At 40.8% G+C, this 57671-nt stretch carries 52 protein-coding genes (2 of these 52 cut by a window edge); 22 read left to right on the forward strand and 30 right to left on the reverse strand.

Annotated elements, in window-relative coordinates; genetic code table 11:
- Positions 1 to 249, reverse strand: partial view of a response regulator transcription factor gene (locus C9J47_RS17760; RefSeq protein ID WP_107254687.1) — the start only. The gene continues 432 nt to the left of window position 1, outside the view; only the first 249 of its 681 coding nucleotides appear in the window; its start codon is at positions 247 to 249; its stop codon lies off the left edge, out of view.
- Between the two features lie 187 nt (positions 250 to 436).
- On the opposite strand from C9J47_RS17760, the gene C9J47_RS17765 reads away from it, so the two are divergent.
- Complete coding sequence (locus C9J47_RS17765) at positions 437 to 1234, forward strand: efflux RND transporter periplasmic adaptor subunit (protein WP_107254688.1); 798 nt, start codon at positions 437 to 439, stop codon at positions 1232 to 1234.
- Between the two features lie 13 nt (positions 1235 to 1247).
- A complete protein-coding gene (locus tag C9J47_RS17770) occupies positions 1248 to 4262 on the forward strand; it encodes an efflux RND transporter permease subunit (protein ID WP_107254689.1) in 3015 nt (1004 codons plus the stop codon).
- Between the two features lie 80 nt (positions 4263 to 4342).
- On the opposite strand, the gene C9J47_RS17775 is transcribed toward C9J47_RS17770, so the two are convergent.
- The gene (locus tag C9J47_RS17775) at positions 4343 to 4660 is read right to left on the reverse strand and encodes a cupin domain-containing protein (protein WP_107254690.1); all 318 of its coding nucleotides are present in this window, start codon (positions 4658 to 4660) and stop codon (positions 4343 to 4345) included.
- A gap of 118 nt (positions 4661 to 4778) precedes the next feature.
- Entirely contained in the window at positions 4779 to 5465 is a 687-nt protein-coding gene (locus tag C9J47_RS17780) for a chromosome segregation ATPase (protein WP_107254691.1), read from the reverse strand.
- A gap of 340 nt (positions 5466 to 5805) precedes the next feature.
- On the opposite strand from C9J47_RS17780, the gene C9J47_RS17785 reads away from it, so the two are divergent.
- From C9J47_RS17785 to C9J47_RS17810, 6 genes are all read left to right on the forward strand, one after another.
- Positions 5806 to 6318 (forward strand): RNA-dependent RNA polymerase family protein, encoded by a 513-nt coding sequence (locus C9J47_RS17785; RefSeq protein ID WP_107254692.1) that lies wholly within the window; start codon positions 5806 to 5808, stop codon positions 6316 to 6318.
- A gap of 100 nt (positions 6319 to 6418) precedes the next feature.
- Positions 6419 to 7063 carry a LysE family translocator gene (locus C9J47_RS17790; protein ID WP_107254693.1) on the forward strand — a complete coding sequence of 215 codons (645 nt, stop codon included), beginning with the start codon at positions 6419 to 6421 and terminating at the stop codon, positions 7061 to 7063.
- 209 nt (positions 7064 to 7272) lie between these two features.
- A complete protein-coding gene (locus C9J47_RS17795) occupies positions 7273 to 8160 on the forward strand; it encodes a DNA ligase (RefSeq protein WP_107254694.1) in 888 nt (295 codons plus the stop codon).
- 443 nt (positions 8161 to 8603) lie between these two features.
- Positions 8604 to 9770, forward strand: coding sequence for a pyruvate dehydrogenase (acetyl-transferring) E1 component subunit alpha (pdhA, locus tag C9J47_RS17800; RefSeq protein ID WP_107254695.1), 1167 nt, complete (start codon positions 8604 to 8606; stop codon positions 9768 to 9770).
- A complete protein-coding gene (locus C9J47_RS17805) occupies positions 9763 to 10746 on the forward strand; it encodes an alpha-ketoacid dehydrogenase subunit beta (protein ID WP_107254696.1) in 984 nt (327 codons plus the stop codon). The genes pdhA and C9J47_RS17805 overlap by 8 nt, the downstream gene beginning before the upstream one ends.
- The gene (locus C9J47_RS17810) at positions 10743 to 11885 is read left to right on the forward strand and encodes a dihydrolipoamide acetyltransferase family protein (protein ID WP_170107536.1); all 1143 of its coding nucleotides are present in this window, start codon (positions 10743 to 10745) and stop codon (positions 11883 to 11885) included. The genes C9J47_RS17805 and C9J47_RS17810 overlap by 4 nt, the downstream gene beginning before the upstream one ends.
- A 52-nt stretch (positions 11886 to 11937) precedes the next feature.
- Here the strand turns inward: C9J47_RS17810 and C9J47_RS17815 are convergent, their stop codons facing one another.
- Both C9J47_RS17815 and C9J47_RS17820 read right to left on the reverse strand, forming a co-directional pair.
- On the reverse strand, positions 11938 to 12933 hold the full coding sequence (locus C9J47_RS17815; RefSeq protein WP_107254698.1) for an electron transfer flavoprotein subunit alpha/FixB family protein: 996 nt from the start codon (positions 12931 to 12933) through the stop codon (positions 11938 to 11940).
- Positions 12933 to 13745, reverse strand: coding sequence for an electron transfer flavoprotein subunit beta/FixA family protein (locus C9J47_RS17820; RefSeq protein WP_107254699.1), 813 nt, complete (start codon positions 13743 to 13745; stop codon positions 12933 to 12935). Before C9J47_RS17820 ends, C9J47_RS17815 begins: the two co-directional genes overlap by 1 nt.
- 213 nt (positions 13746 to 13958) lie before the next feature.
- Between C9J47_RS17820 and C9J47_RS17825 the strand changes: the two genes are divergently transcribed.
- Positions 13959 to 15635: an electron transfer flavoprotein-ubiquinone oxidoreductase gene (locus C9J47_RS17825; RefSeq protein WP_107254700.1), complete on the forward strand. Its 1677-nt coding sequence runs from the start codon at positions 13959 to 13961 to the stop codon at positions 15633 to 15635.
- A 136-nt stretch (positions 15636 to 15771) separates the two neighbouring features.
- Here C9J47_RS17825 and C9J47_RS17830 read toward each other — a convergent pair whose 3' ends face one another.
- The 4 genes from C9J47_RS17830 to C9J47_RS17845 form a co-directional block, all read right to left on the reverse strand.
- Complete coding sequence (locus C9J47_RS17830; RefSeq protein WP_170107541.1) at positions 15772 to 17820, reverse strand: alpha-amylase family glycosyl hydrolase; 2049 nt, start codon at positions 17818 to 17820, stop codon at positions 15772 to 15774.
- Positions 17821 to 18259: 439 nt separating this feature from the next.
- The gene (locus C9J47_RS17835; RefSeq protein ID WP_107254702.1) at positions 18260 to 18553 is read right to left on the reverse strand and encodes an antibiotic biosynthesis monooxygenase family protein; all 294 of its coding nucleotides are present in this window, start codon (positions 18551 to 18553) and stop codon (positions 18260 to 18262) included.
- A 141-nt stretch (positions 18554 to 18694) separates the two neighbouring features.
- Complete coding sequence (locus C9J47_RS17840) at positions 18695 to 20326, reverse strand: methyl-accepting chemotaxis protein (protein ID WP_107254703.1); 1632 nt, start codon at positions 20324 to 20326, stop codon at positions 18695 to 18697.
- A 449-nt stretch (positions 20327 to 20775) separates the two neighbouring features.
- The gene (locus C9J47_RS17845; protein WP_107254704.1) at positions 20776 to 21837 is read right to left on the reverse strand and encodes a saccharopine dehydrogenase; all 1062 of its coding nucleotides are present in this window, start codon (positions 21835 to 21837) and stop codon (positions 20776 to 20778) included.
- 558 nt (positions 21838 to 22395) lie between these two features.
- On the opposite strand from C9J47_RS17845, the gene C9J47_RS17850 reads away from it, so the two are divergent.
- The gene (locus C9J47_RS17850; protein WP_146150852.1) at positions 22396 to 22719 is read left to right on the forward strand and encodes a hypothetical protein; all 324 of its coding nucleotides are present in this window, start codon (positions 22396 to 22398) and stop codon (positions 22717 to 22719) included.
- A gap of 627 nt (positions 22720 to 23346) precedes the next feature.
- Entirely contained in the window at positions 23347 to 23703 is a 357-nt protein-coding gene (locus C9J47_RS17865) for a YibL family ribosome-associated protein (RefSeq protein WP_006230184.1), read from the forward strand.
- 94 nt (positions 23704 to 23797) lie between these two features.
- On the opposite strand, the gene C9J47_RS17870 is transcribed toward C9J47_RS17865, so the two are convergent.
- The 8 genes from C9J47_RS17870 to C9J47_RS17910 form a co-directional block, all read right to left on the reverse strand.
- A complete protein-coding gene (locus C9J47_RS17870) occupies positions 23798 to 23974 on the reverse strand; it encodes a CCGSCS motif protein (protein ID WP_107254707.1) in 177 nt (58 codons plus the stop codon).
- Between the two features lie 501 nt (positions 23975 to 24475).
- Complete coding sequence (locus C9J47_RS17880; protein WP_107254708.1) at positions 24476 to 25234, reverse strand: SDR family oxidoreductase; 759 nt, start codon at positions 25232 to 25234, stop codon at positions 24476 to 24478.
- Positions 25235 to 25258: 24 nt separating this feature from the next.
- Entirely contained in the window at positions 25259 to 26161 is a 903-nt protein-coding gene (mmsB, locus tag C9J47_RS17885; RefSeq protein WP_107254709.1) for a 3-hydroxyisobutyrate dehydrogenase, read from the reverse strand.
- A 49-nt stretch (positions 26162 to 26210) separates the two neighbouring features.
- Positions 26211 to 27338: an enoyl-CoA hydratase/isomerase family protein gene (locus C9J47_RS17890; RefSeq protein ID WP_107254710.1), complete on the reverse strand. Its 1128-nt coding sequence runs from the start codon at positions 27336 to 27338 to the stop codon at positions 26211 to 26213.
- 75 nt (positions 27339 to 27413) lie between these two features.
- Positions 27414 to 28202, reverse strand: a complete 789-nt coding sequence (locus C9J47_RS17895) for an enoyl-CoA hydratase (protein ID WP_107254711.1) — start codon at positions 28200 to 28202, stop codon at positions 27414 to 27416.
- Between the two features lie 78 nt (positions 28203 to 28280).
- Positions 28281 to 29471, reverse strand: a complete 1191-nt coding sequence (locus C9J47_RS17900; protein WP_107254712.1) for an acyl-CoA dehydrogenase family protein — start codon at positions 29469 to 29471, stop codon at positions 28281 to 28283.
- Positions 29472 to 29513: 42 nt separating this feature from the next.
- Positions 29514 to 31007 (reverse strand): CoA-acylating methylmalonate-semialdehyde dehydrogenase, encoded by a 1494-nt coding sequence (locus C9J47_RS17905; RefSeq protein WP_107254713.1) that lies wholly within the window; start codon positions 31005 to 31007, stop codon positions 29514 to 29516.
- A 38-nt stretch (positions 31008 to 31045) separates the two neighbouring features.
- Complete coding sequence (locus C9J47_RS17910) at positions 31046 to 32311, reverse strand: thiolase family protein (RefSeq protein WP_107254714.1); 1266 nt, start codon at positions 32309 to 32311, stop codon at positions 31046 to 31048.
- Between the two features lie 272 nt (positions 32312 to 32583).
- On the opposite strand from C9J47_RS17910, the gene C9J47_RS17915 reads away from it, so the two are divergent.
- The 5 genes from C9J47_RS17915 (at position 32584) to C9J47_RS17935 (ending at position 37723) form a co-directional block, all read left to right on the forward strand.
- A complete protein-coding gene (locus tag C9J47_RS17915; RefSeq protein ID WP_107254715.1) occupies positions 32584 to 32961 on the forward strand; it encodes a MerR family transcriptional regulator in 378 nt (125 codons plus the stop codon).
- A gap of 49 nt (positions 32962 to 33010) precedes the next feature.
- The gene (locus C9J47_RS17920; protein ID WP_107254716.1) at positions 33011 to 34180 is read left to right on the forward strand and encodes an isovaleryl-CoA dehydrogenase; all 1170 of its coding nucleotides are present in this window, start codon (positions 33011 to 33013) and stop codon (positions 34178 to 34180) included.
- Between the two features lie 68 nt (positions 34181 to 34248).
- The gene (locus C9J47_RS17925; RefSeq protein ID WP_107254717.1) at positions 34249 to 35853 is read left to right on the forward strand and encodes a carboxyl transferase domain-containing protein; all 1605 of its coding nucleotides are present in this window, start codon (positions 34249 to 34251) and stop codon (positions 35851 to 35853) included.
- Between the two features lie 61 nt (positions 35854 to 35914).
- The gene (locus C9J47_RS17930) at positions 35915 to 36811 is read left to right on the forward strand and encodes an enoyl-CoA hydratase-related protein (protein ID WP_107254718.1); all 897 of its coding nucleotides are present in this window, start codon (positions 35915 to 35917) and stop codon (positions 36809 to 36811) included.
- 9 nt (positions 36812 to 36820) lie between these two features.
- Entirely contained in the window at positions 36821 to 37723 is a 903-nt protein-coding gene (locus C9J47_RS17935; protein ID WP_170107537.1) for a hydroxymethylglutaryl-CoA lyase, read from the forward strand.
- Positions 37724 to 37881: 158 nt separating this feature from the next.
- On the opposite strand, the gene C9J47_RS17940 is transcribed toward C9J47_RS17935, so the two are convergent.
- A complete protein-coding gene (locus tag C9J47_RS17940) occupies positions 37882 to 38097 on the reverse strand; it encodes a hypothetical protein (protein ID WP_245903518.1) in 216 nt (71 codons plus the stop codon).
- Between the two features lie 400 nt (positions 38098 to 38497).
- Here C9J47_RS17940 and C9J47_RS17945 point away from each other — a divergent pair, with 400 nt between their 5' ends.
- Positions 38498 to 39631, forward strand: coding sequence for a hypothetical protein (locus tag C9J47_RS17945; RefSeq protein ID WP_245903520.1), 1134 nt, complete (start codon positions 38498 to 38500; stop codon positions 39629 to 39631).
- A gap of 101 nt (positions 39632 to 39732) precedes the next feature.
- On the opposite strand, the gene C9J47_RS17950 is transcribed toward C9J47_RS17945, so the two are convergent.
- From C9J47_RS17950 to hisC, 8 genes are all read right to left on the reverse strand, one after another.
- Positions 39733 to 40977: an autotransporter outer membrane beta-barrel domain-containing protein gene (locus C9J47_RS17950; RefSeq protein WP_107254721.1), complete on the reverse strand. Its 1245-nt coding sequence runs from the start codon at positions 40975 to 40977 to the stop codon at positions 39733 to 39735.
- Positions 40978 to 41309: 332 nt separating this feature from the next.
- The gene (locus tag C9J47_RS17955; protein ID WP_170107543.1) at positions 41310 to 42503 is read right to left on the reverse strand and encodes a hypothetical protein; all 1194 of its coding nucleotides are present in this window, start codon (positions 42501 to 42503) and stop codon (positions 41310 to 41312) included.
- 32 nt (positions 42504 to 42535) lie between these two features.
- Positions 42536 to 43219, reverse strand: a complete 684-nt coding sequence (locus tag C9J47_RS17960) for an ABC transporter ATP-binding protein (protein WP_107254723.1) — start codon at positions 43217 to 43219, stop codon at positions 42536 to 42538.
- A 2-nt stretch (positions 43220 to 43221) separates the two neighbouring features.
- Positions 43222 to 44454, reverse strand: a complete 1233-nt coding sequence (locus C9J47_RS17965; RefSeq protein ID WP_107254724.1) for an ABC transporter permease — start codon at positions 44452 to 44454, stop codon at positions 43222 to 43224.
- Positions 44444 to 45673 (reverse strand): ABC transporter permease, encoded by a 1230-nt coding sequence (locus C9J47_RS17970; protein WP_107254725.1) that lies wholly within the window; start codon positions 45671 to 45673, stop codon positions 44444 to 44446. Before C9J47_RS17970 ends, C9J47_RS17965 begins: the two co-directional genes overlap by 11 nt.
- Positions 45674 to 45746: 73 nt before the next feature.
- Positions 45747 to 46499, reverse strand: a complete 753-nt coding sequence (locus C9J47_RS17975; RefSeq protein ID WP_107254726.1) for an outer membrane lipoprotein-sorting protein — start codon at positions 46497 to 46499, stop codon at positions 45747 to 45749.
- A gap of 218 nt (positions 46500 to 46717) precedes the next feature.
- The gene (locus C9J47_RS17980; protein ID WP_107254848.1) at positions 46718 to 47494 is read right to left on the reverse strand and encodes an ABC transporter substrate-binding protein; all 777 of its coding nucleotides are present in this window, start codon (positions 47492 to 47494) and stop codon (positions 46718 to 46720) included.
- Positions 47495 to 47510: 16 nt separating this feature from the next.
- Positions 47511 to 48599, reverse strand: coding sequence for a histidinol-phosphate transaminase (hisC, locus tag C9J47_RS17985; protein WP_107254727.1), 1089 nt, complete (start codon positions 48597 to 48599; stop codon positions 47511 to 47513).
- A 201-nt stretch (positions 48600 to 48800) separates the two neighbouring features.
- Between hisC and C9J47_RS17990 the strand changes: the two genes are divergently transcribed.
- Positions 48801 to 49667, forward strand: a complete 867-nt coding sequence (locus C9J47_RS17990; RefSeq protein ID WP_107254728.1) for a LysR substrate-binding domain-containing protein — start codon at positions 48801 to 48803, stop codon at positions 49665 to 49667.
- Between the two features lie 23 nt (positions 49668 to 49690).
- Here C9J47_RS17990 and C9J47_RS17995 read toward each other — a convergent pair whose 3' ends face one another.
- Entirely contained in the window at positions 49691 to 50305 is a 615-nt protein-coding gene (locus C9J47_RS17995) for a LysE family translocator (RefSeq protein ID WP_107254729.1), read from the reverse strand.
- A 180-nt stretch (positions 50306 to 50485) separates the two neighbouring features.
- On the opposite strand from C9J47_RS17995, the gene C9J47_RS18000 reads away from it, so the two are divergent.
- Entirely contained in the window at positions 50486 to 51511 is a 1026-nt protein-coding gene (locus C9J47_RS18000; RefSeq protein WP_211321769.1) for a GlxA family transcriptional regulator, read from the forward strand.
- A 7-nt stretch (positions 51512 to 51518) separates the two neighbouring features.
- On the opposite strand, the gene C9J47_RS18005 is transcribed toward C9J47_RS18000, so the two are convergent.
- Entirely contained in the window at positions 51519 to 51710 is a 192-nt protein-coding gene (locus C9J47_RS18005) for a hypothetical protein (RefSeq protein WP_107254730.1), read from the reverse strand.
- Between the two features lie 705 nt (positions 51711 to 52415).
- Here C9J47_RS18005 and C9J47_RS18010 point away from each other — a divergent pair.
- From C9J47_RS18010 to C9J47_RS18020, 3 genes are all read left to right on the forward strand, one after another.
- Positions 52416 to 52913 carry a hypothetical protein gene (locus C9J47_RS18010; RefSeq protein WP_107254731.1) on the forward strand — a complete coding sequence of 166 codons (498 nt, stop codon included), beginning with the start codon at positions 52416 to 52418 and terminating at the stop codon, positions 52911 to 52913.
- 230 nt (positions 52914 to 53143) lie between these two features.
- Complete coding sequence (locus C9J47_RS18015; protein WP_107254732.1) at positions 53144 to 54673, forward strand: winged helix-turn-helix domain-containing protein; 1530 nt, start codon at positions 53144 to 53146, stop codon at positions 54671 to 54673.
- Between the two features lie 206 nt (positions 54674 to 54879).
- A complete protein-coding gene (locus C9J47_RS18020) occupies positions 54880 to 55356 on the forward strand; it encodes a hypothetical protein (protein ID WP_107254733.1) in 477 nt (158 codons plus the stop codon).
- A 118-nt stretch (positions 55357 to 55474) separates the two neighbouring features.
- Here the strand turns inward: C9J47_RS18020 and C9J47_RS18025 are convergent, their stop codons facing one another.
- Both C9J47_RS18025 and C9J47_RS18030 read right to left on the reverse strand, forming a co-directional pair.
- Complete coding sequence (locus tag C9J47_RS18025; protein WP_107254734.1) at positions 55475 to 56377, reverse strand: S1/P1 nuclease; 903 nt, start codon at positions 56375 to 56377, stop codon at positions 55475 to 55477.
- A 260-nt stretch (positions 56378 to 56637) separates the two neighbouring features.
- On the reverse strand, positions 56638 to 57671 hold the 3' end of the coding sequence (locus C9J47_RS18030) for a M16 family metallopeptidase (RefSeq protein ID WP_107254735.1). It continues 1753 nt past the right edge of the window; the window shows 1034 of its 2787 coding nt (coding positions 1754–2787); its start codon lies beyond the right edge, outside the window; the stop codon is at positions 56638 to 56640.

A 57671-nucleotide genomic window follows, 5' to 3' on the forward strand; every position in this document is an offset into this window, starting at 1 on the left:
CGTTAGCATTAATATTGGCGTAGTACAGCCATTCTCCCTAAGCTCTTTAGCGACCTGCATACCGTCTTTTTTTGGCATCATTACATCAAGAATAATCGCATCAAAGTCGTTTTCAAGTGCTAATTTAAGCCCTAATTCTCCGTTATCGGCAAAATCGACCTCTGCACCTTTTACCTCAAGAAAGTCTGCAAGAATACCTTGTAGTTCCTCGTTATCTTCAACAACTAAAACTTGTTTATCCTTAAGCATCGCCACTCTCTCGCACTGCATTGTTATCTTTCACTATCCTAGCAATTTATTGTCGAATTAATGTCGAATCGCTTCATATTTATTGTGTCGTCTTTCTTATATCGTGTTTTTTGTCGTATAGCATTCGACAAAAACTCGACATTCTCTTTCGCACAATAGGCTCAGTTGATCTAATGAGAATATAACAATGAAAAAGAATCTACTGACCTTAGGCTTATTTGGCGCATTACTTTCGCAGCCAGTAATGGCCTTAGATCTTATTGGGCACACAAAAAGTAAAAACCCTCTCAATGTGGTATCTGAAATCAGTGGCACTGTCGAGTCTGTCGGTATTGAAACAGGCGAGCAGATTAAATTAGGAACCATTCTCGCCACGATTAAAGCGCAAGATTTTGAACTTGAGGTAAACAAACAAAAAGCCAACCTCGATCTTGCACAAGCCGATCTTAAAATAAAAAAATCACTGTATGATCGTTACCAAGAGCTGCGTAAAAAGAACAGCTTATCACAAAATGAGCTCGACATTTCTGCAGCAGATTATGACAGTGCAACAGCCAATGTGGCGCTAGCAAACATTGAGTTAAAAAAAGCGCAACTTGATCTGGAAAGTACCCAAATTGACTCGGCAATCAATGGCTATGTGGTAAGCCGTTCCGTTGAAAATGGTGCATGGGTAAATCAAGGGGATTTGCTCTACCAAATCGTTAATATTGATGTACTCAACGTGCGTCTTCTTGCCAGTGAATTTGATATTGGGGAGCTACATGTGGGTCAAGAAGTCGAAGTATGGTCAGAAGCCAACCCCCAATTAAAAGTACGTTCAAACATCAAACGGATTGGGGTTGAGATCGATCCTGAAAGCTTTGCCTACCCGATAGAGGTTGAAATCAAGAATCCTGAACATATTTTCAAGCCGGGTATGTCGATTCATGCTTCGACTCAAGTATCGAGCTTAACTCCTTCTATTACACAATCAGATAAATAATTGGTATTTCATAATGAATGGCTTTATTGCTTATTTTGCTCAGCGTAGTTTTCTCGCGCGTATAATAACCACCATGGTGTTATTGGTGGGGGCAGCTTCACTCAGTACTCTTAAACTCCAAGAATTACCTGATATCGCATTTGAAGAAGTTGAGATTACCACTCAATACCCCGGTGCGACCGCGCAAGATGTGGAAGTCAACATTACCAATTTGATCGAGAAAGAGATCAAATCTGTCGAAGGAATTCGAAAATTTACCTCGCAATCATCTGATGGTTTATCTGCAATCTCTATTGAAATGGATGAATCTGCAGATACGGCAAAAGTGTTACGTGATATCCAACAAGCAGTTGATCGCGTAAATGGATTGCCGAAAGACGTAACTAACCCACCATTAGTGGTGCAACGTGGCACAGCTTCATTTGAAGTGCTCACATTCGGGGTAAGTCACCAAGGTGATTACAGTGAATTACAATCTTATGCTCGTCAGTTAGAAAAAAGCCTTAAAGGAGTATCGGGAGTCGGTACAGTTAGCATGACAGGATTCAATGAGCGTGAATTCTGGATTGAAATCGATCCAATCAAAGTCAGCCGTTACAAATTAACCTTTGATGAAGTGATCTATGCGGTCAATAACCGTAATTTATCGTTATCTGGCGGAATGGTTGAATCTTGGAACAGTGACCAAAAAATAGTCACCATGACGCAGGTAAAGTCGATTGAAGAGTTAGCACAAACAGTGATTAAAGTGCTTCCTACTGGTGGGCTTATTCGATTAGCAGACATTGCTGAAGTCGTCGATACCTTCGAAAAAGCCTCTCAAGAAGGGGTTATTAATGGTAAATCTGCCATTCTATTTAGTATTACTAAGGGCTCAAACGCCGATATTATTGCAACCGTCGATAATATAAAAACACTGATTGAAAACGAAAAATCTCGCATCGGTGATACCTTCTCTTTCAGCTACGGACTCAATCTAGCTGATGACATGAGTGACAAGTTTTCTATTGTATCAACCAATGGTGGCATCGGTCTCATACTCGTATTAGCCGTATTAAGTATGATTTTGAAACGCCAAATCGCTTTCTGGGTATCCGTTTCTATTCCATTCTGTGTACTTGGGGTAATGGCCATTCTGCCAATACTTGGAATGAACCTTGATAGCATAACGTTGGCAGCATTGTTACTGGTGATAGGCATAATCGTAGATGATTCAGTGATTGTTGCCGAAAGTATCTATCAAGAAAAAGAGTGTGGTAAAAGTGCACTGGAAGCAGCAATTACTGGTACGAAAAAAGTCATTAAGCCCATTATTGCCAGCTTAACAACGACTGCTTTAGTATTCATTCCCATGTTCTTTATTCCCGGCACCATGGGCAAAGCGATTGTTGTAATTCCTATTACGGTTATTGTTGCGCTGTTATTTTCTTTGGCTGAGTGTACGTATACCCTGCCCGCTCACCTTGCAAATTCACTTAATAAAACAGAAGTAAAATCCAAAACATCTGATTACTTTCAATCAATAACAAATGCTTATACTAACTTACTCACATGGTGCCTACAGTTCAAAAAAAGTATATTAGTGGCTGCCGTTATTATGCTTGCTATCGATGTGGGGTTAGTCACTAACCTCAAACTTGATATCTTTCCATCAGAATCGGCAAAGTACATTGAAGTCTACACAGAAGTTAAGCCCGGTACGCCGCTGAATAAAGTGCGTGAAGCGCATACTCTGCTTGAAAAAACGATTACTGCACTGCCTAAAATTGAACTCACCAGTTATGAGCTCACTTACAGTAGCCCTGTAAGTACCGGTTTAATTGTATTAACTAACTTTGAAAACCGCGATCGCACAGCAGATGCGATCATCAAAGATCTGAACAACAAGCTCGAAAATGTAAAAGAGCTTTCATTCGTGAAGCTGTCTGTCGATGCGGGTGGTCCTCCTCCTGGTGAGCCTGTTGAAGTGCGAGTAATGAATGGTACACAGCAAGAACGTAACGACGCTGTTTCGTTAGTAACTGGTTGGCTGAATACACAACAAGGGCTAGATAAAGTCACTCATAACGAGGCATTAAAAGACCCTCAGTTGCAGATCATTCCTCAATATGAATGGCTAGCACGTTATAACCTTACCGTGGCTGATTTAGCATCAACATTGCGCATCGCCTTTGAAGGTGACACGGTAACGTCAACATGGCTGGGCGATCAAGAAATAGACTTGCGTGTCATTCTAAAAGAAGATTATCGAACCATTGAAAGGCTCTCAACAACGAAAATCTACACCTCAGATGGTGTGAAAGTACCACTAAGCCGCCTTGCGAAAGTAGAAAACATCGAAGCTCCGCGTTTAATCCAACATTACAACGGCGATCGTGAAGTTACAATAACAGCCCAGATAACCGATGAGACACTCAGTTCAGTGGCATTAAGTGAAACCATGCTTACTGAACTACAAAGTCAATTACCCTTACAGGTATCTATTGAAATTGGCGGCGAGGCAGAAAGCACTAATGAAACCATGAGCGGGTTTGTCGTCGCTTTTCCGGCTGCAATCATTGGTATCTACTTTGTGCTGGCTATCATGTTTAACTCGCTATTGCAGCCGTTACTGATCATGGCGGTTATTCCATTTGCAGTCATTGCAGCGCTAATGGCATTGTTTGTTCACATGCAGCCAATATCTCTGTTCGCTCTGATTGGCGTACTTGGTATGACAGGTGTTGTCGTGAATAACTCATTGGTGTTAATTAACCGAATAAATGAGCTGCTTAGTGAAGGAAAAGACACCTTGATCGCAGTAATGGAAGCATCGGCAAGTCGTTTAAGACCGATCCTTCTTACATCCCTAACTACAGTCGTCGGTCTACTTCCGCTCGCATATGGTTTGGGTGGAACCGATGTGTATATGGGGCCCATGTCTTTAACACTCGGTTATGGATTACTGTTTTCACTACCCGTTGTTCTAATTGTTATTCCATGTCTATATTTGACATTCTTTAATCGAAAAGTCACGGTTATCGATTAGGGTTTTATATCTCACGTTAATAAATAGTCTGCTCCGTTGACGACTCACTCTACGGAACGGGCTATTATTCAACCCTAAAGTTAAGAGTAAAAAACAGCTAGCCAGATTGTTTCTTCTGCTGGATGTGTCCAACTCACTTTATGACGTTGATGGGCTGGAATATTCACGTAGTCACCTTCTTTTAGGTGTTGCTCTTTCATTCCTTTTTCGAAGAGAATTTTGGCTTCTCCTTTCACAACCAGCACCCACTCGTTTTCTGTTTGATCATACCAGTCGGAATCGAGGGTACTGTGCCCTTTCGAAATAATACGTTCAATCCTAACGCTATCGGTTTTAACAAGGTCTTGAAAAATTTCGGTGGGTAAAGTGGAAGGTATATCAGTTAGTAGGCTTCCCATCGTGGCATTCTTCCTTTCTCTATTGATCTCTATTCCATTGAAACGAAATTACAAATACAAAAACGGGTAAGTATATTTCAACCTTACCCGCTTGAAAAATTAGTGATACACAAGACGATTACTTAGGTAAATCTATCTCAATTTTAGAATTTAGTTGCTCTAGCTCAGCCTCAAGCGCAGTGACTTTTGCTTCCTCTGCATCAACAAGATCAAGCTTTTTTTCATATTTATCACAATCGGCTTGCGATACCCAATTCCAACTGGTGCCTGATTTAAATTCATCACAAGCTTGTTTGAATTTTTTAGCTGTAGCCTTTGCTTTATCAACATCTGATTTTGCAGTAACGACTTGTTTTTGTAATTGTAATTGTTGTTGATAAAGCTCTTTCGAGTTAGTGAGAACAACTTGTTGCTTTTTAGCCGTTGTTTTAAGCTCAACCACTTTGGTATCCAGTTTTTTCTGAGTAACGGATAGCTTCTTTTGCTTTTTATTTAGTTCAGCAATTTGGGCTTCATAATCAGCTTTTTGCTGTGCCATTTCGGTATTTTTTTGCTCTAACTGAGCGATAACTTGCTCAAGTTCTAATGATTTTTTTGTTTCCAATTGCTCAAATTGTGTTTGTTGAGCCTCTTTTTGTTGCTGTAATTCTACATTTTTTTGAGTCAGGATATCGTACTCGGCTTTCGTTGGGCCTGGATTACGATTCCAAACAGCAGTAGCCAAAACAAAGCCCAATACAATACCAAGCACTAATGCCACTTTCCATGATGACATCATGTTTGTCGATCCCACGTTAGTTGACATATTGTTTTCTTCCTCTTGAATTATTTAGAATTACATACCTATAAGTATTACGGTATATATCCATATGATAACTCTAATACTATCAGTAAGATGATACCTTTATGTCATAATAATATCTCAAATCTCTGTAAAACAATGTAAATCGGAGCTAAGTGCTAATTAATTGTTCAGGTTTTTTAAAATCATTTAAACCCTAATGTCTCATAAGTAATAGTTCCACCGTCTGAGACATTTAGCCTACCTCACACTGGCTATCTTCAAATAGTCATGATTATCAAATCGATAATACTGATATATCCCAATTAATATCAACAAACAACAAAGCAGCTAAGGCAATGTTATGATTACTGAATTAATTTTTTTAACGGTATCTGCCTTCTCAACACCTCTGCTTGAGAACTCGACTTACGAACAAGATAACACTCATTGTCGCTTAACGATCAATGAAGAAAGGCATCAAAATGATATTGTATTGGTTTTTACTGCAAGCTCTGAAATGCCGCATCAAGCGCATATCTATCATGGTATTCCGCAAGAATCCCCCTCTTCAGGTTTATTGACTCAACTCTCTTTACATCAAGATGAGTCACTAGAAAAGAATCAATACATGATTAAGCATGCACTTTATAAAGTGGTTAATGATGATATAACGATCTACTCGACAGCGATTGGTTCAGAGCAGAACAGTGCTCAAGACTTCATGAATCGTTTTGAAAATAACGGTTATAAGACCCTAGTTGCTATCGATGGAATTGAAATAAACCTGTCATTTGTCGCAGATCACCAGCAAGCACTGGCGTTTTATCAATGTGCTCAACTTGCCTCAAATGATTATGCTAGACATACAAAATAAAAGACATTCATTCATTCTGCTGATAATGTGCAAATTATCATGTTTACATTAACGTACACATAACCGTTTATTGAAAGAGACAAGTTAAAAGGATAGAACGATGCCAATAACAGAATGGATGACATTTGTTGTCGCGATCTCAATACTTACGATTACACCAGGGTTAGATACTGTACTTGTGATCCGAAATACCAGCCGAGGTGGCTGGAAAGATGGTGTAACCAGTAGCTTTGGTATTTGCAGCGGCTTATTTGTGCATGCAACGCTTTCTGCCGTGGGTATATCCTTTATCTTGGTACAATCTGCGTGGTTATTTCAAACGGTTAAAATTATTGGTGCGGCATACCTTATCTACCTTGGTATATGTAGCTTACGAAGCGGCTGGAAAGCTGGTTCTTTAGGGATTGTGTCAAATCAAATAAGTGACAATCAATTCAATATGAAGCGCTCTTTTTCTGAAGGCTTTCTTTCAAATGTGTTAAACCCTAAAACCGCTATTTTTTATCTCGCTTTTTTGCCTCAATTTATTAACCCTGAAGGTTCTGCCATTTCACAATCTTTCATTCTTGCTGGCATCCATTTTATTTTGGCAATGGTATGGCAATCATCATTAGCCTTCGTCATAGAGCGAGCAAAAAGCTGGTTAGCAAAGCCAAAAACAAATCAATGGCTTCAATCTTTAACGGGCTGTGTAATGGTCGGGCTAGGCTTACAGTTATTATTGAGCAAAAACGTTCGCCTTTAACGATCATACCCAACTACTGATAAAACCAGCATTAAATAGGCCTCACATTGTTTGCGCTAGAAATGAAAATGTTAAATCTAACATTGCCAGCTCTACCGCAAACACTGTTGATTAATACACAGAATATTTTACTCCTCTTCTCGTTCTCGCATACCGTTACTGGCGCACATTAGTACAACCAATTCTATTAGGTGAACGGAGAAGTCAGTTTGAAACTTTCTAAGCTATCAATCGCTATCGCATTAACGTCGACCGTATTTAATCCTTTTTACTCGCACAATGCGAATTCAAATACACTGATGCAAGCGAAGCACTTTGATCAAGCCAATTTCCTCGATTCACCCACACTCAAAACACGCGAAGATATTACCGAATACTTAGTCAGTGAGAAATTAGACGGTATACGTGCGTATTGGAATGGCAAAGCCTTACTGACACGTAGTGGCAAAAACATTCATGCACCCAATTGGTTTACTGGCTCATTACCCAATACCGCTTTGGATGGCGAATTGTGGATAGCAAGAGGGAAATTTCAGCAAGTTGCCCAAACAGTATTAGATCACAAACCAAATGACGATGAGTGGCGTTCTATTAAATTTATGGTATTTGACCTCCCCTCGAACTCTGCACCTTTTGAACATCGCTACCAGCAATTACTTAACGACATTAATTTGACTCAGATTGCACACGTCAGTATTGTGCAGCAAAAAGTCGTGACAGATATAACAGCATTAGAAATGCAGCTAAAACTGTTAGATGAGAGCAACGGTGAAGGGTTAATGCTACACCATCGCCATAATGGCTATCACCCTGGGCGAAGTGATCAATTATTAAAACTCAAATCCTATCAAGATGCAGAAGCAACTGTTATTGGTTACACAGAAGGTAATGGTAAATTCGACAATAAGATGGGCGCTTTATGGGTAGTCACACCAGATGACATTACGTTTAAAATTGGATCTGGCTTTAAAGATTTTGATCGTGAAAATCCCCCCGCGGTCGGTACAACCATTCTCTTTCGATATAATGGCGTAACAAACAGTGGCATTCCACGATTTGCACGGTTTATTCGAATACGTGATGATCTCGATATTTAAATAATAAGTACTTCTAATCGTAAACACAGCGATATTATCAATATTTCACTCGTTATTAGCCTAAATCTCAACATCATAATCTTGCGAAATTAGGTTAAATAGCAGTGATTGTTTTCAACAACTGCGGTCCACCGTTTTAAAAATCCATACTTTCGTCTGTTTCCACTGACTGTACGCTTTAGTTTACTGATAACATTATCATAATCGCGAGCAGGATTTAACATCTTAGTTACACTTAACATATCTGGTTATGCCAAGATTTTTCACTAGATAGAGTGGTGTTAACAGCAAGATCATGTATCGCTAAGAACATACCCAGAACAGAACTTCAGATAATAACCATGAATAGCGATGCTAAAGCCACATAATTCACGGTATCACCTTTGGCGTTTATACGTTATTTGCTGCCTTCTGCTGAAGCGTAGCATCAGAAGGAGCTTGAGATGAATGTTCAGGCATTACCCATGCATCGATTCATAGACCACCATGGTAACCTCGTTAGCCAGCTTCCAGCTTGGGCTGATCAATCAATATTGAAAGGGTTTTACTGCGACATGGTATTAACCCGAACTTATGATAATAAAGCGGTAGCCCTTCAACGTACCGGTAAGTTAGGGACTTACCCCTCTCACCTTGGCGCAGAAGCCATTGGCATTGCGATTGGGCGTGCTTTACGAGCCGATGATGTGTTCATCCCTTACTACCGTGATATGCCAGCAATGTGGGCGCGTGGTATTGCGATGGAAAAAAACCTGCAATATTGGGGGGGGGATGAAAGAGGCAGTGATTTCAGTGTTACAAACGATCAAGCATCTAGCAATGCACCTAATAGCACAGCACCCAACAGCATAGCGCAATCACCAGCCCATTCACCCAATCATTCACATTGCCGAGACTTGCCCTTTTGCGTTCCTATCGCCACACAATGTACCCATGCAGTGGGTGTTGCATCCGCATTAAAAATTGAAGGTGGTCACAAGGCTGCATTGGTCACCTGTGGTGATGGCGCCACATCAAAAGGTGACTTCCTCGAATCAATCAACTGTGCAGGTACGTGGAATATTCCACTGGTTTTTGTCGTGAATAATAACCAATGGGCAATCTCTGTACCACGACGCCTTCAATGTGGTGCTGATTTCTTATCAGAAAAAGCCAAAGGCGCTGGTATTCCAGGGTTAACGGTTGATGGTAATGACATCGTCGCGATGTTTGATGCGGTACAAATTAGTTTAGATCGCGCACGAAAAGGAAAAGGAGCAACGTTAATTGAAGCCATCAGTTACCGATTAGGCGACCATACTACCGCTGATGACGCGAGTCGCTACCGGAGTGAAGATGAACTTCATGAAGCATGGGGGTTCGAGCCTATTAGTCGTTTAAAAACCTATCTAATGCGTCAAGGCTTATGGTCAGAGCGAGACGATGAACAATGGCAAGAACATTGCCAAGAGGTGGTAGAACAAGCCGTTGAACGCTATCTAAACATCCCTGTACAAGCACCCGAAACTGCTTTCGATTTTCTTTATGAATCCTTAAACACCGAGCTGCATCAACAACGTGATGAATTAATCAATAAAGCAATGCGCATGCAAGGAGGCAAACATGGCTGATATGACGTTACTTGAAGCGGTGAACCTTGCTTTACATCATGAGATGGAACATGACCCCAAAGTGGTTGTATTGGGTGAAGATGTCGGCGACAACGGCGGCGTATTTCGCGCAACGGTTGGGCTTAAAGCTAAGTTTGGTCTCAAGCGTGTTATTGACTCGCCATTAGCCGAAGCATTAATTGGTGGCGTTACGGTTGGTATGGCATCACAAGGCTTACGACCCGTTGCAGAATTCCAATTTCAAGGTTTTGTTTTTCCCGCGATGGAACACCTTATGTGTCATGCTGCACGAATGCGAAATCGAACACGAGGTCGACTTACCTGCCCTGCTGTTTTTCGCGCTCCTTTTGGTGGTGGTATACACGCACCAGAACATCATTCTGAAAGTATTGAAGCCTTATTTGCTCATATTCCAGGGTTTAAAGTCGTTATTCCATCGTCACCTCAGCGTGCATATGGGTTATTACTTGCCTCTATTCGTAGCAATGACCCCGTCATGTTTTTTGAACCGAAACATATTTATCGAACCGTAAAATCAGATGTAAACGATAACGGTAAAGCCTTACCCCTAGATACGTGTTTCACGCTGCGCAAAGGTCGCGATCTCACCTTGGTCACTTGGGGGGCATGTGTTGTGGAATCATTACAGGCAGCGAGCACTCTTTCTTCACAAGGTATAGAAGTTGAAGTAATTGATCTCGCGAGTATAAAACCTATCGATATGGCAACAATTATTCATTCATTAGAAAAAACAGGCCGCCTGCTTGTTGTGCATGAAGCGAGCAAAACCTGTGGTGTAGGTGCAGAAATTTTAGCACGCACAGCAGAACACGCGATGTGTTTATTAAAAGCACCACCGAAACGAGTAACGGGAATGGATACCATCATGCCTTATTATCGCAATGAAGATTTTTTCATGATTCAGGAAGAAGACATTGTGATAGCTGCGCGAGAATTAGTGGAGGGTTGGAAATGAAGTCATTTATGCTACCTGACCTCGGCGAAGGGCTAGCCGAATCTGAAATTGTTGAATGGCATGTTAAATCCGGTGACGTGGTTAAAGTTGATCAAATCGTTCTTACCGTTGAAACAGCCAAAGCCACCGTCGATATTCCCGCCCCTTACAGTGGAAAAATCATCAGCCGTTACGGTAAAGAAGGTGATGTTATAAATATAGGCAGCCTATTACTAGAAATTGAAGAAGTAGGCGCAACTGCGCAATCAACTACAGCCGCCAAGAAAGAAGATGCTGCAACTGTGGTCGGTAATGTTTCACATCAAAGCCATCACGTTGATATCGATGACTTTTGGGTTGGAAGCGATCAAAATACCACTCATGAGAATATTATTACTGCAATGCCCTCTGCACGATTATTAGCACAACGATTAGGCGTTGATTTACACGGTATTCTAGGAAGCGGACCTGACGGTTTAATTATCGATGCCGATATTTATAATGAATGCGATAAACAACTACCAGGCACTGAAGTACTGAAAGGTGCAAGGCGAACCATGGTTAACACGATGGCGGAATCTCACCATAATGTTGCTGCGGTTACCATTACAGAAGAAGCCTTATTAGCTGATTGGTTGGCCAATGAAGACATTTCTATTCGCTTGATACAAGCCGTTATTAACGCCTGCCAACAAGAGCCCGCCCTTAATGCATGGTTTGACGCTGAAACAATGACGCGCTGTGTTCACAGTACCGTTAATGTTGGTATTGCTGTCGATAGTGCCCACGGTCTTTATGTACCAGTATTACGCCATGCTGACGAATATAGTCCTAAAGGAGTTCGGCAATGGTTAGATAAAACCGTGAAAGGTATTCGAGAACGAAGGATTGGTCGGGAGCAGCTACAGCATGCCACTATAACGTTATCTAACTTTGGTGCGATTGCGGGTATTTATGCCACTCCGGTTGTTTCACCGCCTCAAGTCGCCATTGTGGGTGCAGGTAGGATAATCGAAAAAGTAATCATAAAAAATGGACAACCGATAGCGGTTAAAGCAATGCCCTTATCGATGACATTTGACCACAGGGCTTGTACGGGAGGCGAAGCCGCGCGTTTCATAAAAGCATTGGTTGAACACTTACAACAAGCCACAGTTTAGCTTAAAAAAGCAGGGTATATAAAAAGCGGCAATATAGCCGCTTTTTCTCTGCTTATACTGAGCGAATCAATTCAGGCATGATCTCAAAAAGATCTCCCACTAGCCCATAATCTGCAATTTGAAAAATAGGTGCTTCAGGATCACTGTTGATTGCAACAATCACTTTTGAATCTTTCATGCCAGCTAAGTGCTGAATAGCACCAGAGATACCGACAGCGATATAAAGATCAGGCGCAACAATTTTACCCGTTTGTCCGACTTGTAAATCATTCGAAACAAAACCCGCATCAACAGCAGCACGTGAAGCACCAATAGCGCCTCCCAGTTTGTCTGCAAGCTGTTCAACGAGTGCAAAACTTTCTTTACTGCCTAACCCTCGCCCACCAGAGATAACAACGCTAGCCACTGGTAATTCAGGTCGTGCACTTACTACTTTCTGCTGCGATACAAATTCGGACGATTCTGCCGGAATATAATTATCTAACCGCTTCATTTCAATGCAGAAGGCTTGAGGGGGCGCGACACTGTCACTTGTGGTGATTGCATCAAATGCTGTACTGCGAATCGTCATCACTTTAATTTCGTCGTTAGATTTCACTCTTGCTAACGCATTGCCAGCATAGATAGGACGAACAACAACGTCTGGTGATTCTATGGCAATCACATCCGACAACTGCCCCACATCCAATAAGGCAGCAACACGTGGCGTTATATTTTTACCAAAGGTTGTGGCTGGCGCTAATATATGCGAATAGTCATTGCCAATATGTTCTTTACAAACATGAACAATTAAAGCCGACACATTTTCGGCTAATAAGTGTTGATAAACATCTGAATTAACCACTAGCACATTACTAACCGCACTAATATGACGGATTGATTCAACCACTGATTCGCAATTAAAGCCAATAACTAATACCGTGACATCCACTTGTTTATTTTCAGACATTATCGTTGTTGCAGCATTGATGGTTCGTAATGTATCAACTGACACTGATTTATTATCATGCTCTGCAATAACAAGCGTTGCTAATTTTTTCTCGCTCATTAGATCGCTCCTATAACCTTGGCTTCATTTTTCAGCTTTTCTATCAGATCCGATACGCTATTAACCATCACACCAGCGGCTCGTTCAGGCGGTGACATTACATCAAGTATTTCTTGATGCTGAGTAACAGCCACACCTAACTCATCTGGTGTTATCACATCTAACGGTTTTCGTTTTGCTTTCATAATATTGGGAAGAGAGGCATAACGAGGTTCATTTAAGCGCAAGTCAGTACTGATAATTGCAGGTAGATTCAGTTTTACCGTTTCAAGACCACCATCAATTTCACGAGTAACAAGTACGGCATTACTCTGCCCATTCGATTCAGATACAATAGGCTCTTCAGATACAGGAAATTCTTCTGACACAACGGTCACTTCTGATGCGAATGTGCCTTGAGGGCGCTGCGTGATGGCAGCTAGCATTTGCGCCACTTGATTGTTGTCTGTATCAATAGATTGCTTACCCAATAATACAATTCCTGGGTCTTCAATCGCCATAACAGCTCGCAGTAATTTAGCCACAACGAGAGGTTCTGGTGAAGATGGCATATCAATATGAATCGCACGGTCGGCGCCCAGTGCCAATGCTGTTCTCAATTGTTCCTGACAGCTTATATCACCGACTGATACCACAATAATTTCTTCTGCATGCCCTGCTTCTTTTAGCCTGACCGCCTCTTCTACCGCTATTTCACAAAAGGGGTTCATCGTCATTTTTACATTATTGGTTTCGACACCTGAACCGTCACTCTTAACCCTAACCTTTACGTAAGGGTCAATCACACGTTTAATCGCTACTAATACTTTCACAATGCCTTCCTTTTTAAATTGGGATGCTGTTCGTGTAAGCCTTAATCCTATTATTTATCACTGTCGGTGTTTTTCAATGTTGTTTATCAAGATTGTTGTTTGGCAGGTATACCGCGCTTTGATAGGTTACCTTTTGAGCCTAGTTTAATTTACGTTTACGTCAACTGGACTATATTTAATGTTATGTCAGTAATGTAGGGACAGGTTTACAGCATGGATAGAGAATACATGGCATTTGATGTTGTGATTGTTGGCGCAGGTCCTGCTGGCTTGGCTGCCGCTTGTCAGCTTGCACAGCTCAACCAGAAAGCAAATAAAAAAGGACAAGACATTAGCATTTGTGTTGTCGAAAAAGGCGCAGAAGTCGGTGCGCATATTATCTCTGGTGCGCTATTTGAAACCCGTGCATTAGATGAACTCTTCCCTGAATGGTCAACAATGGGCGCCCCACTCACTACACCAGTGACTGACGATAAATTCATTTACCTAACTAACCAACATAATCATCTGATTGTTCCACATTTCCTCACACCACAGCCTATGCATAACACAGATAAAAACCATGTAATAAGTTTAGCCAACTTATGTCGCTGGCTCGCCCAGCAAGCTGAAATGCTAGGTGTGGAGATTTTCCCAGGTTTTGCCGCTGCCAGTATTAATTACGACGCAGCTGGCGCTGTGACTGGTATTAATACGTCTGATATGGGGCGAGATAAAAATGGCGCCCCTAAAGTGAATTTCGAAGCGGGTATCGAACTGAAAGCAAAATACACAATCTTCGCTGAAGGATCGCGAGGGAATTTGGGTAAACAGCTGCTCGATAAGTATCAGCTAGAGGCCGGTAAACAACCTCAACACTATGCATTGGGGCTAAAAGAAATATGGGAAGTGCCTACAGATAATACTCAATCTAATGCAGGTAATGTTATTCACGCAGCAGGTTGGCCTTTAAATGAATCGAATACGACTGGCGGTGGCTTTCTTTATCATTTAGACGGCAATCAGATCGCTGTTGGGTTAATCGTTGATTTGAATTACAGTAACCCTTATCTAAGCCCTTTCGATGAATTCCAGCGACTAAAAAAACATCCTGCTTTCAGTAAGCACCTCAAAAGTGGACTGCGTATTTCTTACGGTGCGCGGGCTATTTCTAAAGGCGGATTATCATCTTTACCCAAACAGCAGTTTCCCGGAGGCTTGTTAGTAGGTTGTGATGCAGGCACATTAAATGTAGCCAAGATAAAAGGCAGCCACACTGCGATGAAATCAGGCATGCTAGCGGCAGATGCTATATTCGAACAATTACGATGTGGCAATGCTCAAACCGAGCCGGACTATGACTTGTTATTTCAAGCGTCTTGGCTGTATCAAGAGCTACAAGAATCACGTAATTTTGGGGCAGAGTTACACAAGTTTGGTAGTTTGTTAGGGGGTGTACTCGCTACCTTTGAACATAATGTATGGGCATCTATTTTTGAGCGTAAAACGCCTTGGACAATAATAGATCAACAAGCCGATCATGAGTGCTTAAAAGATATCGCACAGTGCCAACCAATTTCCTATCCCAAGCCTGATGGTATACTGAGTTTCGATAAGCCGTCATCGGTATATTTATCAGGCACACAACATGAAGAAAATCAGCCTTGCCACTTAGTACTCACCGATAACAACATTCCTATTCATACCCATTTACCACGCTATGATGAACCCAGTCAGCGCTATTGCCCCGCAGGCGTCTATGAAATCATCACGGTCGATGATAAACCTAAACTGCACATCAACGCAGCTAACTGCGTACATTGTAAAACCTGCGACATAAAGGATCCGTCGCAGAATATAACTTGGCATCCACCAGAAGGTGGCGGCGGGCCAAATTATCAAAATATGTAATAAAAAAGGAGCCCATGCATTATCAATGCTAGGGCTCCTTTTGAACTTATGCTTCATTAATAAATTAAATGGCAAAAATATAATCTAGCTGTTTAATTTGGTTATTTCATGATTAAAGCACCGTTGCTATTACGACTTACTGGCACTTAGATACCATGATGTTTTCTGGTAAACCGTTATCAGTAAACTGAATACTCCAAACGTACTTACCTGCCTCAGGTAACATTGCTGCGGTATCTTTTCCGTAGCCACCAGCTTTAAGAATATTTTCGACACCCAGCTTCAATTCTAGGCCTTCAGCAGTATATTGTGACGACCAATCTTTACTTGCATACTGCATACGATAGCCACCTGCCTTTTCATCGACAACGGCTTGGTAAGTATTATTGCCCTTGTATTCGAAAACACGGTTATCTTTATGCTTCCAGCCTGCATCTGCAAAATCACCGACTACGTACAATGTCTTACTAACAGGTCCTGCTTCATCAAGCGTAGGGTTATCACACTGCGCCATAAAACCTTCGCCAGTCATCATCACTGCCGCTTTTGTTGCTGTCGCGCCGACAGCCGAAGGAACATCAACTTTCAAGAAACGGGCAACAAAACCATTTAATGGAATTTGATACTTACCTGAACTAACAGAAAATCGTTCGCCAGTAATTAAATCGACTAAATCACCTTCTGATCCTACTTTTGATGCGATCAGTTCGATGTTATTTGATTGGGATTGCGTGCTCACCATGTACAGTAAAACATCATCACCAGACTGTTTATAATCAACATAGACAGAATCATTAGCCAGTACATTAACGCGTTCACCTTGTGATAATGCAGGGTGTGCAGCACGAAGGTTCATCAGTTTGGTCACATACTTTTTCAGATCTTTTTGGCTAACACTCAGAGAACTATCAGACGATGTTGTAACACCCTCTATTTTTGCAGTTGAACGTGCAACATGATCATCACACAAGCCATTAATAGCACAGGTTTCACTTGGTGCTTTGCCGGCGAAATCGTCGACTTGATCGCCAATTTCATCACCGTAATACAAGGTAATAGGGCCACTGTATGCAGCTTGGAAAGACAATGCGGCTTTATGACGCTGCCAGTATTCATCGTCATTAACATCTGCAATATTGCCACGCTGTAGCAAATCACCAAAACGAACCAAATCGTGATTACCTAGCATAAGGTTAGGTTTAGCATCTGCTGGATAGAGACTATGTAATGACATACCTTCATTTAACCATTCACCGCCCTTTCCGCCATTGCCGTTTTCATTTACAGCAAATGTTTCAACAACACGGTAGCGCACAGGGAAATCGAACGCAGAACATAGCGCAGGGTTTTCAGCAGAACCGTAGCCTGTCTCATTAATGTAGTTTTCGTTATTCCAAATTTCAGCCACCATGTAGCCGAGAGGATTAACCGTTTTGCCATCAGAGTTTACATATGTAACCGATTTCGAGGCTTCATCAACACTTTTACGCAGCTCAGTCCATGCATCGGTAGGCACTTGATATGCTTGGTCTAAACGCCAACCATCAATCTTTAATTCTGTTATCCAGTATGTCGCCACTTCTTTATAAAACGCCATACTTTCAGGGTAACTAACCGGGTTACTCTCGCCTTGAGGTAAATTACCTTGAGGTGATGCGACAACGTTATCTTTATGGTGTCCGAATACACCATCAAAGAATACATATAAACCACGCTTATGGGCTTCTTCGACGAGTTCTTTCGCTTTTTCCATCGAACCAAAACGTGGATCTATCGCAAAGTAGTTACTTGCAAAATACCCAGTGGCATCCAGCCTGTCAGCCCAGTGGTTCTGCCCTTCTACAGGAACAGAATCAAATATAGGTGTTAACCAAACCGCATTCATTCCCAAAGATTGGATATAGTCGAGTGAATCAATAATGCCTTGTAAGTCACCTTTGTGATGGCTAGTTCCATAACCAGTACCATGACCAATACTGTCATCGCCATTTACAAAGCTTTCAACCATCACTTGATACATACGTAAATCATCAGTTTCTGCTGATGTTGATACATTACAAGCGTAAGGCGTTACGTTACCAAAAGATGGATCGGGTGAAGTCGATGAACCAGAACTACTGCAAGCAGATAAAGACGCCGCTATGGCAAGTGCAAGGCACGTTTTTACGTTCTGTTTTAACTCCATATTCCATTTAACCACGATGTTCTCCTTGAATTATTATTATGTGTATATCCAAGTCACCTCAAGATGCAGGATTCAGAGTGATCTCAGCGTGTTTAATTCAAGGAAAATATGTGTAGGAATGGCATTTCCTTTCAAACACATTTGACACAGAAGTAGACATGCTGAATCATTCCCGAAGAGCGAGTTTTATTGGGCTCTATGCGGTGTTACTTATTTTCAACGTAGAACCACTAGGTCTATAAATCAGCGCCTTGCTTAGATCCCAATAAATTCTCGCTGAAACGAGCAGCTTGAGGTAACTTGGGTATCGTGATTATTTATTAATCACACAGCATTGAGACCATCCTTAGAATAATAATTTGAGGCGTAGGTTGGGGGGAGTAGAGATCTGCATCACATCTTTCTTACATTATTGTTTTACAATATTTTTTTACTTATTCTATTTCGATGAATAACACCTAAGAACTTCTACAACCTCAACGGTATAATGCTTATACCATTTATTTTGACCTAACTTTTGTGCGACTAAATGTTCGGCATTCTGCTTCCACGCTTTAATGTGTTCGAGGTTATCCCAATAAGATATCGCGATTTCTTGGCTACCTTCAGCAGTGGCTACAAACTCAGTACAACCATATTCTCTTATGGCTAAATCACGCATTTTCGCTGCCATTTTGGAATACTCATCATCAAACTGATTGATCTCGGCTTTAAATATAACGGCGTATTTCATGGGTTATCCTTAATCCAAAGGTTAATTTATATTATAAATTCACAGTTAACCGCAATTGATTTATTAGACAAAAAAAAGAGATCAAATGATCTCCTTTTTCTTATTTAAACAGACTTAAATCTTAGCTTATGTAGATTGATATTACACTTTAAAGCGTGACAGTGACGTTTTCAACATCGTTGCTAATTGTGCTAACTCAACACTTGACTGCGCCGTTTGTTCAGCCCCCATTGCCACTTCACTTGCTGATAAACTCATGCTTTGAATATTGCGGCCAAGCTCTTCAGTTACCGAATCTTGTTGGCTACACGCACTTGCGATTTGAATACCTGTATCAGCAACCTTCATCATGGTTTCTTCAATGATTTGAATCGATTGGCCCGTTTGAACACTTTGCTCTACACAAATACGAATCTTCGAACAACTTTGACCCGTCGCACTCTTCGCATGGGCTGCACTTGCTTGTAGCTTCTCAATAATATCAACAATTTCACTGGTTGATGTTTGAGTACGGCCCGCAAGAGAACGAACTTCATCTGCTACCACGGCAAAACCACGGCCTTGCTCACCAGCACGCGCAGCTTCAATCGCTGCGTTCAATGCCAGCAAATTTGTTTGATCAGCAATACCACGAATTACTTCAACCACAACACTGATGTTGTTTGATTCACGCTCCAGCTCTTCAACTAACTCACCCGCTTGCTCAATATCACGAGACACGATTTGAATTTGTTTGATATTAGATTGAACGTCTTGATTACCTTGCTTCGCTTCTTCAGACGCTTCTAACGCAGAAGTAGAGGCCGTTTCCGTATTATTTGCAACTTCTGCAACGGTTGCCTTCATCTCTTCCATTGCCGCAGCTACGGTTGTAATGTCTGATTGTTGCTGTTGCATACCACGAGCCGATTGCTCAGAGATCGTACTCATTTCTTCAACTGCTGCAGAAAGTTGAGTTACCGCAGAAATAGTATCTTCAATTAAGATTCGTAGCTGGTTTTGCATTTCGATGTTGGTATCAGCCAATACGCCTAGCTCATCATTACCAATTTCTTCGCGTTGAAGGTAAAACGTTAAATCGCCAGAAGCTATCGCTTTCGATTGTTCAACAACTAAGTTCAAAGGACGACAAATCTGACGAGCCAAGAAGAACGTAATAAATACCATGAAAGCAATCAACGCAGTGAAGGACACTTTGGTTATTGTGGTTACATTACTGACGCTACCTATAATCTCCGTGCGATTACTAGCAACAAAACCTAAGTTAATATCAACTAACGCATCCATTGCAGTACCTACTGCATCAAACTCATCAAGCGAACTAACTAACTCTTGATGAGCTTTATCAAGATCCCGGCTTTTTACCATTTGCTCAAAATTATTAAATATACTTAAATAATCTTTCCATGCCATTAATACGTAATCAAATATTCGACGCTCTTCTGTACCAGCTACGGTAGCATCATAGCGACTTAGCATACCTTGAATTTTATGTTTAGTTGCAGCTTGACGAATAAACAACGCATCTAACTTAGAATTAGATTCTTTATATGTGAGGGCCGCATATTGACTACGACGCAACACTGACATTTCAAAGTACATAGCTTCAACTGATAACACACTTGGAATCGTAGAATCCGTAAAGTTAATTACATCTGACTCTACTTTTTTTAACTCTTGGAATAGGAACATAGCAAACGCTATCATAACTAATCCGATCGCTGAAAATACAACGGCAATTTTTTTACGCACTGCTAAATTTTTATAACTCATGTTTATAAGACCCTTGGATAATGTAATAACTCAGTCCATGAGTATTGCTATTATTTGAGTTAATATTAACTCATTCTCTATTTAACAGCCGATAACAGAAAACAAAATAAAATAAAACAGCGTAAAAGTCACACTTTTTTCATAATGAAAAATCGAATAAAAATAAGACGTTGTACAAACATCACCCACGCAAACCATTGCCAATATATATGTAAGTATAAAAGACGAACGCCTCGCAGATATAACCAACAAAAGTCTGCTCATCTTATTTCTAAAAAGAATTAATTTATTTATAAGCGAATATTTCCACCACCTAGCTTTTAAACGGCCTTATTGCTAGAAGGCAAGGGATTACTGACATCACAAGGTTCACATTTCTGCGAACCCTATAAATATTACTTTATGATACAGCTCAAAGGCTCTGCCTTTTAACAGCTATATTGGTTTATTCACAATGCTGAAATCGCAGTATTGAAAAAACCATTCGCACGTAACCAAACCCCATCAGGATCTGAATCATCAGAAAGGGTTAATAAATGCGGTAATAACTGTTCAGCAAAATCTTCACTGCTTTCTTTCGGTAATACCGTCGGAAGGTGATCCACCGCTTGCACTTCAATGCCTGCAATTTTAGATTGAACAATCGGTTGAGTTAACTTTGTACACGCAGCATAGATTCGGATTGGATTATCTGGGTTATTAGGATCGCAGCTAACATCACTGACTATACTTAGTCGTGGCGATGTTCCCAAACTTTCAGGTGTAATAAATGGCGCAGTACCCGGGGCTAAATATGCGCAATTAACTAAAATATCAAAATTGTTAATGTCAGTGAAAGGTCCACCCGCTTTGGTTTCATTGATATCCCATTGCACCGCTTCAATACCAATATCTGCAAATAAATCAACGGCACCTCGACCACTACGACCATACGCGCCAATAACCAACGCGGTTGGCTTTTGTGGTAGTTGCGTTATTAACAGCTTCAACTCAGTTAGGTAAACATCACGATTTGGGTAGCTATTTACCGCAGGAAACGTTGAATCACAGTTCAACCGATGACAGTAACCCGCAAAACCAATAGCTGCACCTACATAACCCGCCCAGTAACCGAATGCGCAGACCCGTCGACCATTAATATCTTGTAAGAATTCAAGGTCTAATATTTCACCTTTTCCTTGGTCAAAACGCGCTAAAACTTGTGGGGCTTCATCTTGGCCTTTGTAAGCATGCGCAAAATATATATGTTTGTGCTGTAGCGGGAAATCGTCTTCTGGTAGTTCCTTAAGCCCTAGAATATACGCATTCTTTGGTGCAGTTACCCAACTATGCCCTTCAACCAGTTCACACCCTGCAGCAAGGTATTCAGCATCTGCGAAAATTCGTGTTGAGCTTTTTTCAACCATAACGACTGCACCAGTTTGGATCAATGCAGATGCCCCTGTTGGAGTAAGCGCAGCTCGACGCTCACCTTGTTTTACTTCATCTCTTAACCAAAAAATTGTTTGCATATGATGTTCCTTATCTTATACCTGAATCGAATTTGTTGTAAATTCCGCAAACATAAAACCAATGCTGGCTGGCTTAAACAGCCGTTAATATGGCTGAAGGGAACTGGGGGCGACACTTAAAGCCAGTACAACATGCTGGGTTGTAAAAGCCAACAATAAAACGCCCACTTCGGAAGTGACTCTTAGCCGTTACTACAATGGCATTCCGGCTTCGTCTGGTTCTGTCCCCCCCCTGTTTTAGTATCCAAGATCAAATCGAGTAACTTTGAGACAAAGCCGACTTTGATAGTCGCAAAATTTTACTCATACATTTATTGCAACAATAAGCGTTAATGGTTATCATTTGCACCTAGGGCCCGTTACTTGAGGTTAAAATGAGATTTTTATTCATGCTTGTATTGTTAGCTCTATCCAGTGATAGCATATTCAATGCAAAAGGCAGCTTGCAACAAGCTAGGGAAGAAAAACAATAGCATCATATCTATAAGACCAAACATGGAATATTGCTTTTCAGGGTTTGCATCAAATAGATTCTTTAATCTTACAAATAATGTAGTAATGGCGCTCTATAAAGAAAACCTTGCAGGGGGCTACATTGTCAGAATCTCACAAAAATTCTTACCTGCAATTTTGGTCCCAGCCATTATTGGTGGTGCTACTGGTATTGCTGGAAGTATTGGAGATTCTATCATGGACGGTAAGGAAATATGCGTATCAGATGTGATAGTAACCGCGGTTTCTGGTGTAATTACTGGTGCAGCGGTTCCAATAATGACCCCTGGGATAATAGGAGGTATTGCTGCCACTGGTCTTGGTGTATCTGCAAAGGGAATGTGTACCAGTTGTCACCTAGGCAGCAACTGTGGGGACGGTAAGCAATAAAATGATATACATATCTTTTATACTTTGCTTCATAGTACATGGGTTTATTGTAAAGGCTGAGATATATAAGCAGGTTTTCAATTTGAGCCTAATTTCATTGATCACAATTTACCTTGGTGATAATTACGCCATCCTTGGCTTATTGGGCTCCGCTGTATCGATGGCTATAAACCCATTAATCAGCAGGAAAGCAGCACTTATGATTTATTTCGTAATTCCAGCATTTCCGATAATAATCTTCATTTAAATATCCTCAAACCTTATTAGTAATCAGAATTTAAGAAATAACACCGATCGAGTCTTTCAGAAGATTTATATGCATTAAAGGAGACATGGCTTTCTCCTTTACCTGCTGTTCACATTGTATTGGTTCCAGATGCAACGCCGCATCCGGCCTTGTCTGATAGCGCGATAAAGAAAATATCGGAATCATTTCAAAATAATGCTATTAGATAGTCGTAATTCTTTAGTTTTTTAAGATTTATTCACGCTATTTTCATACTGAAACCAAAGGTTTGTTACTGACAGTGGAAGTTGCTGTTATAATGGGGGCAGGCCAACACTGTTATGCTGACTTCTAATGTCACTATAGGCAGATGTTGTGAGTGTAGATTTTAAGGTAACAGCATGAATTTAAAGCAAGAACTTCAACAAGTAAGCAACAAGCTAGATAAAACTAAACGTAAACTAGCTGGTGCAGTAGACCGCGGTGATAAAGCAATTGCGGCTAAAGCTAAGTTGGAGCTAACTAAGTTAAACAATCAAATTGCTAGCTTAAAGACAAAACAAGCACGTGATGTTAATCAACAAGGCACTGATGTTAAGTCAATGGCTTTCAAACGTGCTTTAACAAAAGCAGAACAAGCTGACATGGGCAAACTGAAAAAGTCTGTTCGTGGTTTAGTTGTTGTTCACCCAATGACAGCACTGGGTCGTGAGATGGGTCTTAAAGAAGTAACTGGTTTTGCACCAAAAGCTTTCTAATCTATTGTTATCACGCTTTGCGTAAATAATAGATTTTTGTGCTGTATCGCTCTGTTTCGACGGGTATACAGCACAATCGTTTTGCCTTCTTTACCTACGAACATGATCCGCAACAAAAGCCCGGCTCACCATGCTTTCCTTTTTTCTTTGTTTCTTCCTGCGTAGCGTCAGCATTTGTAGCTGTTGCTTGTGAAGATGCTTCTATACCTACTTTTTCCTGCTCTGCTTTGCTGTCATCTTTTTTGAAAATTTTCTTAAATGATAAACCCATAATAACTTCCTCGATATAAATGACGTAATAACCAATCTTTAGCTAAGTCTTCTTAGCTCCGACCAATAAGGTGTAATTTAAATGCATGTTATTATCTGTAGCCGTCTTAGTCAATACTTCAATTGATAGAGGTATAACTCATTAACATTTTCTATAATTAATTTACTCGAAATCTCCCTAAAAATATGGCATCTTCTGCCTCTTATATCGTTCTTGATAAGTAGATGGTCATTACATGACGGAGAATTACTTTGGATAAATTTATCCCAATATTAAATAAAATTGCAGCTACACTAGGGATGCTAATGTTTGTAATCGGTGGTGGTTTAGCATTATTTGTCATGGTTTATGGTAACTGATATACGTCAATCATAAGCCATGAGCAACTCATGCATCTAGGACGAATGACTTAAAAGGAACTGGAATACTTTTGACTAGAAAGAGTTGATAAGATTCCGTCCCTTTTAATATTCAGCATGACCAATACTTGACATATTAGCGCTACATTCGCATACCACCATCTACTTCTAGCACACGGCCTGTAAAATAATCACTTTCAAAAATGTACTTTGCAGCATGTGCGATCTCACTGGTTTCCCCTATTCTTCCAACTGGCACCATTTTTTTTAAACGCTCGACAGCTTCGGGTTTTAATTGTTCAGCCATCGCAGTTTGAATAACACCAGGTGCAATAGCGGCAGCCCGTATGCCATAGCAAGCAAGCTCTTTAGCCCAACACGTTGCCATCGTCGCAACCGCAGCTTTTGATGCAGCATAATTAGTCTGTCCAATATTTCCTGCACGCGCCACACTGGAAATATTAATAATGACGCCTTTACGTTCTGTCTGGATCATCTTCACTGCAGCCTCTCTTCCGCACAAAAAAGACCCTGTTACATTAACATCCATCACGGCATTAAATTGCTCTAATGACATCTTACTGATCTCGCCATCTTTGGCTTTTACCAACAACCCATCGCGTAATATACCAGCATTGTTAATCAACCCATCAAGCTGACCGAAGTCTTCAATAATGTCATTAAATGCCTGCACTACTTCAGCTTCATTCGTTACATCTACTTTATATATCATCGCCTTAGTACTTAGCATATGACATTGGTCTTGGGTTTTACGTAGTGCTTCTTCATTGACATCAAGCAGTGCGAGTTCAGCGCCTGATTGTGCCAAAGTAACGGCCATCATTTGCCCTAATCCTTGCCCTGCACCTGTTATTGCAATCACGCTCTCTTTTAGGTCCATACTGCATCCTTATTTTCGCTAGCACTATGATTGACGCTGATAAAACTTAAATAAACTTGAAAAATCGAGTGCTTCATTACCGTTAGCATTATGAAATGCGTATAAATTTCTTGCTAATGTACCCATTGGAATGGAAGATTGACTTTGAATAGCGGCATCCATCCCTAAACCAAGATCTTTCAGCATTAACTTACTCATAAATCCAGGTTGATAGTTATTACTGGCTGGTGCGTTTTCCATTACACCTGGGCATGGGTTATACAATTCTAATGCCCAATTTCGCCCAGAGCTTTGTAGCATAATGCTAGAGAGTACTTTGGGGTCGAGACCATTATCAATCCCAAGGTTAAGTGCTTCACAGGTGCCTGACATTAAAATACCGAGCATAAGGTTATTACAGATTTTTGCCATCTGACCATCACCCGCATGACCTGCATGGAAAATATTTTTGCCAACGTACTGTAAAATCGCATGGGCTTTACCGAAAGCAGCCTCTGTTCCGCCAACAATAAAGGTTAATGAAGCGGCTTTAGCACCTGCAACCCCACCCGATACTGGTGCATCAACAAACTGTAACCCTTTATTTGCGGCTTCATTCGCCACTAAGCGAGCTGAATCGGGATCAATGGTTGAAGAGTCAATTAAAAACGTATTTCTACAAACAAGATTAAGCAGCCCTATACCACCATGATGATCACCAAGATACACAGCACGAACATGTGATCCAGCAGGCAACATAGTAATGACCGTAGTTGCCCCTTTAACAACATCTTCTAAAGAAGCTGACACAATCGCCCCTAAAGGCTCTAACTTTTTCGCTGCCAATTCATTTAAATCAAATACTTGTACGTTAAAACCTGCTGCTAGCAAGTTTTTCGCCATAGGACTACCCATGTTACCCAGTCCAATAAATGCAATTGTGCTCATGAAACGCCTCCTCTTTTGAGGTTATTTGAAGTTATCAAATTAATTTAAGTTATAGATCTAATTGCGCTAACGGATGTGTTTCTTCTGACCATAATGACGTGAATAACGTATCGATAATGGTGGTATCAACCTCGTTCACTGTCTTAAATAACCAATTTGGCTCGCCACTTTTATCAATTAATCGAGCACGTACCCCTTCCTGGAATTCACCCAGCGCCCCACACCTCACAGATAAGCTAAGCTCAAGTTTGAAGCATTCAGCTAATGATAATGACTGACATTGCGTCACTTGCCTAAAGCATATATGTGCCGTTATAGGACTGCCAACCTCAAGAGTATGCTTGGCTGTTTCTATCCATTGCCCCATACCATCCATGGCTAAAATATTTTGACAAATAGTATTCAAATCACTACCGCTACATGCTGCTTGGATATGCGAAAAATAAGGCACAAGTTGGCTAGCAGGTTGATGATGAATGCTTGGCTGGGACAAGCTATCGAGCAATTCACTGACCATGGCATGATTATCATCGATGCCTCGCCAAGAGTTGGCTTGTAAATGTTCTAATACTGTCGACTTATACTCAGAAAGTAGAAAGTTATCGGCAATATTGAGGGCAATAGCATCACTGGCATTAATGGGGGCACCGGTTAAACCTAAGAATAAACCGATACCGGGCTCTAGCTGATTAAGGAACCACGTTCCCCCTACATCTGGGTACAGACCAATACTGATTTCAGGCATTGCTAGCCGTGACTTAGGTGTAACAACTTTATGGCTGGCGCCAATATATAAACCAATGCCGCCTCCCATAACAATACCGTCACCCCAAGCAATAATCGGTTTTTTGTAGGTATGGATAAGATAATCACATTGATACTCTACAGCGAAATAGTCGGTTAAAAACGCTTGAGATGTACTGACCGTTTCGCTTTTCATTGCATGATACATCGAGCGAACATCGCCACCAGCACAGAAGGCTTTTTCACCCGCACCATCGAGAAAAACACTCACAATATGTTCATCATCTTGCCATGTCATCAGCTTGTCTTTTAATTGCACCAACATATCGAATGTCAGCGCATTTAACGACGCTGTGTTCTCTAATATCGCGACACCAATCTTATGATCGCTATCGTCACACTCCAATTCTTCAAAACTGACTCTGCCTGTCATACCGTCTCCTAGATTAATCAGTTTTTCATGTAAATCATTACCCTATCAGGCAGGCATTACTGGTCTTATCAATGATTATTGATTCTTCCAATTAGGCTTTCGCTTCTCTAGGAATGCCTTTACACCTTCAGCTTGATCTTCGGTATCAAATAAGTTCACGAACAATTCTCGCTCTTTCATCAAACCGTGTTGTAACGGCGCAGATCGAGTCTGTTGAATTAAGGTTTTACACGCAGTGACAGAAGATGGGGATTGATTAGCAACTGATTCAGCCAACACAATAGCGGATTCTAATGCTTTACCCTGTGGCACGACCTCTTCAACAAGGCGGATTGTAAGTGCATGATCGGCAGTGACTCGTTCACCACATAAAATAATGCGTTTTGCCCAACCTTCTCCGACGAGCAAAGTCAGATTTTGTGTGCCACCCGCACACGGTAATAACCCTACTTTTGCTTCAGGTAATGCCATTACTACTTGCTGCTCTGCAATTCTAATATCACACGCTAGGGCAACTTCTAACCCTCCCCCCATTGCATAGCCATTAATTGCAGCAATAGATACGCCTCGAAATGAAGATAAGGCTTCAAAGGCTTCACCAAAACAACGTGCCATATTAAATGCGACGGTTTTATCACCATCGGCAAACAATTTAAGATCCGCACCAGCAGAAAAGAACTTTTCGCCTTGTCCGGTGATCACTAAGGCATACACATCTTTATTTTGGTTAAGCGAACACACTAGCTGTTTAAGCTGATTAAGGCTGATTTCTGTCCATGTATTCGCAGGCGGGTTATTCATCGTTATAACAGCAACATGATCATGAATAATGGATTCAATTGCATTTTCTTCAAGTAATGACATTACCAAGTATCCTTTGTCGCTATTAATATTTTTGTTGGTTACATTTTGGGTTACATGCTTTCTGATTATATTGACCAACTACAAAATTTCGGTTCCTTCAGCTAACAACCTGCGGGCAATAATCAAGCGCATTATTTCATTTGTACCTTCCAATATCTGATGTACTCGCACATCTCTGAAATAACGTTCAAGCGGGTATTCTTTGATATAACCATAGCCACCATATAGCTGTAATGCTTGGTCACACACCGTAAAACCGGTATCTGTAGCAAAACGCTTAGCCATAGCACAATAGGCTGTCGCTTCAGGATCTTGTCGATCAAGCTTACTCGCGGCATAACGAACCAATTGGCGAGCAGCAATAAGCTCGGTAGCCATATCAGCTAATTTGAATTGTAGCCCCTGAAACTGCGCCAAGCTTTTCCCGAACTGTTTGCGCTCATTCATATATTGCGTCGCTTGATTCAAAGCTTGTTGCGCAGTGCCAACAGAGCAAGTGGCAATATTGATCCGGCCGCCATCCAGCCCTTTCATCGCAAAGGTAAAGCCTTCCCCTTCTTGACCCAGTAAATTACGAGCAGGAATCGCAACATTATCAAACGTAATTGAACGAGTTGGCTGACTGTTCCACCCCATTTTTGGCTCTTTTCGCCCATAGGTAATGCCAGCAGCATCGGCAGGTACAATAAACGCAGAAATACCTTTTGCACCACTTTTATGCTCTGCCTTTTTATTGCCACCTTGGTCGTTATTAACCGATCGCGCCATCACGACTAATACGTCGGTTTCACCCGCACCTGAAATAAACGTTTTAGCACCGTTAAGAATGTATTGGTCTTTTACCTTCTTCGCTGACGTTGTAAGGGAAGCAGCGTCTGATCCCGCATTGGGTTCGGTTAAACAATAAGAGCCCAGCCAGTCTCCCGTGATTAATTGCGGACAATATTCAGCCTTGGCTTCATCGGTCGCGAAACTCGCAATCATCCATGTCACCATATTATGAATAGTCATGAAGGCTGTAGTCGATGTGCATCCCATAGCTAGTTGTTCAAAAATAATCGACGAATCTAGACGACTTAACGCTAAACCACCCTGTTCTTCTGGAGTATAAAGACTAAGAAAACCGAGTTCTCCCGCTTCTTTTAAAACATCTCTAGGGAAGATGTGTTTTTCATCCCATTCGGCCGCCATTGGGCTGAGCCGTTCTAATGCAAACTGACGGGCAGTTTCTGCGAAAGCACGTTGATCTTCATTTAATTCAAAGTCCATACATCACTCCGATTTCACGGCATTACAGTCTCAAATAAACAGCTACTTCAAGTGAATAGTAAAGTTGGGACCTGATGGAATATCGTCATCAAACCAACGCGCTGTTACCGTTTTCGTTTCGGTGTAAAAACGAACAGCTTGCTTACCGTAAGCATGTAAATCACCGTAAAAACTGCCTCTCCAACCGGTAAACGAGAAAAAAGGTAATGGCACTGGAATCGGTACATTAATACCGACTTGGCCAACTTGAATTTCGTGCTGGTATTTACGCGCAGCACCACCACTGGCGGTAAAAATGGATGTTCCGTTACCGTATGGGTTATTGTTCACCAGTGTTATGGCATCTTCCAAAGTGTCCACTTCGATACACATCAATACTGGTCCAAATATTTCTTGCTGATAAATCGACATGTTCGTTTTGACGCCACTAAATAGTGTTGGCCCTACCCAGTTACCATTAGGGAAACCGTCGACTGTACACTGACTGCCATCGAGTTCGCACACGGCTCCCTGATCTTTTCCTTCTTGAATTAAACCCAGCACGCGTGTTTTTGCTGGAGCACTAATTAAAGGTCCATAGCCTGCGTTAGCGTCGTCCCAACATCCAGGTTGAATCTTTGACATTTCGTTTTTTAAATCTAGAATCCATTCTTTTGCCCCATCAATAAACACCGCGACTGAAATTGCCATACAACGTTGACCTGCGGCCCCAACAGAAGCTCCGACCAAATTACTGATCACCTGTGCCTTGTTGGCATCAGGCATTACCACCATATGATTTTTAGCACCCGCAAAAGCCTGAACACGTTTAAAGTGTTGCGTACCGGTTTGATAAATATATTGTGCAACAGGTACTGAACCCACAAACGAAATTGTACGAATGTCTGGATGAGACAGCAGAAAATCGACTTGTTGCTTTCGCCCATGAATAATCTGCAGGACCCCTTTGGGTGCACCCGCTTGTTCAAATAATTCAGCTAGACGTATTGAGGTTAGCGGTACTTGTTCGGAAGGCTTTAAAACGAAGGTATTGCCACTCGCGATAGCAATTGGAAACATCCACAAGGGGATCATTGCTGGAAAGTTAAATGGGGTAATACCGCAGCACACACCTAGTGGCTGGCTAATGGAATAAGTATCGATGTCTGTTGCGACATTCTCGACCATTTCCCCCATCATGTTACTTGCTATATTGGCAGCTTGCTCAACCACTTCAATGCCACGCCACACATCCCCTTTGGCGTCGATTAGGATTTTACCCGTTTCTTGTGATAGTAGCGTTGCCAGTTCATCATGATGTTCTTTCAATAAATGTTGATATCGCAGCATGAGTCTAGCGCGATCTGGCACAGCAACAGCTTTCCACGATTGAAAGGCGTTAGTCGCACTGGTAATAGCTTCAACCATTTCAGGTTCTGTTGCGCAGGGTAACTCGGCAATCACATCGTTTGTCGCAGGGTTGGTCACATCCACCCACTCTTCAGTCACTGACTGACGAAACTCACCATCAATAAATAAGGGAACAGATTTAATCATTGCTATGTCCTTTTTAGACGAGCCGTTATCACAAAAACTTATAGCGGAATTTCGATACCAATTGCTGTCGCTTCTCCCCCTCCAATACAAAGGGAAGCAACGCCACGCATCACTTTTTTATTCGACATATTTTGGCTATTCGGATCATGTGCAGTTCTTAATTCTTGAATCTGCCTCAGGCTATGAATAAGCGTAACCAGAATACGTGCACCACTGGCACCGATAGGATGCCCAAGCGCACACGCGCCTCCTTTAATATTTACCTTGTCAATATCCAAGCCTAATTGGCGCACCGCTATTTGTGTAACCACAGCGAAAGCTTCATTGATTTCCCATAAATCAACTTCATCGACCGACCAATCTAATTTTGATAACAATTGTTCAATCGCGTAAACAGGCGCAAGTGTGAATTCTGCTGGCTTACGAGCATGTGTGGTATGCCCCCTGATAATGGCAAGAGGCGCTAATCCTTGTTGCTGCGCAATTTCAGCATCCATAACCACTAATGCGGCAGCACCATCCGAAATTGCACTTGAATTTGCAGCTGTCACAGTGCCATGCATCGCAAACACAGGAGTAAGTTTGGGGATTTTTTTGAGATCTATTTCGTGAGGGTGTTCATCGTAACCTAACATCTTACTGTTATGTGTATTCGTACCGTCTTCTGGTGTTGTTGCACCTTTAGTTGATAACGAAATTGGCACTATTTCATCGCTAAATAACTGCTGGGCTTGTGCATCTAAAGATCGTTGAACCGACATAGTCGCCCATTCATCCATCTGCTCTCTGGTGTAATTTAACCTATCGGCAATATGCTGAGCATACACACCCATTAAGTCACCTTCATAGGCATCTTGTAAGCCATCTAAAAACATATGGTCATACGTTGTTTTATGACCTATCCGCATTCCATTACGTGAATCTTTCAGAAGATATGGTGCGTTGGTCATGCTTTCCATACCACCAGCAACAGCACAACCTATTGACCCAGCTTTAATCAAATCATGCGCCAACATGACTGATTTCATACCAGAACCACAGACTTTATTAATCGTCGTGCAACCAACAGAATACGACAACCCTGCACCTAAAGCCGCTTGACGAGCAGGTGCTTGACCACAACCAGCAGGCAATACACAACCCATAAAGACTTCATCGATACAATCAGGTGAAATAGGCACCGCATCGAGTACAGCCTTAATGGCAAACTGCCCTAATTGAGGGGCAGAAAACGCTTTAAGCTTGCCTTGAAAACTACCTAACGGTGTACGTTTTGCAGATACAATCCAAATGGTTTTTTCCATTACTCCGCCCCCGTTGACGACAGCAATTGATCACAGCCTTTCGGATTTAGTATTTTTCGCACTGTGATTTCTTGACGTTTACGTAAGCATAGCACTAACATTTACGTAAACGTCAAGAAACAAGCTGGCAACACTTCAAATCTTAACGACCCCAATCGAACCACATCGATTGTCTTTACTTTTTTTCTATCATTAAGGTTATGTTTTGTCTTTAACGCTTTGTTTCATGATAAAGCTTTCCTGGTCGCCAAGCAGTTGGAGGACATAATCAGGTGGAAACGTTTAAAATTAGCGAGCTCGCTAAAGAGTTTGATATCACGACAAGAAGTATTCGTTTTTATGAAGATATGGGGCTTATTCACCCAGCCCGACAAGGTAATATTCGGGTTTATCAACGTCGAGATAAGATACGGTTGAAATTGATTCTACGAGGAAAGCGGCTCGGTTTTTCTCTTGCTGAAATTAGAGAATTGTTTGAACTATACGATACAAATCAAAGTGATAATCAGCTCAATCAAATGCTAACTATCATTGATGACAAACAAGTCACGTTACAACGACAACTTAACGATATAAATGTTGTAATGAACGAACTCAATGCTGCCCGTAAACGTTGCCATCAAGCGCTTAACCGTTCAAAACCAAGCTAAAAATAGCTTATATAACAACCGAAGTTTACTAAGCGACTTAGGAGATGTTATGAAAATTGCGTATACCCCACTTAACTTCAACCTTGGTGAAACAATCAATATGCTACGCGAACAAGTCAATGGTTTTGCTGCGGAACATATTGCCCCGATTGCTGCAGATATTGATAAAGATAATCAGTTTCCTAATCATCTATGGCCACTCTTCGGAAAAATGGGGTTATTAGGTGTAACAGTTAATGAGGAATATGGTGGTGCAGATATGGGGTATCTGGCGCACGTTATTGCGATGGAAGAAATAAGCCGAGCATCAGCCTCTGTCGCACTTAGCTATGGCGCGCATTCTAACCTGTGTGTAAACCAAATATTTCGAAATGGCACGCAACGTCAACGTGAAAAATACCTCCCTAAACTCATCGATGGCAGCCACATTGGTGCGCTTGCGATGAGTGAACCGAATGCAGGTTCAGATGTAATCAGTATGCAATTAAAAGCAGAATTAGAAGGCGACCATTACGTTCTGAACGGTACTAAAATGTGGATCACCAATGGTCCAGATGCACACACCATCGTCGTTTACGCCAAAACAGATCCTAGCGCAAAATCTCATGGTATTACCGCTTTCATTATCGAGCGGGATTTTAAAGGATTTAGCCATGCTCAAAAGCTCGATAAGTTGGGAATGCGCGGTTCTAACACCTGCGAATTAGTGTTCAAAAATTGTCGTGTACCACAAGAGAATATTTTAGGGAAAGTAAACCACGGTGTCGAAATTCTAATGAGTGGGTTGGATTATGAGCGCGTGGTACTTGCTGCAGGTCCATTAGGTATTATGCAAGCCTGCCTCGATCTCGTTGTCCCTTATGTGCATGATCGTAAACAGTTTGGTCGTTCTATTGGTGAATTCCAACTGGTTCAAGCCAAAGTCGCCGACATGTATACCCGAATGAATGCCGCGCGTGCTTACGTTTATACCGTCGCAGCCGCTTGTGATCGGGGTGAAACCACACGAAAAGATGCCGCAGGAGTCATTTTATACACTGCTGAGTTGGCAACACAACTAGCGCTAGACGCCATTCAATTACTTGGTGGTAATGGCTACATCAATGAATTTCCAGCAGGTCGATTATTACGAGATGCCAAACTTTACGAAATTGGCGCGGGTACTTCTGAAATAAGGCGTATGTTGATTGGTCGAGAATTATTTGAAGAATCACGTTAACGACGTTTCCAATTCAAATTTCTCCATTCAGACCCCTGTTAATGCTGTGCATTTAAAAAGGACGTGACATGGCAATTCTTCAAACCAAAGCTAAACCGAACGATCCGCATTTTCTCACCAACCAACAAATAATGGTCGAGCTAATCGATAACCTTCAATCAAACCTTCATGTTATCAAGCAAGGTGGTGGTCAGTCGGCTATTGAACGTCAACGACAAAAAGGCAAGCTACCTGTCAGAGAGCGCGTTGCATTACTATTAGATAAAGGGACACATTTTCTCGAAATTGGACAATTTGCAGCATGGCGTGTGTATGATGACCCCATTCCATGCGCTGGTGTTGTCGCTGGCATCGGTAAAATTGAAGGCATCGAATGCATGGTAATTGCTAACGATCCTTCAGTAAAAGGCGGCACCTATTACCCATTAACCGTCAAAAAACATCTTCGCGCGCAAGAGATTGCTGAACGTTGCCACCTCCCCTGTGTATACCTTGTCGATTCTGGTGGTGCGAACCTTCCACATCAAGCTGAAGTCTTTCCTGATAAAAACCATTTCGGCCGTATTTTTTACAATCAAGCACGAATGTCTGCTAAAGGGATTCCTCAAATTGCGGTTGTTTTAGGTTTGTGTACCGCAGGGGGCGCATATGTTCCTGCAATGGCAGATGTCTCAATCATCGTGAAAGAACAAGGCACAATTTTTCTTGCTGGTCCTCCTCTAGTTAAAGCCGCTACCGGTGAAATAGTAACAGCGGAAGAACTAGGAGGTGCAGATGTACATTGTAAAAAATCAGGTGTTGCCGATTATTATGCCAATAACGAAATACATGCACTGACTATTGCTAGGCAAACTATTGCAAGCGCGAACCAAGTACCCACCGTGGCACCACAAAAAACCATCCTGCCACCACGTTATAACGCTGAAGAAATTTACGGCATCATTAACGCTAATTTACGTCACTTGTTCGATGTTCGCGAAGTCATTGCCCGCGTCGTCGACGACTCCGATTTTGATGAATTTAAAGCCTTGTATGGCACAACGCTTATTTGTGGTTTTGCTCATTTATACGGTCATCCCATCGGTATTGTGGCAAATAACGGCATTCTTTTTTCAGAATCATCCCAAAAAGGTGCTCATTTTATTGAGCTTTGCGCCAAACGAAAAATCCCCCTGCTGTTCTTGCAAAATATTACTGGGTTTATGGTCGGTAAAAAATATGAATCAGAAGGGATAGCCAAGCATGGTGCCAAGCTGGTCATGGCTGTTGCGTGTGCTGATGTGCCTAAATTTACCGTGATTGTGGGCGGCTCTTATGGTGCGGGCAATTATGGCATGTGCGGGCGAGCCTATAACCCAACCATGATGTGGATGTGGCCGAATGCGAGAATATCCGTCATGGGCGGAGAACAAGCAGCAGGTGTTATGGCGCAAGTAAAGCGTGATGCAAAAAATAGACAAAACGAGCAATGGTCGGCAGAAGAAGAAAATGACTTCAAACAGCCAATCATTGAGTTATATGAAAATCAAGGACACCCCTACTATGCCAGTGCACGGTTATGGGATGACGGCATTATCGATCCAAAAGATACAAGGGATATTGTAGGACAAGCCCTTACTGCTGCATTACGCGCACCTATTCCTGACAGTCAGTTTGGTATTTTTAGAATGTAATAGACGAATGTAATGCCCGTACATAGTCCTTATATTTAGCCCGAATATAGAGAGCGCTAAAATGAAAGAATACAAGCTTAATCAAAATAGACTGGCTGAACACACACAAAAAACATATGAACAAAGTGATACAGAATCGAGTGATGTTTTATGTGAAATCGATGCAAATGGCATTGCAACACTCATACTTAATCGTGTGAGTAAAAAGAATGCCTTTGATGATTCAATGATAGAAAGCCTCATTCATTACATAGACACCCTCGCCGCTATTCCTACTATTCGGTGTTTATTGTTACGGGCAAACGGCACGCATTTTTCAGCTGGCGCAGATCTTCATTGGATGCAGTCAATGGCGGTAAAATCCGTTAAAGAAAATCATCAAGATGCCCAACAACTCGCCCATCTAATGCAAACTCTTGATACATTTCCTCATCCAACAATTGCTGTTGTACAAGGCTGTGCTTTTGGTGGTGCATTAGGGTTGATTTGCTGCTGTGATATCGTTATCGCACAGTCTGATTCACAGTTTTGCCTAAGTGAAGTGAAATTAGGGCTTATTCCGGCAACTATCGGGCCCTATGTCTGTCGTGCTATTGGTGTTCGTTATTCGCGACGTTACATGCTGACGGCAGAACGTATTGATGCAAACACAGCGCAACACATTGGGTTAATACACCTTATTGTCGATACCGAAGCGAAAGTAGAAGAAAACAGATTAGAACAGCAAATAATCCAGCTTACTCAAGCCATCTTAAACAATAGCCCAGCCGCTCTACAACAAGCTAAAGCACTGTGTCATACATGTGAAAACCAACCTATTGATAAAAAGTTAATCAAATATACCAGTCATTTAATTGCCGATATTCGTGTATCAGAGCAAGGGCAAGAAGGATTAAGCGCTTTCTTTGATAAGCGCCAGCCATCATGGTGTACTAATACCAAGATCAATACAAAATAAGGGAAGAGAATGAATAGCATAAGTTCGCTCCCTACCGATGTTACGATTGTTGAAATGGGCGCACGCGATGGCTTACAGAATGAAGCTACTGTGAGTACAGAAGCTAAAATCGACCTTATCAATCAGTTGTCTCTAACAGGACTAACCCATATTGAAGCAGGATCATTTGTATCGCCTAAGTGGGTTCCTCAAATGGCCGACTCAAAACACGTATTGGAAAAAATATCACGCCAACCTAATGTTATTTATTCAGCCTTAACCCCTAATTTACAAGGCTTTGAACAAGCAATTCAGTCGAAGGTCAACCAAGTTGCGATTTTCACATCATCATCTGAAAGCTTTTGCAAAAAAAATATCAATTGTTCTATCGCAGAAAGCCTTAAGCGCTTTGAGCCATTAATAACAGAAGCGAAGAAATACAACATACCGGTTAGAGGGTATTTATCTTGTGTTGCTGATTGCCCTTACGATGGTGCAACAAAACCTGAACAAGTTGCAGTTATCGCCAAAGAGTTATTCGACTTAGGCTGTTACGAAGTGTCGCTTGGTGACACCATTGGTACAGGTACACCACTGCGTATAGGTAGAATGTTAGAAGCGGTACAACGCAATATTCCAATTAATCATCTTGCTGTTCACTTTCATGATACTTGGGGGCAAGCACTCGCTAATATATATCAAGCGTTAACCATGGGTGTAAGCGTGATAGATAGCAGTGTTGCAGGGTTAGGAGGTTGCCCATATGCAGTAGGGGCAAGTGGAAATGTTGCAACTGAAGATGTGTTATATATGTGCCATGGATTAGGCATAGAAACGGGCGTTAATCTGAATGATATGGCTAAAGCTGGTTGGATGATCTGTCATATTTTAAATAAACAGCCCTCATCAAAAGTGTCATTAGCTTTACGTTAAAATTGGCGATAATTATTTATGGAGAACAACAGTTATAAAAGACATCTGATTAATAAATCAAGCTATAACAACAACCTAAAAGCAATTACCGCCTAAAAGCATCCATCATTACTTAATCACTTCTTTGTGTATACGCTCAAAACGTGATTCATACATAGCTAACAATCTGAGCGTAAATATCGCTGTTCCGCTTCTAACTCATTAGCTGCAGTCCATAGTGTTTGCTCTCGACGTCTATGCCTATCTAAATGACAGCCAAGACCTTCAACCTTTAACTCATTCGCCGGGCCAATGTATTGATCTGCATGACTTGAAAAAATAGTTCTAAATTCCTCCATAGTCGGAAGACGGTGATTATCCTCTTCAAAATTCACAAAAATATCATTAACTGTCAATGATATATCCCTTTTTACGCCATCAAAATCCGTACTATTCATCCTATCCTCGCCTAGAATAACCAGTATAAAATATCGTACATTCACGTATGTTTTTTCAGTTAGATTTAAGTGTAGCTGAATTATTTTATTGCACTATTTATCACTCAATAAAATATGTAAAATTTCGTGTCTCTACGTAAATTAATACACACAGCCCCTTTGAAGTACATAACTTAAAAGTGATATTCTTGATACTAAAGTTAAAGTAATCATTGCCTTAGATATTAAGTATTAGTTCTTAGCAATAAGAACTAACCTCACCCACAAACAGTTATAGAGAACTATAATTAAGGTTATATGACAATAAAGTTATTTTATTTCTACCAGAGGTAGTTAAATGAACACTAATTATTACCTTTGGAGGCACTACCGGAAATATTTGTCTTTCGAGCACAAAAATGACCTTCCTTTCATGTGCTTCACTCTTCCTTTTTTTTGTTTCTATACGGCCAGTATTAACGCTAATGAAATCACAAAAAAAAATAATATCAGCCCTTCTAGCCAAATACTGCTAGGGGAAAACAATGAAATTCTAAATGCTGACGATAACACTATTCTCGCGTGGATGGACGATTCAGAAGATAAATTAGCAGATACCATACATGATTACAGTGAATCACTTGATCAGTATGTCGGTAAAGAAGACGAAGATGAACCAATGATGAATCGTAGCTATTTGCGCATTAAGTTTAAGCCGCGTTATTCACACCGTGGTTATTCTGATTTCGATGCTAATGTTTATCTTAAACTAGACCTTCCGCATACCAAACGAAATTGGAAACTGATTTTTGAAACCGACCCCGATGATTTTGATAGTTTAGAAAGCAAACAACGAGGTATTTCTGGTGAGAATGATAGCAGCAGCTCTGCTGTTGGTGGTGTTAGACTTCAAGATAAAATATTGGGAAACTGGAAAACAAATTTTGATATCGGTGTAAAAGTAAGATGGCCACCGGATCCTTTTGTTAGAGTAAATGCAAGTCGAGTTGATATTTTAAGCGAGCGTTGGACAAGCCGTATAAAACAAGAGATTTTCTTCTATCATGAAAAAGGACCAGGTGCTGTCACATACTTCGATTTTTACCGAGCGATGAATGAAGACGAGACACAAATATTTAAGGCTAGTACAAGTGGTCAGTTCCTTGATGAAGATAATAACTGGGAGTTAGTACAAACATTTGAATACTTTGACCGCCTAAATGATAATCACCTTATGGAGTACTCTATAGGTATAAGTGCAGATACACGTGAAGAAGATGAAATATCCAACTATTGGGTATCGGCATCGTGGACACAAAAGCTCTATAAAGATTGGATTTATTTAACAATAGAACCTGAGATCGAATTCCCAAAAGAATATGACTACCATATTAACCCCGGAATAATGTTACAGCTTGAGCTTTTCTTTATAAAGAATGGAAATTATGACCGACTAAATCGATATATACCTCTGCCCTATGAAAAAGATTAATCCTAATCTCATAACCAAGCTACCTCAAGATGCAAGATTAAGGGGAATCTCAGCGAGTATCTTGAGGTAGCTTGGGTATGAATATAACTACAACATAAGCATTAATTAAACGGGATACCAACACCTAATGTAAAGGTATAAGCATCTAAATCATCTAATCCAATTAAAGTACTAGCCTCTGCAAAACCATGCCACCCGTTATTAAACACACTTGATACCCCTAAGTGCGCTCGCCCATATAGTTGGTCATCAGAATTTATAATGATAGGCAAAATCATGCCTGAGTTATCTGCTTTCAACTGACTAATTACTTTTTCTGAACTTGAATCAAAATCATAATGAACATACGAGCGTAAATATGGCTGGAATATACCTAAACTCGAGCGAAAAGAATGCGAAAAACTGGCTCCTGTAATCAACATCGTTGATTCTAAGTTATCAACATCATCCACTTTAGAAATTAGATAATTGGAATTCCCTCTTGATGGCCTTTCTGTATAGCGGTCACTATCCGATAGTGTATGTTGAATGGTACTTTCTAAAGCGATATTCCAATAACCTTGGTTTATTACATAACCACCACCGAACGAAAAAACCCAAATATCAGAATCTGCATCATCAGAATTGTTTATAACATTATCACTATAGTGACTAATTTTACGTTCAATATCGGTATCAACAAGCGCATAGCTCGCTGTAAAATCCATATACCATTGATCTTGAAAATAACTGAAGTAGCCTGATGCAACCAAACCATCAATTTCACTCTCTGCGTTTTCAAGACCTGAATCATAAAAGGGTAAACCCAGTGCCACACCAAATAAATATTTTTCATTAAGTAAGTAATCACCACCTAATGTAACTGAGTAACCTTCTCTCTCAGGGTTACTTTCAAACACCAATGTTTGTTGTTCTATAGTCTTTTGTTCTTGTTCAAAACGTACATAGGCCCCTAAACGTGAATAATTGTCAGTCCCTAACAAGCCATCTTGATAAAATGTTACTTCTGTTAATTTAGGCGTTACATTTTTGGGAGGGTAAGAATTTTTAGCACTATTTCTGACGCTATTTGCTCGTTCCGTAAGATCAGCAGTGTTTAAGTTATTTTGTTGTAATATCTTACTTTTATTGATATTTGATGAACGATCGCCAACGCTTTGATGAGTAAATTTATCACCTCGAATATCTGAGCCTACATCCATGAGAGTTGAAATAACAGCATAAACATCTTCTTTTACGCTTGATGAATTACCATTACTATCTTCAGCTGAAATAGCACAAAATGGTAATACAATCATAATAGGTAAAGTTCTAGCAATTACGATAGATAATGATTCATATCGCATGTGACCCCCTAAATTAAACACACTCACGCTTTATATTATTATTCAGTGTTTGCGTGAAACTTAACTATTTAATAATAGAGAAATGAGACAATTTAGGGTGTCGCAAAAATAAACATTTCAACAAATAAATAAAATAATAAACATAAACAAATTGGACAAAAATAAAGAAGTTAAACATTAATGACTTAAGCTAATAGCAACCATCCACTCAATAGCACTAAGTCATGAATAGTAGTGTTTTTTTGTCTATATAATCGACATTTTAGTACACATAACCAACGCCGAATCTATACCCAACCGCTTACCATGAAATATGACCTGACCGCAGGAAGTCAAAAGCTCCACTTAACTTGTAAATAAACTAAGGTATTCGGTGTTTCACCGAACAGACTATTATTGCTACCATCAAAACGCTGTATAACGGTCAACACTTGCCAATCATTAGATAAAGAATAACTGTTACTCGCCCCAAAAAAATACGAGCCATCATTATAATAAGTGCTTGATAACGTTAATCGACTTAACGGTGTTATATCAAAGCCAATATCGGCATACCACGTATACTCTGTAAAACTCAGCGTGCGTGCTGTAAGCGGCAGGTTTAAGAACAGCTGTGCGTTATTTGGATCTTGAGGATTAGAGATAAACAATAACGAAGCGCGTGTCATCCAATTTCTTTTTCCACCAAAGCTATAATCTGTTTCAATAGTGGCAACCGTTGAGGATTCTAGTGGCTCCCCCATCCACTCGCTTCGTTCAGGCTCAAACCAGCTAATTTCACCACGTAAACCTGCACCTTGAATGTCGCCAGCAAACCCTGCGCCAATAACATGATCTAGCCCAGATTTTCCCACCAGCAACTGCATGTCCCAGCCTTGGTGGTTAAACAAATACCGACCTGCGTAGCTATCCAATTCACTGTTTTTGCTTGGGTTATACACCAGATCAAACGCACTGGCGAAACCCAGCTTACGACTTACTAAGATGGCGTCGGAGCCCGAACGTTCTTCGTAGTCGAAATCATATATAGAGTAAGAGTTGAAAATATCATTTGGATTCCACAATGTTGCCATTGCCCAGTTAATACGAAAACGCCCTGCACGAACCTGCCAATCATTTTCCTGCCAATCGAGATACAAGCGATCAAGCTGACTGTTGCCTACAACGCCATTCTTATCTACCCAATTTTTAGATAAGTCCATATAACCGGGATCAAAGCCCACCAGATCGCCATACCCTGCTATTTCAGCTGAATCACCAAAGAATAATCGATTTCTCATTCCTACATTAACGCGCAGGTGACGATTAAATCGGTATTCAAAATTAAAACGCTGATGGATAAGGTTATCTAGGCTGTTCCCTTGATCCTTAACATCCGTTGTATTCTCGCTTCTACTATCAGGAAACGACCCTGTTGCCATATATTTCACGTAACCCGTTAAATCCCAATTTTTCTCGGGCTCTAATCCTGGTATTTGAGCCAATACGACTGAGCTACACGCACACGAGATAACAACGGCTAACATCGTTTTTAATACGATATGTGATAGCTGACGTTTCACTGACGACGATCCTCTTTCAACTGACCATCTTCAAACACAATTACTCTGCGTGCACGTTTAATGACTCGAGGATCATGAGTCGAAAAAATAAACGTCGTGCCTTCTTGCTGATTTAGCTGCTGCATAATATCCAGCAATTCTGCTGTACTTCTAGCATCTAAGTTTGCGGTAGGTTCATCCGCCATTACAAATCTTGGTCGTGGTGCTAATGCACGAGCCACTGCAACACGCTGCTGCTGACCACCAGATAGCTTTGTCGGTCTTTTATGCCGCTGTTCAGCGAGCCCTACTTGTTCCAATAAGTCACTCGCTCGCTCGCGACATTCAGCTTCTTTATGGCCTTGTAACTGCATCACAAATTCTACGTTTTCTAATGCCGTTAATACGGGTAGCAAACTGTAGTCTTGAAAAATGAAACCAATATTATCGCGGCGAAAAGCAATTAAATCTTTTTCTGATAAATGGCAAATGTCATTACCGTCTATTTTCACTTCACCAGACGTGGGTACATCAATGCCACCAAGCATATTCAGCAGTGTCGTTTTACCAGAACCTGATGGACCCATTACCGCGACAAACTCACCTTGTTCAATGGTTAAATCGAGCGACTTAACAGCATGAACGGGAAAATCAGATTCCGGATTATATGTTTTGCACAATTGATTAATTTGAATGCTCATAATCAGTGTTTCTCCGCCATCGCATCTGCTGGGCGCTGCTTTAATATTTGACGCGCCGGATAAAGTGCCGCCAAAAAGCTTGCGGCAACCACAGTAAGAAAGATTAACTGGTATTCGCCGAATGACATTCTCGGGTATATAGTCGTATCAACGCCGAACGCCCCCAAGCCTTCAGCCATTGAATTTAATGAAATACCGGTTGTTTGTAATAACATCATTAATACAGCACAAATACCTACACCCAATAACGCACCACTCATTCCAAGTAAGCTTGTCTCAAGCATGATCAGTAAGAACACCTTATGCTTCTGCATACCTACGGCCATCAACACACCAAACTCGCGGGTACGCTCAAACACCGACATCAACATGATATTTACAATGCCTAAGCCCATCGCTGATACAAAAATGCCGAGAATAATTGCGGTACTGGTGCCCGTTTGCTTAATCATCGTCGCCATCATAGGCTGAATCTGTTGCCAGTCTCGTATGGTATTCAATTTGCTGGTTTTAGTCTGTAACTGTGCTTTTACCGCTTGAGTAACAATATTCGATGATGGTGTAGCTTCATTAACCACTATGGCTATTTCATGAACACCATCTATATGGGCAAGAGCACTTAAATCACTGCGCCTAACATACACATTGCCGTCATCAAAACTGCTCGACGGACTCTTAAAAATACCGCGAACACGAAACGCCGCCCCCGATACATCATTAGCGGCATCAGTAAACGTTAAAACGACTTTTGATCCTACACGTAAGCGCAAACGTTCTGCGGTTTTACTTGAAACTAATACCGGATTTCGCCCTTGTTCTGATAACCATTCGCCTTCAATAATGTGACTGACTAACGGCGTTACTTTTGCTTCCGCCTCCAGATCAATACCATTGATCTTTACTCCACGTGTCGAACGTGCAGAAGCCACCATACCATCAGCAATAAAGCGTGCCGACCACGCGCTAACGTCTGGCATATCTCGTAATTGCTCGATGATCTGCTCTGACCCAATGATGGTGTCGTTGATCTCGGGTTCATTAATATATTCACTACGGTGGATTTGAATATTACTGGTTTGCCACGCGATGGCATTATCAATCATGTTGCCATACATACCATTCATAAAGCCGATCATGCTTGCGACACCAATCAAGCCAAACACCATGGCGAATAGCATAATGCTGGTACGTAATTTATTGCGCCATAAGTTACGCCAAGCGAGTTTAATCAGCATGGGCACCTCCTTTTAATGCGCTCACAAGATCAAGACGGTAAATGCGCCACATTGGGTAAATCAAACAGAAGAAAAGTAACCCCAATACCAGCATTATTTGTTCTTTAAACAGCCAAGGTGCAATCAATACTTTTAGAACAGGTTCCCAGCCTAACTCAAGTACGGCCTGTGCGAGTTCTCCGGTTAACTCATAAGGGTTGTAATAAAACCACAGTAAAACAGGCAAGGTTAATATCAACCCTAATACCACACCTAATACACCAATAAATGCCGATTCGATACCAATCAGCATTAATAGTTTTCTACGTAATAATCCGGTAGCTAACATGACACCGAATTCACGCTGACGTTCTAATGTCATCATCAAAATCGTGGCAAACAACCCAAAACCAACAATGCCATAAAGCAGATACATCATGAAAATGCCGCCAACTTTATCCATCATAATTTGCTGTGCCATCTCGGGGGATAAGTCTTGCCAATCACGCACTACGGCACGGTTGATATAAGTGCGCGACAACTCATTAACTGTTTGCTCAAGATTGACTAAATCGTCGGTATGCAACACCCAAGCAGTAACTTGACCGCCTGTACTATATAAGGTTTGCGCTTGCGTTAGGGGGAGATAAACCAGCTGCTGATCGAGGGCTGGAATAGGAAACTTCACAATGCCTTTAATCGGATACAAACCCGCAGCGGTCTGACCGCGATAGCCCTGCCCGTATAAAATGATGTCGTCACCCACACTTAACCCTAATGATTTGGCTAAGCCCTCTCCGACTAATACCTGAGAATCACCGTCGGTTAAGTATTCACCAACGACAACCCTTTGCGAAATATGTGAGTATCGGTTTTCGAGTTCAGGTGATATACCTAAAACCATGACACCTTTCGATTTTTCTGCTGCTGCAGCAAGGGCAAAAGATTCAATACGTGGCAATAAATGCGTTATATGTGGATTATTACGAACAGGTTCGATAAAAGCACCTGTGGCAGGTAATAAGTCATCAATACTTTGGCTTTCTTTAAATTCAGGGTGCTGTAGCTGAATTAATCCAGTAAAGAAGCGGGCACTATTGTCAATGTTACTGGCATACCCACCCTCTTGCAGGCTACGCATAAACAAGGATAATAATAGCGCCAGTGCTAAGGCGGATGCTGTTAGTACTGTACGTCGTTTCTGACGCCACAGATTTCGCCACGCTAATTTAACTAACATACATGCTCCGCCAAGTATCAGAATGTTTTAAGCTAATCCCGCTATATTTTAACTAGCCTTTCGATGACATTCGTTAATCTCTCAATTCCTTCATCTGATTTTGAGAAAAAAAGCTGTCTTTGATCGCAAAATTAAACTGCGCCTGATGGGTGATCATCTCTGTCTTATTTCCCGGCTTATCAGCAGGTACCATTTCCATTCTGGTGGCAATATCACGTCCACCAAGTTGCTTAATATCATATGTTTTCATTGTATTAACCAACTCATCAAATTCATCAAAAAATTCCACTTTCCGCTGTAAGTACGTATCTTTCGATATCCACAAACGTACTTTACTCCACACCACGGGGGCATCAGGCTTTGCGATAGCATCAATCACATAAGTATTATCATTATCAAACACTTCTGTACCGTGTATTGCGTGGGTGTAATCCACGACGATAGACGACTGATTAATAAGGTCATCGTTGGTGAAATCTGACCCCATCCAAGATTGTCCGAGCATAGATGGCGCTATCTTGATCACACGTTCAATACTTGGTATCCAATTCCACATTTCGCGTTGACGCTTAAGTGATGCACTACCTTTATCTTTGGCTGGTGCAGTCACTAACACTAACGATAACTCTTTTCCTTTCGTCCAACTTTTCATGCTCATCGAACGCGTCCAATCAGGACGAATAATATTCATTGTTAGTTCGCTGTAACTCGAATCTCCGCGCATTTGCAGATCAGATTGAGTGACAATTTCTGTGGCAGTTTGTGCATGTAGCCCAATAGAAAATACACTCGCCAAACTCAGTAAAATAATCGGTAACATTCGCATGCTTTCTCCCTTTTATGTCCGTTTAACGAATTCATTACGTCGGTATGATTAAATTAGTCCGAAGTTTAGAAGCTAACAATATCAATACATTATTTCTGTGACCAACGTTCTTGTTAGTCATGTCATCGTCTTAAACATAAAAAAACAAAAAAGCAGCTACCGAAGTAACTGCTTTATGTATTCATAAATAATGTAAAACGGGTTATAACAACCAGCCTTTATTCACCATAAATATCAAAACTAAAGTATCCAGCGGCAATCTTGTCGTAAGTACCGTTCTCACGAATCGTTTTAATGGCTTGGTTAAATTTGTCGGCTAATTTTTTATCTTGTAGGCGTAATGCTAACGCAGTGCCTTCGCCAATATAGGCTTTATCTGTTACTGGCTCGCCAGCTAATTCAAAGTTTTTACCGCGTTCTTTTTCTAAAAACGCTAAAACGAGTTGATCAGAGTTACCGAATACGGCATCAAGACGCCCACTTTCAAGATCGAGATACACTTCATCTTGACCAGTATAACGACGAATTTTAGCCACATCACCATAGATATCGGTTACATAACGATCATGAATTGTACCTAGTTGAACACCAATGGTTTTACCGTCTAATCCCGCGGTATCAATAGTAATACCTGAATCTTTACCCGTTACAAAACGTGCTGGTGTTTGGTAATACTTGTCTGTAAACAGAACACGCTTTTTACGTTCTTCTGTAATACGCATTGATGCCATAATTGCATCAGCTTTACGTGATAATAATGCTGGAATGAGTCCATCCCAATTTTGTGAAACCCACTCACATTTTAGCTTCGCTTCGACGCAGAGTGCGTCTGCAATTTCAATATCAAATCCCTTCGGAGTGCCTGATGCATCTTTATAGTTAAACGGCGGATAAGTGAAATCTGACGCGAGACGAACCACTTTTTCATCTGCGGCTTGTGCAGTAGTAAATAGTGCTGACGCCAGAATAATTCCGACACTCATTAGTTTTTTCATCATAAGATCCCTCTTCCTATTGATATTGTTGTAACGCATTTAAGGTTTCAAGCATACTGTTCTTTGAGCCAATGGAAATTCTGACACAGTGTTCAAGCATCGATTCATGAGCTTGGTTACGGGTCACAATGCCTTTTTCTAATAAATAATCATAAATACTGTTTGATGTATTAAAGTGAATAAGCACAAAATTGGTTGCCGACGCATAAACCACATCTACAATCGGTAACACCTGCAATTCGCTAATAAACCATTCACGGGTTGTTATAAGTTCATCTGTTTGGCTACGCATACTCTTTAAGCCTTCAGGAGCAAGGGCTTTCAATGCGATTTCAGCCGTTGGATCAGCAATAGGATAAGGCGCAATCAATCGTGCAATGTACGACATGACACTTTCATCTGCCATTAAGAAGCCACAACGAATCGATGCTAATCCAAATGCTTTTGATAAAGTACGTATCACAATCAGATGCGGGTATTGTCCCATCAAATGCAGCACACTCGTTTCTGGTGCGAATTCAATATAAGCTTCATCAACCACAACCAAAGTTGACGCTTTACTGGCTTCAAGTAATTCCATAATATCGTGATGATGAATGGTATTACTTGTCGGGTTATTGGGTGAACATAAGAAAAGTAAGCTTGTGTCAGCCAGTTGATGTTTAATCGCCGCAACATCAAGTTGGAAGTTATCGAGTAACGGCACAGCTAGCGTATTAACCGAAAAAGCATCGGCACAAAATTCATACATGCCATACGTTGGTGGGCAAATCATAATTTGGTCGTTACCCGGCTGGCAAAATGTACGGATCAACAAATCAATCGCTTCATCAGCCCCCCGTACAGCCACAGTCTCGCAGCTCAATGCACCCGATGCTTGCTCACAGTACGCTTGATACTCTGATGCAATATCATGGGGTAAAAAGTCGGGGTAACGATTATACATATCGTTACGTCCTTTTGACTCGTCACCATACTGGCAACTGCTTTCTAGTTCATTCGCATTCAACCATAGATGACCACTGCCTCCAATGCGTCGTGCCGACTGGTATGGCATGAGTTTTTCTACTGCCTTTGGTACTAATTTTGACGCCAGTGATTTCATTCTCCTTGCTCCCAATACGAATAAACAGGCTGAAAAATGGTCTAACTTCGGATTAAAATGCAAATGGATGGCATAAGTAATCTCTTAATCTCTTTATATTTAGATTAAAGCAGACCTAGCTTGAAATCAGAATCGAAATGTCGGCATACTAGCCATGATTAAACCGCATACCTTAAGTGTCAGTAGCGACAGGGAATAAGTATGATAAATCGACTACCATCAACAAAAGAGCTTCAAGCATTTTTGATCACAGCCCAGCACCTAAATTTCACTGCTGCAGCACATATTTTGAATGTGACACAAGGCGCCGTAAGTCGTCAGGTAATTTCTTTGGAAGAACAACTGAAAGTACGGCTATTTCACCGCCATGCGCGCGGGTTGACCTTAACTAATAAAGGTTCTGAGTTTCTTCCTCTTGTTGAACAAGCAATGAATCAAATTCATCGTGCTGTTGAACAAGTATCGAATGATAAACAATTAGTCAAACTGAAAGCCCCAAGCTGTATTACACCTTGGTTGCTGCCTAAACTGATGACCTTTCAACAAGCCTACCCCGATATAGATGTCGAGCTCACATCCGCCATTAAACATAACGTCAACTTTTCAACCGAACCTTTTGATGCTGCGATCTGTTACGGGCAATCACCACAAGAGAAATCCTTGCTCACTAACTTATTATTTGAAGAATTTTTAACACCAGTATGTTCTGCTTCTGTATTACCAGTCGATAAAACGACATTAAGTACCAATGAAATGAAGGGTTTTACGTGGCTGCATGCCACTCCACAGAAAAGTGACTGGGCGTTGTGGTTAAAGCAGGCTAACAGCTCACACTTAACCGCTGATCAAAACCAGCATTTTGCAACATTAGATTTGTCGGTAAGTGCAGCCATACAGGGGTTCGGTATCGCCATTGGGGATATCACCTTAGCTAAGCTTGATTTAGAATCAGGACGGTTGGTAGCTCCGCATACGTTAACAGTCGCTTCCGGTAACAGTTATTACCTTGTACGCCCGAAAACGATGCAGAACCCTTCTTTAGAATTACTGATTGAATGGCTGATCTAGATTTATTGGTGCTTAGTTATTCATTACTGCGTAAGCGGTAACGCAATGCCAATTACCACAAATAAACCACCACAGACTTGGTTAAAGCGTTGCCCTCTTTTTTCAAGCCAAGGGCCAATATAAACAGAAACACTAGCCAGCATGAACTCAACCGCAAACTCAACCACCGAGAAGGTTAAAGCCATGACAAAGAATTGTGTCAAAAGCGATATTTGAGGATCAATGAACTGCGGTAAAAAGGCCCCGAAAAATAACAGAACTTTGGGATTAGAAACCGCCGCTATAGTACCTTGCATGAACAATGCTGAACGTTTTTTTTCAGCGATGGCTTTTTCTGAAATGATTAAATTAACAGGCAGTGTTCGCCATAATTGAATACCCAACCAAATAAGGTATGCCCCACCTACCCACTTCAATATGTTAAGTGCAGATGGTGATGTTTGAATAATTGCCCCAATTCCAAACATGGATAAAGCAATTACAACCACAAAACCGAGCACACCACCAATAATGGTCCAGATTGCTTTGCTACGTCCGTATAATACACCATGTGTCAGTGCTAACAATCCATTAGGGCCTGGCGCAAAAGCAAGGCCAATAACCGCAATTAAATATAAAAGCCACGTTTGAAGCACCATGAAAATATCACCTATATTATTTTGTTCATGTGTGCCTTTTGATTAAACAAAAGCACAACAACATGAATCATCTATCACCGTTGGAAGTGTGTGAATTTTACTGTGGTAACATAAAAACAAATGGCCTAATTTAGACCTAATACGGTACAATATGGACATTAGTTAAAAGATCTCACAGACATGACAACAACAATAACGCCTTCCAATCAAAATCTAGCTGACGATAAAAGCCCTACCGTGACACCTGACGTTCGTTTCCTGCTATTGCCTTTGCCCGATTTTACGATGCTACCTTTTGGTGGTTTTATCGATAAACTTCGTTTTTCGGCTGACAATGAAGATTATAGCCAGCAACGCCACTGTGGATGGCAAATTTTAGGTTTAGGATCTGGCACAGTTACTTCAAGCAGCAGTGTATCGGTAGAGGTGCAGGTAACACCGGAACAGATACGTTTCGCTGATTACAACTACCTTGTTGTTTTTGGCTGCCGATCGGCACGTCATGCTCAACAAATGGCACCTAGTTATAAAGCATTGCTTAAACAAGCAGCCTCTAATGGCGTTACATTAGTCACAATCGACAATGCTTGTTTCATGCTGGCTGAAACTGGATTATTAAAAGGAAACCAAGTCTCGGTACATTGGCGACATGCACAAGAGTTTATGACGGCTTACCCCGATATTGAAGTACGCACAGAGCAATTATATTGCATCGACAAAAAACGCATCAGCTGTTCTGGTGGCAGCGCTGCCATTGATTTAGCCATAGAGTTGTTAACACGCCATTGTGGTCGTACACGTGCCATGAAAGGATTAGCAGATATGATTATCGATAAGCCTCGTGGGCAATTGCATCGCTTAGAATCATTGGATAATGAAACCAACGCAGGTCGGCATGTTAGCCGGGCTATTGGATTGATGCGCGACTTATTTGCAGAAAGAAAAACAACCGATGAACTTGCTACCATGATAGGCATAAGTCGACGACAACTTGATCGCTTGTTTAAAGATGAATTCTCTAAAACTGCACATGATTACTGGCACGAAATGCGCCTTCAGCATCTACACTGGCGATTAGTCAACTCTAATCATAGTTTGACTATATTAGCGGAAGAAATTGGCATTCAAGATACTAGCTACCTCTGTAAGGTATTTCGCAAACGCTTCGGTCAAAGCCCTGCAACATTACGTCACTCGAATAAATAGACCGTGCTTAATCTTTCGAAATAAACCAGCCAACCACAACACAACCCAGCATCCAACTAGAGCCCAATAGAAAGGCATTGTTCACATTTTCCGGAATTAACAGGCAGGCAAGAATGCCAATGATCATAACAATCGCAAATATTATCTGCCACAAAATGTCATATCTATAACTATCAACAGCTTTCGGATTATTTTTCATTTGTGAAACATCACAATATTGCCATATGATAATTAGAGCAGAAAATACCTAACGTCAGCAATTACAAAAAAGTAACATAATGTAAGGTTGTGATTCACCAATAAACATTAAACAATCAATAATCTACATGAACAATAAATCACGACGTTTACATTTCATCAGGATTTATTATATATGGCGATTTATTATATGAAATTAATGGGGTGCAATATATGTAACAGAGTAACTATAAACCAATGAAAGATTACCACTCATCTTTAAAACATTTAATTACATCTTATCTAATTGAAATTATCGAAGGATTTAAATCATTAATTAATATATAAGAACAAACCGACCACCATCACAACTTCTTAACATTTACATCATTCAACAATGGGCATCAAGTTGCATCCTGTGTATTATTGATTTTTAGAAAAAACACTTAATTACATATTTACTATTTTATTACTGGTGACAATCACTGTATCATCTCCGGCTCGCTAAGGATTGCACTCACTTATGAAAGTACTTTCAGGAGAAGAGCGTAATTGATTTGCAACTGCATATTCTCAAATCTCGAACCGATTAAGAAACGCTCTCACAGAGTAAATATATGCAGGTAGTCATATTACATTTAATTAAATAAGTAATTGCAAAAATAAGCAGTTATTTCATTGTTATCAGGCATATGCATTCAAAAATATTGCTTGAAAGTAAGGTAGAATGAATATTAAATTTACACATATTTTAGCCACACTTGTTGTCGTTTTTTCTACAGCATCACAAGCTTCAACCACTAAGTTTGGTAACTGGTATTATTCCGATGCATACCAGACATTTGTTTCACAAGAAGTGACTCATGAACTGCCTAAGCAAGCTGAGATCTATCAAATTGCTAGCTCTAACGAGCTTAATGTTGGCTTTATTGTTCAAAGCCAAGCATGTATTGGAAAAGTAGGTGAATACGATTCAGCTGGTGCATATTTAATCAATACAAAACGTATAAACATGGCGTATCAATGTATCAGTAATAACACTGTACGTTTATTCCCGGTTATTAAACGTGAGCGTAAGTATGTGATTAATGAATTCAAAACCCAGTCGCTAGTTTGCATCAAGCCAACCAAAGAATTGAAAAACGACCCGAACAGTATTTCACTATGTGTTTCTGGCTCTGGGTTTAGTGACGCCTATCATGCACTTTCAATTGATAGTGATTAAGCAGCAAAATTGACTAAAGAGAGGCACATCTACTTTAATTCAGCTTAGAGCGAGCGCCCTAAGCTGTTGATAGACAGAAAGAGCTCATTTATGAGTCCATCAATAAAGTGCCTCCACCTGTCAAACAGAGAATCGCGACTTCAATGCAGAGGTCACAAAAAAGCAAGCAGTTGCTTTTAAGGCTAAAACCCACTAGTCTGGCAAAGTTATTTCCAGTCTACTGAATTCCCATGACTTCCACAGTCCGCTATACATTACATCATGAACCAGCCATTATTTTTTCGCCAGCCAAAAATCAAATCACAATCAATGGTGAAGACGTCCACTTAGAACCTTTACAGGCACGCCTCTTAACCTTTTTTATTGAGCAACAGGGCAATGTTGTCAATACGCAGCAAATTGCGGATAGAGTGTGGGATAGAAGCCATGTATCAGATAATCTGGTGCGTCAAGTCATCAGCTTGCTTCGCAGCCAACTTCAAGACAAAACCCGCCCCTACTCAATCATTAAAACGATTCCCAAACAAGGCTATCTATTTAATATAGAGGTGACTAAAAATTACCCCCCCAAAACAAATATTAAACATTCGATAGTAACGACTGAAAATTCTGCTGAAGATAATCAACTGGCGATACAAATTGAGTCAAGATTACAATCTGAGTCAGCATTACAAAAAGAACAAATGGTTCATGCAACTCAGCAAGCAACAGCACGCCCGTGCCACACACGAATAAAAAAATCAGTTATTTTTATAGTATTACTGGTAATCAGTGGTCTCGGATTAGGATCGAGTTATCTATGGCAACAATCAGCACACTCACCGACTAAACCACAACAACAAGGTGTGCTTCCCGTTTTCCTACACGAGATTAATCTTGATACAGAGCAAGATTACGAAATGTCGCAAAGTGTCTATAATTACTTGTTCTATGGCCTTAATTCGTCGAAATCTATTTCGGGTTATCACTTTGACCAATTAACCCCTGAAGCAAAACAAAAACTCTCAGAAACAGGCATTGAGATCAAAAGCTGGATCAAAAAAAGCCACGACGAATATTCACTCACCGTCCTATTACAAAATAATCAGCAGCCTGCATTAAACACAAAAATTGAAAAGACCTTTAACAAAGAAGACTTCTTTAATTCCATTGGTGATGTAATCATAGAATTAAAAACAATTATTTCCCCAACTGATCAAGGTTACGAAATAACCAATCACCGCGTTACCTCAGTGACAGACTACAATGATTGGAAAGTGATATCAGAAGGTATTTCACTCTTTTATCAAGGGAAAGGTAAAAAAGCTTTAGATAAAGTTACTGAAAAATTAAATATTATTCAAGTAGAAGGCCGAGGCAACTATCTTGTATCTTCATTATTATCTTATTCTGAATCATTACATTATTTGAAATCAAATAATGACATTCAGAAAAAACAGGCGCTAGTACTCGCTAAACAAGCATTTGAAATGAATCCTCGTTGCGATATTGCCAATTTAACCTTAGGATTAGCTCTGCTATTAAATGGACATAGCGATCAAGCTTTTCCTTACCTTTTCTATGCCGCTGAAAGTACCCCGAGCCCAATCAGTTATTACCTACTAAGTATTGTCGATAAACAAGCTGATAATCAACGCGGGGCCGCATACCATTATCAATGCTATACAGAAATGAAAAAAGAGGTTAATGGGCAACTCTTTGATCTTATGGATTCTTTACAAAAACCAAACCTTTTACAAACCACCAAACAAGCTATTTAACAGCTTCTAACCACACAGACGTTAACCCCTTATATTTAAAGGGATTAGCGTAACTGCTTAGTAATTTGTCTTTACTGAGTCAGCACCAGTTTCTTTGTTTTTTGTTTGTTGCTGACACATATTGCCTTGCATCAATATCACCTTTGACAATGATCACCATAATTCAGAGCAAACCAATACTATTGTTTCTCTAAGGTAAAAATATTATGTTGAAAAAAATCGCTTATCCAATTGTTCCATTACAAATCTTCTTATTTGCATTTTGGTTTAAAAATGGATTCATCGATAAAATAATGGGGATATTGCTTGGAATAGTGACACCAGATACAGCTTATTCTGGTGATACATGGGCTGGATGGAAAGGGTATATTGTCGGTACTTGGGATAAAAGTCAGGTCGGTCATGCTTTACTCAGTCCGACATTTGATTTCATGTTTCCAATCCTTATTTTATTGCAGTGCCTACCTTTTGTATTAATCCTTCGTTCAGTTATCAATGGGGAATTTATGAGCAATAAAGAACGCCCTTGGTTATTTTATGCTGCTGTTTCTTCATTATTTGTAACTAGCTGTATGGCTTTCACTCAAACAATATCTGGTGCAAGTGATAGCCAGTACTTATGGCAGTTCATTGGCTTTAGCATGGTTGCTATTATGTATATTCGTAATGAGCAAGGTAAATAAGTATCAACTATCCAACCACTATAGAATAAACAAATTCATAAACGGATTTACTGCATATTATAAAAAACCTGTTCCAAAAGGAACAGGTTTCATTCATTCTCTAAACAACTTATAGAAATTACTTTTTAACTAAAGCCGAGTTTAGTTCATCAGCTAGACGATAACCAGCCTGAGTAAGACGCTGTTTCACCAGCTCGGTGCCTTTACTGTAATAAGATTCCGACGGCTTTGCATCAATTGCTACACTGTAACCGAAATCAGCCAGCTGGTAGCTTTCTGTTACCCACAAATCAACATCTGCTGTTTTGCCCAGTGTCATTGTTGTACTTGGGTATGCCAACTGAAGATCCGTCGCAAAATCATTGATATTATGTTCCGTATCCAATAGACCCATGCCGCTATCCCACAAGTGATGCAGATCTTTTTGTGGAACATCTAACGTATGCTTATTGGCTCCCAAATCAGTAACACATGTATTTTTGCTCAGGCTTTGAGAGATAGAATGCATTGGCTGATGTGAGTCACCTGCAACATGGCTCATGAACATCATACTGGCAGCTTGTGGATTTTGTTTAAAATCATCAAAAAGGTAGCTAGCAACAAGTTTGATATTTGGAACATGAATAAAATCACACTGGCTCGTTGCTGGATAAGCTTGGTTTATATAGTGCCATGCACCCGTTTCTTTCTCATCCCACTGGTTCAGGCTTGCTGGAATTGTTTCCCCCATTTGTACCCAAATATCTTCAGCCGGAATCTTACGGATCAAATCCGGTACCATTGCCAATTTGGCAAACTGGCTCGCCCCTTCAAAGCTATCCATTTTTTGTTGAATATCTTCAGGCATCGACTGGTAAGCCTTTGCTGCCAGTACATCCACTTGCGTACGAGCAGCTGTGTCTAGATTCTGATAAGCAATTTGTGCCACGGTAACATGCCCTTGATAATTCCAAGCATGGGCAACATTAGGAAGCAGAGCAAGTGAAGCTACTGCAGTTGCGATAAGCGATGTATTTTTCATTGTTGCCTCATTCACACTTTCTTACAAAATTAGTGTAATTAGGCACCCCATGAACGGTAAGGTCAACCCAATATACCAATTAGGAATCTAGTTGCTTAGGCAATCGATTAACTCTATATGTTTCGCCTAATAATCAATCAATAAGGGGGGCGAAAAAATTGAAATACATTTCAGAGCGGGACAGCTTGTATAAAAGAGCCCCGAGCGATACTCGAGGCTTTTTAGTGGCATTGCTGATTATTCTTCCACCAAGCTTCTGGTTAACCCTCTTTAGGTGTAAGCATTGCTTCCATCTGTTGAGTATTCGTACCTATCAGGCGTTCTGATAGTGCATTAACTTCAGCTAATGTCAGTGTCGACATGATTTTCTCAGGATAAATTACCGCTTGTGGGTCAGCACCAAAGAGCACATAGCTACTGAGCATCTGCGCCTGTGCTTGTGGGTTCCTCTGCCACGATTTTAGATCTGCTGCCAATTGCGACTTAGCCGCCGCAAACTCCGTATCGGTAAAGCCCACCCTTGCATTTTGCAGTACCTGTTGAGTACTGATTCGTACAGCATCTAACTTATCAGGTGCCGCATTTACAACAAATGACACCAGCGCCTCACCACTGCCATCAAACCAAACCAACTGGATGTTGGGGGCATAACTCAACCCATGCTCATTACGCAGATTATCACGGTATCTCTTGTCCAATAACCGATAGAACAAATCGGAGGTAAAACGATCTCGCGTTGTTTTCGGCTCTCCCTGAGAAAACAGGTTAACCTCATAATTAATCGTATTATCTACCGCTTCCATCACATTCACCGACGCGATAGAGACCTTTGGTTCAGCCCGATAATCAGTAATTAACTCTGCTGATTCAAATGGAATACCAGCCACATAACGTCTGAGCATCCGATTAAAGTCTCCAACCTCAATATCAGCGCTGACAACCAAAGTAAAATTGCGCTTCTTCTTCATCAAGGTGTCAAAAACAGCCTGAACCTGATCCGGTGTTACTTGATCTAAATCATCCCCAGTTACAACCTTGCTTGAACTATCATCAGGATAAAGTGTACTGGAAACCTGACTGACAAAGTGACCAAACGGAGATAACAACCAGTTATTCTGCTCAACAGTAAGTTCATGCTGTACTGCCGCAAATTGCTGTTCGTCCACTTTTGCTGCTGTCATTAGCTGATTAAGCACAGATAAAGCAAAAGGAAGCTCCTTTTTAGCCGTCTCACTATATAAACCGTGTGAAGTTTTCCAAAGAACGGGCTCAATATAGGTGTTATGGCGAAGCA

The sequence above is a fragment of the Photobacterium indicum genome (genome assembly GCF_003026215.1).
GTDB classification, from domain to species: Bacteria; Pseudomonadota; Gammaproteobacteria; order Enterobacterales; family Vibrionaceae; genus Photobacterium; species Photobacterium indicum.

Bases quoted from the DNA above. Each gene is read 5' to 3' on its own strand.
- C9J47_RS17765 (WP_107254688.1), top strand. From the start codon at position 437: ATGAAAAAGAATCTACTGACCTTAGGCTTATTTGGCGCATTACTTTCG.
- C9J47_RS17770 (WP_107254689.1), top strand. From the start codon at position 1,248: ATGAATGGCTTTATTGCTTATTTTGCTCAGCGTAGTTTTCTCGCGCGT.
- C9J47_RS17775 (WP_107254690.1), bottom strand. From the start codon at position 4,660: ATGGGAAGCCTACTAACTGATATACCTTCCACTTTACCCACCGAAATT.
- C9J47_RS17780 (WP_107254691.1), bottom strand. From the start codon at position 5,465: ATGTCAACTAACGTGGGATCGACAAACATGATGTCATCATGGAAAGTG.
- C9J47_RS17785 (WP_107254692.1), top strand. From the start codon at position 5,806: ATGATTACTGAATTAATTTTTTTAACGGTATCTGCCTTCTCAACACCT.
- C9J47_RS17790 (WP_107254693.1), top strand. From the start codon at position 6,419: ATGCCAATAACAGAATGGATGACATTTGTTGTCGCGATCTCAATACTT.
- pdhA (WP_107254695.1), top strand. From the start codon at position 8,604: ATGAATGTTCAGGCATTACCCATGCATCGATTCATAGACCACCATGGT.
- C9J47_RS17805 (WP_107254696.1), top strand. From the start codon at position 9,763: ATGGCTGATATGACGTTACTTGAAGCGGTGAACCTTGCTTTACATCAT.
- C9J47_RS17810 (WP_170107536.1), top strand. From the start codon at position 10,743: ATGAAGTCATTTATGCTACCTGACCTCGGCGAAGGGCTAGCCGAATCT.
- C9J47_RS17815 (WP_107254698.1), bottom strand. From the start codon at position 12,933: ATGAGCGAGAAAAAATTAGCAACGCTTGTTATTGCAGAGCATGATAAT.
- C9J47_RS17825 (WP_107254700.1), top strand. From the start codon at position 13,959: ATGGATAGAGAATACATGGCATTTGATGTTGTGATTGTTGGCGCAGGT.
- C9J47_RS17830 (WP_170107541.1), bottom strand. From the start codon at position 17,820: ATGGAGTTAAAACAGAACGTAAAAACGTGCCTTGCACTTGCCATAGCG.
- C9J47_RS17835 (WP_107254702.1), bottom strand. From the start codon at position 18,553: ATGAAATACGCCGTTATATTTAAAGCCGAGATCAATCAGTTTGATGAT.
- C9J47_RS17840 (WP_107254703.1), bottom strand. From the start codon at position 20,326: ATGAGTTATAAAAATTTAGCAGTGCGTAAAAAAATTGCCGTTGTATTT.
- C9J47_RS17845 (WP_107254704.1), bottom strand. From the start codon at position 21,837: ATGCAAACAATTTTTTGGTTAAGAGATGAAGTAAAACAAGGTGAGCGT.
- C9J47_RS17850 (WP_146150852.1), top strand. From the start codon at position 22,396: ATGGCGCTCTATAAAGAAAACCTTGCAGGGGGCTACATTGTCAGAATC.
- C9J47_RS17865 (WP_006230184.1), top strand. From the start codon at position 23,347: ATGAATTTAAAGCAAGAACTTCAACAAGTAAGCAACAAGCTAGATAAA.
- C9J47_RS17870 (WP_107254707.1), bottom strand. From the start codon at position 23,974: ATGGGTTTATCATTTAAGAAAATTTTCAAAAAAGATGACAGCAAAGCA.
- C9J47_RS17880 (WP_107254708.1), bottom strand. From the start codon at position 25,234: ATGGACCTAAAAGAGAGCGTGATTGCAATAACAGGTGCAGGGCAAGGA.
- mmsB (WP_107254709.1), bottom strand. From the start codon at position 26,161: ATGAGCACAATTGCATTTATTGGACTGGGTAACATGGGTAGTCCTATG.
- C9J47_RS17890 (WP_107254710.1), bottom strand. From the start codon at position 27,338: ATGACAGGCAGAGTCAGTTTTGAAGAATTGGAGTGTGACGATAGCGAT.
- C9J47_RS17895 (WP_107254711.1), bottom strand. From the start codon at position 28,202: ATGTCATTACTTGAAGAAAATGCAATTGAATCCATTATTCATGATCAT.
- C9J47_RS17900 (WP_107254712.1), bottom strand. From the start codon at position 29,471: ATGGACTTTGAATTAAATGAAGATCAACGTGCTTTCGCAGAAACTGCC.
- C9J47_RS17905 (WP_107254713.1), bottom strand. From the start codon at position 31,007: ATGATTAAATCTGTTCCCTTATTTATTGATGGTGAGTTTCGTCAGTCA.
- C9J47_RS17910 (WP_107254714.1), bottom strand. From the start codon at position 32,311: ATGGAAAAAACCATTTGGATTGTATCTGCAAAACGTACACCGTTAGGT.
- C9J47_RS17920 (WP_107254716.1), top strand. From the start codon at position 33,011: ATGAAAATTGCGTATACCCCACTTAACTTCAACCTTGGTGAAACAATC.
- C9J47_RS17925 (WP_107254717.1), top strand. From the start codon at position 34,249: ATGGCAATTCTTCAAACCAAAGCTAAACCGAACGATCCGCATTTTCTC.
- C9J47_RS17930 (WP_107254718.1), top strand. From the start codon at position 35,915: ATGAAAGAATACAAGCTTAATCAAAATAGACTGGCTGAACACACACAA.
- C9J47_RS17935 (WP_170107537.1), top strand. From the start codon at position 36,821: ATGAATAGCATAAGTTCGCTCCCTACCGATGTTACGATTGTTGAAATG.
- C9J47_RS17945 (WP_245903520.1), top strand. From the start codon at position 38,498: ATGAACACTAATTATTACCTTTGGAGGCACTACCGGAAATATTTGTCT.
- C9J47_RS17950 (WP_107254721.1), bottom strand. From the start codon at position 40,977: ATGCGATATGAATCATTATCTATCGTAATTGCTAGAACTTTACCTATT.
- C9J47_RS17955 (WP_170107543.1), bottom strand. From the start codon at position 42,503: ATGTTAGCCGTTGTTATCTCGTGTGCGTGTAGCTCAGTCGTATTGGCT.
- C9J47_RS17960 (WP_107254723.1), bottom strand. From the start codon at position 43,219: ATGAGCATTCAAATTAATCAATTGTGCAAAACATATAATCCGGAATCT.
- C9J47_RS17965 (WP_107254724.1), bottom strand. From the start codon at position 44,454: ATGCTGATTAAACTCGCTTGGCGTAACTTATGGCGCAATAAATTACGT.
- C9J47_RS17970 (WP_107254725.1), bottom strand. From the start codon at position 45,673: ATGTTAGTTAAATTAGCGTGGCGAAATCTGTGGCGTCAGAAACGACGT.
- C9J47_RS17975 (WP_107254726.1), bottom strand. From the start codon at position 46,499: ATGCGAATGTTACCGATTATTTTACTGAGTTTGGCGAGTGTATTTTCT.
- C9J47_RS17980 (WP_107254848.1), bottom strand. From the start codon at position 47,494: ATGAAAAAACTAATGAGTGTCGGAATTATTCTGGCGTCAGCACTATTT.
- hisC (WP_107254727.1), bottom strand. From the start codon at position 48,599: ATGAAATCACTGGCGTCAAAATTAGTACCAAAGGCAGTAGAAAAACTC.
- C9J47_RS17990 (WP_107254728.1), top strand. From the start codon at position 48,801: ATGATAAATCGACTACCATCAACAAAAGAGCTTCAAGCATTTTTGATC.
- C9J47_RS17995 (WP_107254729.1), bottom strand. From the start codon at position 50,305: ATGGTGCTTCAAACGTGGCTTTTATATTTAATTGCGGTTATTGGCCTT.
- C9J47_RS18000 (WP_211321769.1), top strand. From the start codon at position 50,486: ATGACAACAACAATAACGCCTTCCAATCAAAATCTAGCTGACGATAAA.
- C9J47_RS18005 (WP_107254730.1), bottom strand. From the start codon at position 51,710: ATGAAAAATAATCCGAAAGCTGTTGATAGTTATAGATATGACATTTTG.
- C9J47_RS18010 (WP_107254731.1), top strand. From the start codon at position 52,416: ATGAATATTAAATTTACACATATTTTAGCCACACTTGTTGTCGTTTTT.
- C9J47_RS18015 (WP_107254732.1), top strand. From the start codon at position 53,144: ATGACTTCCACAGTCCGCTATACATTACATCATGAACCAGCCATTATT.
- C9J47_RS18020 (WP_107254733.1), top strand. From the start codon at position 54,880: ATGTTGAAAAAAATCGCTTATCCAATTGTTCCATTACAAATCTTCTTA.
- C9J47_RS18025 (WP_107254734.1), bottom strand. From the start codon at position 56,377: ATGAAAAATACATCGCTTATCGCAACTGCAGTAGCTTCACTTGCTCTG.